Here is a 57,325-nt window from a genome sequence, read left to right as displayed (position 1 = left end):
TATGGTCATGGCGTTGCCGAGGCGACTCCACCGATCAAGCGCATGCTTGAGAAGGGCGTCAACGTTTCGGCCGGCACGGATGCGACGCGTGTCGCTTCCTACAATCCGTGGGTTTCGCTTTTCTGGATGGTGACCGGCAAGACGGTGGGCGGCATGCAGCTTTATCCACGCGCCAATTGCCTCGACCGCGAGACGGCGCTGCGCATGTGGACGGAGAAGGTCACCTGGTTCTCGAACGAGGAAGGCAAAAAGGGCCGTATTGAAAAGGGCCAGTTCGCTGATCTCGTGGTGCCGAACAAGGATTATTTCTCCTGCGCCGAGGATGAAATCTCCTTCCTCACCTCCGAACTCACCATGGTCGGCGGCAAGATCGTCTATGGCGCGGGTGACTTCAAGGCGCTCGATGAGAACGACTTGCCGCCCGCCATGCCCGACTGGTCGCCGGTGCGCAAGTTCGGCGGTTATGCCGCCTGGGGCGAGCCGGAAGGTGCAGGCCGCAACTCCCTGCGCCGCACGGCGATCGCCTCGTGTGGCTGCGCCAGCGATTGTGGTGTCCACGGCCACGATCACGCGGGTGCCTGGACATCCAAGCTGCCGATCGCCGATCTGAAGGGCTTCTTCGGAGCGCTGGGCTGCTCCTGCTGGGCGGTTTAAGCCCGGCAAGGTGAATGTAAAAAACCGTCGAACGGGCAGCGGAGTGCCGCTGCCCGTTTCTTGCGTACAGAAGGACCGGTGAACCGGTCCATATCCAATATTGCGAAAATCACAATTATATCGAAACTATTGATGCAATTGTTGGCGATAATTGTTTCGGTCAATATCGCTCCATCAAATGAACCCAGCGCCGCTCGAACCGACCGGCCAAGATCGCAGGAGCACAAAATGACCGATTCATCTTCAACACTTCGCCTTCGCGGGCTGCTTGCAGACGTCGTCGCCACGCCCGTTACAAAAACCGTGGCACTTCTGGCGCTCTGCTCGGCCTATATTCAGGGGCCGCTCACCAAGATCTTCGATTTTCCTGGCGCAATCGGCGAGATGAACCACTTCGGTCTCCATCCGGCAGCCGCATTTGCCGTCGTTGTCATCGTCTTCGAGCTGACAGCCTCCGCAATGGTGGTGTCCGGCTTCCTGCGCTGGGCGGGCGCTCTGGCACTTGCGGGCTTCACGCTTCTGGCCACCTTCATCGCTCTTCGGTTCTGGGAAATGGCGCCCGGCATGGACCGCATGATGGCCACGAACGCTTTCTTCGAGCATCTCGGCCTGGCTGGCGCCTTTGTCACCGTTGCCGCAATCGATCTCACGAAAGGAAAAGGCAAATGAGTGCCGCAAAATCCTCTGCGAACAGCTTTGCTCCCCTTGCGCAACCGGTCTTTGCCGTCCTCTGGGCAGCCACGGTTCTTGGTAATACCGGCAGTTTCATGCGCGATGTCGCCAGTTCCTGGTTGATGACCGATCTCTCCGCCTCACCGGCAGCGGTTGCCATGGTTCAGGCCGCCGGAACCCTGCCGATCTTCCTGCTGGCCATTCCGGCCGGTGTGCTGACCGATATTCTCGATCGCCGCAAGTTCCTGATCGCCGTGCAGCTGCTGCTGGCTTCGGTCAGTGTCAGCCTCATGATCCTTGCCCATACCGGAATGCTGTCCGTCAGTGCCCTGATCGGCCTGACCTTCCTTGGCGGCATCGGTGCTGCGCTGATGGGGCCGACCTGGCAGGCGATCGTGCCTGAGCTGGTGAAACGCGAGGATGTCAAAAGTGCCGTGGCGCTGAACTCGCTGGGCATCAACATTGCCCGTTCCATCGGCCCGGCCGCCGGCGGCATCCTGCTTGCAGCATTCGGCGCGGCCTTCACCTACGGTGCCGATGTCGCAAGTTACTTCGTCGTCATCGCCGCACTTCTCTGGTGGCCGCGGGCAAAGAACGCCAATGATGCGCTGGCCGAAGGTTTCTTCGGCGCATTCCGGGCGGGCCTTCGTTATACCCGTGCCAGCCGGCCACTGCATGTCGTCCTGTTGCGGGCTGCGATCTTTTTTGCCTTCGCCAGTGCCGTCTGGGCCCTGCTGCCGCTCGTTGCCCGCCAGCTTCTTGGTGGCGATGCAAGCTTCTACGGTATCCTGCTTGGCGCTGTTGGCGCCGGGGCAATCGGTGGCGCGCTGGTTATGCCGAAGCTGCGTGAGCGCTTCAATTCCGACGGGCTGCTGCTCGGCGCGGCCATCATTACCGCAATCGTTATGGCTGTGCTGTCGCTTGCCCCTCCGAAGTGGGCTGCCATCGTTGTTCTGCTCTTCCTCGGCGGTGCGTGGATCACGGCTCTGACGACGCTGAATGGTGCCGCTCAGGCGGTTCTGCCGAACTGGGTGCGCGGCCGTGGCCTTGCCGTCTATCTCACCGTCTTTAATGGCGCGATGACGGCCGGCAGCCTTGGCTGGGGTGCGGTTGGTGAAGCCACCGGCGTGCCGGGCGCGTTGCTGATCGGCGCTGCGGGATTGCTGGTTGCCGGTCTCGTCATGCACCGCCTGAAACTGCCTGCCGGCGATGCGGATATGGTGCCATCCAACCATTGGCCCGAACCGCTCGTTGCGGAGCCGGTGGCCCATGACCGCGGCCCGGTTCTGATCCTCATCGAATACCATGTCGAAAAGCATCACCGCACTGCTTTCCTGCATGCACTCGATGAACTTTCCCAGGAACGCCGGCGTGATGGCGCCTATGGCTGGGGCGTGACCGAGGACTCCCGCCGATCCGCAGAAGATCGTCGAATGGTTCATGGTGGAATCCTGGGCGGAACACCTGCGCCAGCACCACCGGGTCTCCAACGCCGACGCGGATCTGCAAGGCAAGGTGCTCGCTTATCACTCAGGTCTGGAAAAGCCGGTCGTGCGCCACTTCCTCACGATCAATCGGCCCGGCAAAGCCTGAATGCAAATGTAGGACGGGGAGGGGCGCAATGCCCCTCCCCTAATTTCAAAAATAGCAATGTTCGCTCTCGCGGCGGCGTTCAACCTACGGGACTGGGCACATTACTCTTTGAGGGCCGTAAACTCCCCGAACCCGACACCGTCGATGCACGCTGCACTTCCGCAAGATTTATCGGTCGCGCCCATGTATTTTTGTCGAAGTGCAGATGGCACTGCGGAGCAGGGATGCAAGAGATGGCCCAGTCCAGTTACGAAGCGCGGCTCGACCGTGTCACCGACTACATCCACCTCCATATCGAGGAGGATATCCATTTCGAGCAACTGGCGGAAATCGTCTGCCTGTCGCCTTATCACTGGCACCGGATTTATGTCGCGATGCGTGGTGAGACAATCACCGCGACAATCCGGCGCTTGCGGTTGTTGCGCGCGGCTGACCGGCTGGCGAATTCCGACATGTCTCTCGCCGTGATCGCGGCACGCGCCCGCTACGGTTCGGCCGATGCGTTCGGGCGCGCGTTCAAGGATGCTTATGGCATGACGCCAATGGCCTATCGTGAAAACGGTTCTCACGCGGCCTTCAAGACCGCGAACAGGGAGCGGGATGCAAACGGCTTTCCGATCTTCATCGAGACGCTGTCATCAACCCGGTGTGCTGCCATTGCCCATACCGGCCCCTACATCCAGATCGACCGCGCAATGGGCCACCTGTTCACCCAGCTTTCGACGCAGGGCATTACCCCACCGGAGCCGAGAATGGCCGCCGTCTTTTTCGACGATCCCGATCTTGTTCCGGTGGATCGATTGCGGTCGCAGGCCTGCATTCCGGTTGGTGAAGAAATTACGCTTACGCCACCTCTCATGGAAACGGTCCTTCGCGGTGGCCTCTATGCGCGCCTGCGCTACAAAGGTCCATATGCGGATATGAAGGATGCCTATCGCTGGCTCTTCGGCGTTTGGCTCCCCGGCTCGGGTTACGAGGAGGACGACGCGCCGGCCTTCGAAGCCTATCTCAACGACCCGCGCGACACGCCGCCCCATGACCTCCTCACCGATATCCATCTGCCGCTGAAGGTATTGTGATGCGCGACCACTATGCGAAGCCGCCGATGTCAAACGTGGTTTCCGCAGCCTTCGAGGCTTTTTCGGAGCCGACCCGTAGCCAACTCCTCCGTATTCGCTGCCTGATCTTCGAGGTGGCAGAAGAGACCCCCGGTGTCGGTCCTCTGATGGAAGCGCTCAAATGGGGCGAACCCGCCTATTTGACCGCCGCCACTCACAGCGGCAGCACGATCAGGCTCGGCGTCCTGAAATCACAGGCCGACACCGCTGCTATCCTGTTCAACTGCCAAACGTCTTTGGTGGAAACCTTTCGCACTCAATTTCCAGATGCCTTTGCCTATCACGGCAACAGAGCAATCCTGCTGCCGCCATCTGCACCCTTGCCGGAGCCAGCTCTTTCCATCTGTCTGGCGATGGCGCTCACCTACCATCACCGGACACTCCTCACGATCAATCGTCCAGGGAAAGCGTGAACTGGGAAAAGGGGCCGATGGCCCCTCTTCTTATTGCTTCGGACGCCTGTAAGTGGGGATCAGAGTGTCCCGTGCTTTTCCTGCAAAAGTCGGATGGCGAGATGCTGAAGCAGAATGATCGTCTTGGCGTCGCGAATATCGCCACGGCTGATCATCTGCATCGCCTCAGGCAGGGTGATTTCGAGCACGTCGATGTCCTCTCCCTCATCAGCCGAGCCGCCGCCCGCGCCCACTTTGTGTTTCTCGGCATATTCGCCGTAGAAAAAGGCGAGATATTCGGTCACCGATCCGGGGCTCATATAGATATCGAACAGATGTGTGAGTTCGGAAACCTCATAACCGGTTTCCTCCATCAGTTCCGCACGCATTCGTGTTGCCGGTTCGGCGCCTTCCAGCAGCCCAGCCGGTGTCTCAATCAATGATTCCAGCCCGCCATTCAAAAGAACCGGCAACCGGAACTGGCGGGTCAAAAGCACATGGCCGTTTTCCGGGTTGTACAACAGGCATGTTGCGCCGTTGCCGCGATCATAGGCCTCCCGGGTCTGCTTCTGCCAGCTTCCATCCCTTAGCTGGAGTTCATATTCATATTTGGTCAGCCGTCCCCAATCATCCGCCAACACGCGTTCGGAAATTGGGCGGTAAACACTGCTATCCATCAAGTCACCTCGTTTTCATCTGTCTTTCAAAGGCCGTGCAACCGGCCTTCGACATGCGTGCACGTTTCGCCACCGACCCATATCTGGCCGGCATCATCGCGGGTCAGGTAAATGCGGCCGCGACGGCCAAGGCGCGTTCCTTGAGCGGCGACATAGTCTTCAGTGACCACACCCGTGGCAAACAGCCATTGCGCGAGCGAGGCGTTGAGGCTTCCGGTAACGGGGTCTTCGGCAATAGTGCCCAGATGATCGCTGAAGAAGGCGCGAACCTCGAAGGAAACCTCGCTGCCTTCCGCGTGAGGGCCGACCACACCGATATCAATCCGGCCTGGCCAGCTGCGAGCCGGTTCAAGAGCAAGTACCTTTTCGGCCGATGCCAGCCTGATCCCCAGCCAACCGGGACCATTGTCAATCCAGGCGGCATCAACGATATCTTGGGCCTCGATCCCCAACAGCTGCCGCGCCTCTTCCAGTTCGGCCGGTGTCGGCGCACCGGAACGGATAAGCGGCGGCGCTGCAAAAGAAAGCCGCCCATGCGCGCGCCGGATCGTGACCAGTCCCGCGCCGCATTCCTGAACGATGCCCGTTTCGTTCTTGGGTGAGCCGTTGGCGGAGAGCCAGGCATGGCAAGTGCCAAGCGTGGGATGCCCGGCAAAAGGCAACTCCCTGTCGAGCGAGAATATCCTGACCCGGTAGTCAGCCTGCGGATGCGTCGACGGCAGCAGAAAGGTGGTTTCGGACAAATTGAACCACCGCGTCAGCTGCTGCATTTCATCCGTCGTCAGGTTGTCGGCGCCGGTGACGACGGCCAGCGGATTGCCGGAAAGCGGCCCGGAGCCGAATACGTCGATCATCTGGATAGCATAGGTCATGACATCGTCTTTCAGTTTGGATCAATTGGCAGCGCCGATGTTGGGCCATCAGCTTTGCCAGACAAGCAGTTTGAGCCCCGCAACCGCAAACACGGCAGAAAGTACAGATTCGATCCAGCGCCGCAATCTGGTGTAAAGCGCAATCATCGAGGCGGTCGAGAAAAGCAGGGCATAGCTGCCGAATACGATAATGCCGAGAATGGCGCAGCCGCCGATGATTGCCGGCAACATGCCGGCGGGCGCGTCTTCGCGAAACCCCAGCGACATGATCGCTATCCATGACAGGATGGCCTTCGGATTTCCGATATGCATCAAAAGGCCCTGCCGATAAAGCGCCCGATAAGGTGGCGTCGCACGCCTGGTATTCGTCCGTGCAAAGTCGGATGCTGGCTTCAGGGCCGACCTACCGGCGCGAAAAGCGAGATAAAGCAGGTAGACGCCGCCGATAATCTTGATGACGAAAAGTGCCTGAGCATAGGCGGTGAGCACGGCGGATAGGCCGGTCGCCGTGAGGATCGCCCAGAAAAGCGAGCCGGTAATGACACCGGCCGCCAGAGCAAGAGCCGGCAGACGGCCGTCACGCATCGCCGTTGCCATGATGGCCATGTTGCTTGGCCCCGGACTGGCGGTGGCAATGAGATAGGTGCCGTAGACAAGGGCGAGCTGGCTGGCGATCACGAGGGCTTTCTCCGGAAATCAAAACGCTTGTCCGCACTATTGCGGGAGATCGCCGCGGTGAACGATGTGGACCTTGTTCCCGTCGGGATCGCGCAGATAGGCGCCGAAATAACCGTCGCCATAGTTCGGACGCAGACCGGGGGCGCCCTCGTCCGTTCCGCCATGTGCCATCCCGCCGGCATGGGCCTCGTTCACCGCCTCCTTCGAGGGGGCCAGAAAGGCGACCATGCTGCCGTTGCCAACCGTGGCCGCTTCGCCGTTGAAGGGACGATAGACATAAAAGCGCGGCAAGGGAGATCGCGTGGCCACCCAGCAAAGCGCCGCAGGGCCGCCGTCGGGTGTAATTGCCCGGCGTTTCAGGCCGAGTGGGGCAAGCACGGCATCATAGAAATGCCCCGCCCGCTGAAGATCACGCGTTCCGACGGTTACGTGGCTGAACATTCGAACCTCAATGCGCCCGCCAGAATGGCCGTCGCCTGTTGCAAAGTGTGGATTTCATTCAGCACCGTCATAGCTTATGTTACACTTGTTGGTTATTGAAATAGTGTAACGTGACACTTTTAACGAGGTTACGACCGTGCTGCTGCAATCCCCCTGGGTGCCTCGCCTTGCAGATATCGAGGCGAATGCCACTGAACGGCTGGTGCTTGCACTTGCCGACGACATCATCGAGGGACGGTTGACGGGCGGTGCCCGCCTACCAGCCCATCGCGATCTCGCGTGGAAACTGGGCGTGGGCCTCGGTACGGTAACCAAAGCCTATGCCGTTCTTGAACGGCGCGGCCTGACGCGCAGCGTCAAGGGCCGGGGGACATTCGTGGCGTTGCAGGAGGCGCATGGTGACCGGCAGATCGACCTCTCGTCCAACGCGCCGCCGGCCACGCTCAATCCCCGCATTCTGGCAAAGACGCTGACCGGGATCGCCCGCAAGATCGATGCGGATCATTTCAACCTCTATGCTCCTCCCGCCGGGCATGTGGAACATCGCCGTGTTCTGGCCCGCTGGCTCGAAACGCTGGGCTTGTCCGTTGATCCCTCAGATCTGGTGCTGACGAGTGGTGCCCGTCAGGCACTGGCGCTGGCCTTCGATCTTGCCTGTGGCCCGGACGGCCTGCTGCTGACCGAGCGGATCACCTATCCCGGTGCGCTCGCACTTCTTAGGCGCAAAGGATGCCGGATGCAGGGTGTGGAGATCGATACCGAGGGGATGGTGCCGGAGGCGCTGGCGGAAGCACTTGCCGGCATGGAACCACACGGCCGCAGGGCGGTCTATCTAACGCCGACATTGCACAATCCGACAACCGCCACCATGGGTGCGGCACGGCGGCAGGCCATTGCGGATATTTGCCGCCGGGCAGGTGTCTGGATCATCGAGGACGGCGTTTATGCGGCATCCGATCGGGGTGGCTTGCTCCCGTTGGCGTCGCTCGCTCCCGATATCTCGTTTCATGTGAACGGGCTTTCCAAGTCGCTCGGTCCCGGTTTGCAGATCGGTGTGCTGGCATTGCCGGAAGGGCAGAAGGATGCAGCGGCACGCCTTTTGCAGGATGTGCCGATGGCTCCCTCGGCACTCTCCTGCGCGGTGGTCGAGGACTGGCTGACAACCGGCGTCATCTCGTCGATCCAGCGCGATCTGCGCCATGAGGCGCGGCGACGCTCCGGTCTTGCCGTTTCCCTTCTCGGTGCGAGCGAACTTGTCTCGCATCCCGATGCATACAATGTCTGGCTGCCGATGGAACGCGATGCCGCCAATCATTTCTTATCCGTCGCAGCCGCAAGCGGCATTAGGCTGACCGCTCCAGAGTCCATGATGGTGGATAGGCAAGATCAGGCGAGTGGTATTCGGCTTTGCCTCGGCAGTCCGTCCTTCGATGACTTGACCGGGGCGCTGACGCTTCTGGCGGGGCTGCTGAGGCGGCGGCCCAACGAGCTAAATCACCACAACAATAATTAGACAAAAGAGACCCGACAGCCATGAATAAACGCCCTGTTGTACCGGACCAGGATGCCTGGGAACCCTGGAGCCCTGCCGAACTATCCCGACGACTGGGTGGCGTATCGAGGCCCTGGTGCGTCGTTGGCGGCTGGGCTCTCGATCTGTGGCACGGGAAGAAGACGCGCGAGCATGACGATCTTGAATTCACGGTCCTGCGTGAAGATCTGGGCGTCATCAGGCGTGAATTGAACGATATGGAATTCTACACCGTCAATGACGGTGTGCTCGAACTATTGGCCGCAGATCAGGAACCGGCAACGGAGATTTTTCAAATCTGGTGTTTCGATCGCGCCGCCGGCCGCTGGCGGGCCGATATGATGATCGAGCCGGGAACGAATGACTTATGGGTCTACAAGAGGGATCCGCAGATTACACGGCCCCGCACCGAAATGGTGGCGCTGGCCGCTGACGGTATCCCTTACCTCAATCCTTCCGCCGTACTTCTGTTCAAGGCAAAGTACCGCCGTCCCAAGGACGAAGAGGACTTCGCAAATGCCACGCCGAAATTGCCCGCGCCTGAGCATCGGTGGTTACGGGATTGTCTTGATCGCCTTCACCCGGGCCACGACTGGGCAAGGGCGCTGTAGGCGTCGAATTTCGCCTATTGCGTGATCCGCTCCAGCACACGGCTCAAAGCCTGCTTCAATGCGTCCGAACCGCCATTGCTGTCGAAGTCCTGCAGGACCTGCTCGTTCAACCCGCCTTTGGTGGCGAATTCACGGCTGAGATCGGTGAAGTTGGTGTCCTTGCCCGCAAGGAGCGCCACTTCGGAAAGCCCGGCGAAGAGGGGTGCAAGATAGGCGCGGCCTTTTTCTTCCGGTAGGCCGTTTTCGGCGAGCCACTCCGTCGTCTGTTGCAGGATACCGAAATAGGTGGCCATCAGGGCGCTTGCGGCGGCGAGAAGGTCGTATTCCGCCTTGGTCTCGCATTCCACAGCATTGCCGAGCACATTGAAGATTGCGGCGGTCTCCGCATCGGACGGATAAACGGCGGTGACGCCCTTGCGCCGGGCGACAAAGGGCAGGGGGATCGCCTGTGTGAGACGCACATCCGCGCCGATCCAGTCGAGCAGCGCTTGCCGGTCGGTTGCGGCAACGACGCTTATGACCTTCTGGCCATCGCGAAACCGCAGGGGCCGGATGACGTCTTCGGCAACCTGCGGGCGGATCGCCAGAACGACGGTATCGCAGCCGTCGACGATCGCCTGATTGTCACTGGTGACGATCACATGCAGAAAATCGGTGGCGAGCTTCGCAGAAATATCCGCACTGCGCTGGGACACCATGACATGCGGCACGGCGACAGGCTTGCTGAGCAACCCCCGCACCATCGCATCGGTGATCGCGCCGGTTCCGATAAAACCAATTTTCTGGGGAAGGGACATGATGACTCCGTTTGGCGAGGGCCGAAATATATGTCGGTCGCCAAGTTTTCACGCAATGCTAAATTTTCCGACCGGAATTGTCGACAAGGAGATGGCCGATTTCCTGATCGCTGCGTTAGTGACCCGGATGCAATGCGTCATTGAGATACATGCAGGTCAGCATCGTGAACACATATGCCTGAATAGCGGCCATCAGGAACTCCAATGCCGTGATCGCGACCGTCATGAAAAGTGGTGCGATGGCGCCGACCATCCCAAGCGCATTGATGCTCGCCAGCGACACGACAAAACCGGCAAAGACTTTCAGGGTGATGTGACCGGCAAGCATGACGGCAAACAGGCGGACGGAGTGGCTGACCGGGCGCGAAATATAGGAGATGATTTCGATTGGCACGATGATGGGCGCGAGAATAACCGGGATTCCGGCCGGTTTGAACAGGCCGAGAAAGCGGATGCCGTGTTTGAATAGGCCATAGAGCGTGATGGTGCTGAACACCATCATGGCAAGACCGAATGTGACGATGATCTGGCTTGTGACGGTGAAAGCGTAAGGAAACATGCCGATCATGTTTGCAAACAGAATGAACATGAAAAGCGAGAAGACGAAGGGGAAGAACCGCATTCCCGGCTCTCCGGCATTGTCGCGCAGGGTCTTGGCGACGAACAGGTAAAGCATTTCCGCGCTGGATTGCCACCGGCCAGGCACCAGGCGGGCCTTGCTGGTCGCCAGAAACAGGAATGAACTCGCCAGGGTGACGGTGAGGAACATGTATGCCGAGGCATTGGTGAAGCTGAGATCGATATCGCCGATGGTGATTTCAACGAGAGGTTTGACTTCGAATTGTTCGATAGGGCCGGCCATGGAAGGTCCTTCAGTAAATTGCGGCAATGACGGGGATACATTGATGCTCGAGGTCGCGGCTGTGCCGGACGCAGGAAGACTGCGCATTTGGTGGAGCATCAGAAATGGGGAGGGTGGTCGTTACGTCGGTCATCCTGATCCCAAGATTGAGAATCAGGGCCGTCCCCGCAACGCTTCAAGGCGCGGGTCGTCCCGCACGAGCGCTTTCTAGCCAAATCGTCGGCGGGTGGCAATGGCTTTCGGGCAAAGGTATCGGCGCGGAGACCGATAAATTGCTGGAACCTGCAGCAGCTTTCCTGAAAGCACGGCAAAGAAAAACGCGGTCGCCTTCGGGCTGACCGCGTTTTTCGTTGTTGTCGTAACGGGCAATATGACCTTACGTGTCTTTCTGTGGTTGCTTTCCGGAAGCTGGTCGATCAGCGGAATTCGTGATCGAGGCCGCCAGCAGGGCCTGTGTCGGGTCGGCACCCTTGAAACCGGCCTGTGCCAGAATTTCGTCTAGAACCGGCTTCTGCGCGGTAAAGCTGAGAAGCTGGCTTGAAAGATCGCCCAAGCCATTGCCGCTTTGCCCGTTGCCGCTGCCGCCGAGTGCACCGGCCAGATTGCCAGCACTGAAGATACGAATGTCGGAAATCTTCTCGATGGGTTTCATCGCTTCGGCAAGCGCCTCGGGGATGATGGCGATCCTCGCGCGGGCGAGTTCGAATTCGATGATATCGCCGGAAAGTGCGTTGCGCGCATCGTTCTTTGCCCTTTCCGCCTGCGCCTCCGCATCGCCGAGCGCGATGATGCCTTCGGCGCGGATTTTTGCGGCTTGCGCCTCGGCTTCTGCGCCGATCTTGGCGGCGGCGGCCAGGTTTTCCGCAGCCTCCCGCTCGGCTTCCGCTTTCACGGTGATCGCTGTCGCTTCCTGTTCGGCCGCCTTGCGAGCGTCGATCACGGCAATACGTTTGGCACGTTCGGCGATTTCCACTTCGCGTGCAGTCGCAACCTGTTCTTCCGCTGTAATAGCGGCAGCTTTTGCCTCGTCTGCTTTGGCACGGGCGGCATGTTCCTGCTCCACCTTCTGCGCGACGGCGATGGCCGCTTCGATGCGTGCCGTTTCCGTGATCTTGCGTGCCTCCGCCTCTCGTTCGGCAATACCGCGCTCGGCCTCGATGCGGGCGGTTTCCCGTGCCTGACGGGCTTCCGCATCCCGCTCGGCAATGCCACGCTCCGTATCGAGCTTTGCCGTTTCCTCGTTGAGACGGGCCGCCTGTTCGGCTCTTGCCGCTTCCGCGCGGGTTTCCGCAGTCTTGTTTGCGATATCGCGCTCCTGCGTCAACTCAGCGTCGCGCTGTTCGCGTTCGATGGTCAGGCGTCGCAGCACCGCTTCGCGGTCCTTGGTGGCAATTTCGACTTCGTTATCGCGGACGATCTGGTTGCGCTCGCGTTTGCGCTCCTCGGTGATCCTTGTGAGCGCCGTCAAACCCTCGGCATCGAAGGTGTTATTGGGGTTGAAATGCTTGATGTCGGTCTGGTCGAGCCGGGTCAGCGAGACCGATTCCAGTTCCAGGCCGTTGGATTGCAGATCGTGAGCGACGGCTGCTTGGACCGATTTGACGAATTCGGCGCGCTGTTCCTGCAGATCGCGCAGCGACATGGTAGCGGCAACCGAGCGCAAACCATCGACAAACTTCGCTTCGACAAGGGATTTCAGCGCATCGGCGTCGTTTGTCCGATCCCCAAGCGTCTGGGCGGCGAGCGCAATGTTTTCGGCGTCCGGCTTCACGCGCACGTAAAATTCGGCAGTGATGTCGGCGCGCATGCGGTCCTTGGTGATGAGCGATTCATGCTCGGACCTTTTGACCTCCAGCCGCAGCGTGCTGAGCGAGACCCAGGAATAGGAATGGAAGATCGGCAGAATGATCGCGCCGCCGTCGAGAACGACTTTTTTGCCGCCGAGGCCGGTTCTGACATAGGCTTTATCGCGCGTCGACCGCGTATAAAGCGACGTCATGATGATGCCGATGACGACGATCGCTGTGACGATGACCCCGGCAATCAGGCTCAAAGAAAAAGAAATCCATGGTGAGTTAGCCCCTGTTATGCCCGCTATGATAAATTTCGAGATCCGGCGGCGCCGGAATGGCCTGGAAAAGCCCGTCCACGCCGTCGACGATCAATACCTGCGCACCCGTATCGATCGTATGACCGGATGCGGCCTGCGCGCGCAGGAAGTGAATATTGTCATGCCGGTCTTTGACCCGCACGGTGCCGGGCTTGCCCTGATCGAGAGGTCCGATGGTGACCGTGCCCACAAGTCCCAGAAAATCGGCCTGCTCGAGTGCGTTTGTCTCATCGCGTGGAATGATCTTCGCAACGGCCAGGCTGAGTGACCGTGTCGTCGGAATGCTGGCGGCGAGCGCGCCCGTCACGGCCGCATAAAGCGGCAACGGCCCAAGGAACGTTGCTGACGCGATTGCCTGGATGGAAAAACCGGCGACGGAAAAAGCCGAGAGCAGGATAACCGCTAGAACAAGTAGCGGCACACCACCGGCGTTGAGCCAGGACATCCAGCTGCCGAGCAATCCCGCTTCGGTATCGCCTGGCGCGTGATAGCTGAAGCTGTCATCAATAAGCCCTGAAGCCGATATGCCAAGCAGAACCGAGACAAGTTCAACGATGCCTAGTCCGGCGACCGTCAGCAGGGCGATCCAGAAGGGAGCAGTGCCTGGCTGGACAATGCCCTCCATCAGCGTTGTCCCTCGCGGAATGCCTTGAGCCGCGCTTCGATGGCGCTCTGGCGCTGCATGCGGCCGAGTTCATCAACCTCTGCTGCGCCGTTGTTGGGCTTGGCCGGGGTGCCGGTTACTCTTTCGATGGCGTCGAGCGCGTCAGCCAGGCGGCGGTCGTTGCGCTGGGATGGGGTCGTATCGGCCGTGGGCGTGATGCGTTCGGCGCGCTTGGCGTCCTCAAGCCGCTTTTGCGCATCCGCCTTGGCAGAGGCGATGCTGCGCAACGTGGTTTCAGCCTCTGCAATTTCGGCGGCATTCTCGAGGATAGCCTTGTTCAGCGCCTCGCGCTGCGCCTCCAGATCGATCTGCAGCCCGGTAGCCGCCCGTGCCAGATCCTCGCGGCCGTTTTCGAGCCCGATCCTGATCTTGTCGTCGAGATCGCGGATTTCCTCGTCGAGATCGGCTGCCTTGGCTTTGAGGCGATGACCAGCGGCAACTGCCACGCCGAGGGCGGATCGTGCCTCATCGGCGATCTTTGCTATTTCCCGCACCGCCTGCTGCGCGACAGCGACCGGATTGGATGCCTCAGCTGCGTCGACGGCGGTGTTCACGACACCGGCGATGACACGGCCGAGTCGGCCAAGAATACCTTCATTGTTCATCGAAGCCTCCCTGTTTGGTTGGAAACCGGCTTTTATGCCGGCATGGATGCTGATGGTTTCGCCCTCAAAAACGAGGCGTGCTTCTGAAAAGTCATTCCAGCCGTCCTGATAGCCCCGCACGATATAGGGCACCACGACGCGGCCCGAGAGGGTGGCGATGCTGAGAGTATCCGGCCCCTTGACCGAAAACAGCTTGCTGTCGAGCGGGATGTCCCGCACCGGCTCCCGCGGATCACGATGGCTATGGTCGCGTAAAGCCAGCGTCACCATTCGGGAAGGAAGGCCGGTCTTGGCCCTGATTTCTTCGTAAGCTGCTGCATGCAGCGCAACGAGATTGGCGCCTTCGGTCTGGTCGAGGATCGCCATTGCAAGCCGATATGCAAAGAGTGTTTCTTCGAGAGAAGACCGGTCCTCCTCCGACAGATTGAGTGCCAAAACGACGTTGGACAACAGTTTCGTGTTCATACGAAATATATAAAGCACTTCATTGGTGCTTTCAAGGAGGTGCTGCGAAATATCGGCGAATTTTTCAACCCTGCATAAGCGGATTGCCCGCTTCAGATGTACTTTAAGCCGTGCCGAACCATCGGACTGCTGCCTTTGCTATCTCATCCTCGTCGGGAATAGCTTCCGAGGCCCATGCGACAATGCCGTCGGGGCGCACCAGCACGGTGCTTAACCCCAGCTGGTCCATGGCTTCGCCTGCGACATATGATATCCGACCGGCCCAACGACCAGCCAGCGCTTCAAGCGATGCATCCGCGCAGAAGTTCAAAAGCAGACCTTTACCTTCTCCTCAGAAGTTCGCCGATCTTCCTCCCGTCAGCCAGTTCGAAGTCCGGAACGCTGCGGCCAACCAGCGGATGGTTGCCGCCAAGGTCATAATGGAGGGAAATACCCCATACACGCTCGGCGAAATATGTCGCGCCATCGCGGGTCTCGATGAGATCGCGGATGATGGCCTCCAGCGCCCGCGTGCCTCGGCTTGGGCGCATGAGCGCGACCTGGGCGCGTGACCAGTCGAGGACCTGCGCGCCCACCGGGTGCCGCTCGCTCGTATAGCTGTCCAGCAATCCATCCGGCGCATCGCCATGGATCGTTGCTGCAAGCTTCCAGCCAAGATTGATCGCATCGCCCAGTCCGAGATTAAGCCCCTGGCCGCCGAGCGGCGAGTGGATATGCGCGGCATCTCCCGCCAGCAATACCCGGCCGTTGCGGTATGTCGTTGCCTGATAAGCGCGATCCGTCCAGGTGGTTGCGAGTTCAACGCTCGTCACCGTGACATCGGTGCCGGAAACATGCCGTAATACTGCCTGCACATGTTCCCGTGTGATCGGTTGGGTTCGATGAAACCGGCCACCGTCGAAATCGACCATCGCGATGATTCCGGGTTCTTGATAGGTGTACATGCCCGTCGGCGTGTAGTGGCGGCCCGGAACGAGTTTTTCCGGATCCGCCATCTCGACCATCACGGAATAGCCCGTGAATTCGGGATCGGTGCCGATAAAATCGAAACCGCCTTTTTTGCGCACGGTGCTGCGGCCGCCATCGCAGCCAATGAGCCAGCGCCCGCAAAATGCCTGACCGTCGGCATGAACGGTCACGACCTCGTCCGATTGCTCGAAGCCATCAACACCGGTGCCACGCCTGATTTCAGCACCCATTGCGGTTGCGCGTTTCTCTAGAACAGATTCGATCTCTGCCATGCTGGAGGCCATGGTGACAGGCATCGAACCGGGCAGGCGATAGGGCCATTTCGATGTATCGACATTGTCGTGGAAGAACTGAATGCCGGCGAAGTGGCCGCCCGGTCGGCGTTTCTGGTGCATCCAGTGAGCGGCCAACGCGTTGCTGCCGTTCGATTGTTCTTTCGCCTGCTGTTCGGCAATATCATCCAGCAAACCACGACGATGGAAGCTTTCGATGGTGGGTGCGGAAAGGCCGCGCATGCCGAAGGGGAGTTTCTTTAGCGGGGAATAAGGGTCCGGCGCTTGTTCCAGCACCAGTACGGAGAGGTTTGCGAGACGCAGCTCGCAGGCGAGAAACAGACCGACCGGGCCGGCGCCGGCGATTACGACATCATAAATCTCTGCGGTATTTGGCATGAGCGGCTCCTTTGGGTCGTTCGACCGGAGCGGCTCGTCGTTTTTGACAACCACACGGACGAACAAATTGACGCCTGAACAGCGCCGTTGTTCGTCGTGGGACTCATGCACAGGGCATGGACAGATCTTTCGTTTCCGAAAGGACTTGGGCTAGACCACACCAAGTCGTGCCTTTTTTCGACGTGTGTTCTATAGCGCCGGAACAATCGGCTGGCAAGAGTTGCCATCCCTCACAGTCACGCCCGATGTTCCCGGAAAGCGGCGGCGAGTGCGCGCAGCGCCTCGCGGGATCTGCTGTCGGTAAGGGTGGAGAACATGATGATCTCCGTGGGTGGAAGCGGCGGCAGGCCGAAACGCTGGCTTACCTCGATAGTGCCGGGCGGCGCCAGCCGGCAAGAGAAGGCTGAAATGGCGAGTCCCGCCGAGACGGCTGCGCTCACCATCGATGATGTGCCGCCCAGAAAGACTTCCGTCCACGCAATGCAGGCGGAATCGAGCGCGCGGGCGGCGATGTTGCGCACGCCGCAGGTTGGCGAAAGCGCTGCCAGCCGCAAGGGTTCGCCCTGACGATGTTCGAATTGCGGGGCTGCGAACCAGCCGAAATGCTCCTGCCCAAGCACCTCGCCGTCGCGCCTGTCGTCTTCGCGCCGGATGATTGCGGCGTCTATTTCACCCCGGTCGAAAGCGTCCAGCAAGTTGCGGGAATGGTCCATCCGCACTTCAATCGTCAGTCCCGGATCATGTGCGTTGAGCCGCGCCAGCAGGGTCGGCACTTCCGGCCCCGCAACGTGCGCGGCAATGCCAAGGCCGAAACGTCGGCGCGAGGCGAAAAGACCGACGATGGCGCGATCATGCGCCGCAAGGAATTCGCGGGCGGGCGCGAGAAATACGGCACCCTGCGCCGATAGTCGCACCGAGCGTGGCGTCCGTTCAATCAGCCGCTGACCGAGTCGGTCTTCCAGCCGCTTCAGCTTGACGCTGATGGCGCCCTGTGTAGTTCCGAGCGCTTCGGCGGCGCGGGTGAAGCTCTGATGATCGGCGATCGTCACGAAGGCCTGGACGGCATCCACATCCAGCGTGGTCATATCGATAATCCTATTTTGTTGTCTCTGAAATATCCAATCATCCAATTCAGTTATGGTCAAGCTTTGGTTAGTTTGCCCCCGGCTCTGCAACTCACGGACTGGAGCGAGTGCGGCTTTCCGCCACGACAGGATTTCGCCGCGACGGTCCGAACCATAAAAGGCTGAAGAATGACCCTTGCCGTTACCGCCCCAACCGGCAGCAAAAGCGCCTTCGCGCTCGCTGCCGTCTGTCTCTCCGCCCTGATGTTCGGACTGGAAATCTCCAGTGTGCCGGCGATCCTGCCAACGCTCGAACAGGTGCTGCATGCGGATTTCCGGCAGCTTCAGTGGATCATGAATGCCTATACGATCGGTGTGACGATGGTGCTGATGGCAACCGGCGCGCTGGCCGACCGTTTTGGTCGCAAGCGCGTCTTCATCGCAAGCATCGTCGCTTTCGCCCTTTCCTCCCTCGCCTGCGGCATGACGGAAAGCGTGGCGGTGTTGATCGGCACGCGTTTCCTTCAGGGCCTGAGCGGCGGGGCAATGCTGGTGTGCCAGATCGCCATCCTGTCGCAACAGTTTCGCACGGCGCGCGAGCGCGGCATGGCGTTCGGCTGGTGGGGTATCATTTCCGGTGTGGGGCTCGGTTTCGGCCCGATCATCGGTGGCGCCATCGTTGCGCTTTGGAGCTGGGAATGGGTGTTCCTCGTTCATGTGGCGCTCAGCGTCGTGACATTGCTGCTTGCCGTGGGTGGCGTCAAGGAATCACGCGATCCAGAGGCAACGCGTCTCGATCTTGCCGGCATCACCACGCTTTCGATTGCCGTATTCTGCCTTGCCTTTTTTATCACGCAGGGGCCGGAACTCGGCTTTGCCAGTCCAAAGGCGCTTTTGATCCTTGGCGTGTCGGTCGCAAGTTTCATTTCCTTCGTCATCGTGGAAAAGCTTACTCCGAGACCGATGTTCGACTTCTCCGTGTTCCAGATCCGGCCTTTTTCCGGTGCTATCATCGGTTCGGCGGCAATGAACATCAGCTTCTGGCCGTTCATGATCTATCTGCCGATCTGGTTTCAGGCAGGCCTTGGTTATGACAGCGTCACCGCCGGTCTCGGTCTGCTCGCCTATACGCTGCCCGCGCTGGTCGTGCCGCCATTGGCCGAGCGTCTGTCGTTGCGCTATCAACCCCGCCTTGTCATCCCGGCCGGGTTGTTCACCATCGGTCTCGGCTTCATGCTGATGAAGCTCGGTAGCGGTGCCGCAAATGCGAGCTGGCTGACCATGCTGCCCGGCTGCATCCTGTCCGGTGTCGGGCTTGGCCTCACCAACACGCCGGTCACCAACACGACCACGGGTGCGGTTCCCGCCGCCCGTTCCGGCATGGCGTCGGGCATCGACATGAGCGCGCGAATGATCTCGCTCGCCATCAACATCCCGATCATGGGCTTCATTCTGGTTCAGGGCGTCTGGTCTTCGCTTCGGGCGAACCTGCCCTCCGGTGCTGACGTGTCTGACCTGCGTTCGCTTGCAGAGAAGATCGCCGCAGGAACCGCGGGGTCGTCGGCAGAGCGTGTTTCGGCCGCGCTCGTCCATCAGGCACTCGCGGACGGTTTCGGCATGGTCATGCTCTATGCCGGCGTCAGTGTCTGGTTGCTCGCCGCTCTCAGTTTTATAGTCTTCGGGCCGGCGCGAAAGCTTGCCCATGGTTAGGGGCGGTTTTTGCGCAGCAGGGTGATTCAGGCAGTTTTCAGGATTTGCAGCCCCACCGAAGGTTGGGCAGCGGCGGTCTCTTCGCGGCTCCAGCGGCCAAAGGCAGCGCGGCCTAAAATGGAAATCGACGTATCTTCCTGCGGTGCATGGACGAGGACGGTCTGGATGTCGCGGAAATGCCGCTCCAGCCCCAGATCGGCACCGAGACCAGGGTTGCCGATGCCACGCACCGCAATCTGCACGGCATCGCGCAGCTGCCGGCCGGCAAGCAGCCTTGCCCTGATAAAACCTTCCGCCTCGCCATTGTTGTTTTCGAGCGTGCCGAAAATGATCTGGCGGGCGCCGGAAACAAGCAGGTCGATTTCGCCAGAAAGCGTGACGAAACGCTCTGTGCGGGCGATGGGATGGCCGAGATTGGCCGGTACACGCTCATGCGCGAAGCGGATGAAGGTGGCCTGAGCGGCCTCGGCCACGCCGAGATAAAGCGCGGTCAAAGCCAGCGTGAGCGCCGCATGCGCCCGGTTGTCCTGCTGGGCGACCGACGGGTCGACGAGGTCGATGACGTTTTCCGCCGGGATTTCGACATTGGTATATTCCACGTCGTGCGATCCCGTGGCGCGCATGCCAAGGCTCTGCCAGTTCTCGATGACCTTGATGCCCGGCAATCCGTTCGGCACCACGAATGTTCCGACACGCGCCGGTGTTTCATCGGTCTGCGCCCAGACAAGAAAATGCGTCAGGCCATATGCACCCGTCACGAAGCGTTTGCGGCCGGTGATCGACCAGCCGTTTTTTGTCCGGCGGGCAAGCGTTGCGGGCAGGCCACCGCGCGCGGGCGACCCCAGTTCCGGCTCGACACGCGCGGCATTGAGCAGCAGCGGCCGTTGTTTTGCGTCCACCAAAAGCCGTCGGTAGAGATCTTCGGGCCAGTGGCTTTTTGCTGTCTGGGCGAGATGGGTGAAGATCGTCATGGCGCTGATCAGGGCCACGGAAGGATCACCCCGGCCGAGTGCCGCCAGAATATGGGCGGTATCGGCAAGCGTGGCACCTTGGCCGCCGTAACGCGTCGCAACCGTGCTTTCGAGAAGACCGCTTTCGTGAACGGCACGAATACCCGTCCAGGGAAACTGGCCGGTCTGGTCCGCATCCGGTGCGGCCTGCGCGAGGATGCGCACGGTTGCGTCGAGGACGGCTGTATCATGGGACATGTGGGTCGAGGCTCTCTGGCTGTGGTGGAACGCCATCTCCCGGGAAGGGGTGGCCGGCTCCTTCTGCACTTCAAAAAAGTGCCCGGTCAGGCGACTGGGCCGGATCGCGGCATCAGGCAGCGGTCTTTTTCTTCGCATTTTCCCGTTCACGAATGCCCTCACGGACAAGCGGCAGGATATACCGGCCATAATCGACCGCATCGTTGTAATTGTCATAACCGCGGATCGAGATCAGATCGGCGCCAAGATCGATATAGTCGAGGATGGAATCCGCAATCGTGCGCGGGGAACCGACCAGTGCGGTGGTGGCTCCACTGGCATTGGTGGCGGTGACTGTCGGATACCAGAGGGCACGGTCATGCACGTCGCCGCGTGCGGCAATCTCCAGAAGCCGTTGCGAACCGACATTGGCCGGACGCGGCGCATTGAGCGGTGCGCGGGTTACACCTTTCTGGCGGCTCTCGTTCAACCGATCCAGAGTTCTGTGGGCCTTTTCCCAGGCAAGCTCATCCGTCTCGGCGACGATCGGCCGGAATGTGACCCAGATGCGGGGGCGATCGGTCCGGCCGGCCTTTGCGGCTTCCGCGTAAACCCGCTCGATCTGCTGTTTGGTTTCAGCAAGCGGTTCTCCCCAGAGTCCGAAAATATCGCAGAGTGCACCACCGATACGATAGGCGGCATCCGAGGAGCCGCCGAGCGAAATCGGAATAAGCCCGTTGGTGGGCCGCACGGCGCTGCGGAACTGTTTGAACTGGTAATATTTTCCGTCGAAGTCGAAGGGCTCTGTGGAGGTCCACGCCAGACGCAGGATGCGGATATATTCCTCCTGCCGCTCGTAACGCTCTTCCTTGTTGAGGAAATCGCCTTCGCGCGCCTGTTCTTCGTCGCTGCCGCCGGCAATGAAATGCACCACGACACGCCCGCCGCTCAACTGATCGAGCGTTGCGAGCGACTTGGCGGCAACGGTCGGGTAAACCGTATTCGGGCGCAGGGCGACGATGATCTTGATGTTTTTCGTGTGTGCCAACACCGTGGCGCCCAGCGTGAAAGGATCGAAAGAAGAGGAGGAATAGGGGATCAGCGTATAGTTGAAACCGTAATCATCAAGGGCGCGGGCATAGCGCTCCAGAAAAACAGGATCCACAGGCGCATCGGGAACAGGGTTCAAGTCGTTCGATGCATTGGGAAAGCTTACGCTGATAAATTCCGCGGACATGGGCGCTCCTTCAGGTTCAATGCATGCATGTTAGGGCGCGGTGCAGGAACGAGGAAGACAGGTCTTTCTTTTTCTATGGAATATGTAGAAAATATTCCCTGCGACTGCCTCTGATATAGGACCAGCAACCGCTGCCGCGTTTCCGTCTTCGAGTCTATGCCGCCGCGTCGTTAAGAGGCGGGTGACCAGCCGAGACTCGGTGCTACGGTTTCCGCAAGATCGGTCAGCAGCCGGATGTTTTCGGCAAGACCGAAAGCAGGGGGCAAAAACAGCACGACCTCATCGGCGGCTGCGAGGCCCGGATCGTTGAACACCGCTTCCAGTACCTGATCGGGTGTGCCCTGAAAGACAGGCGAAATCTGATAGCCTGCCGGTTGGACTGCCTGTTCAAGAGCGCCTTTGGGGCGAGATGCGGCAATACCCTTGGTGCGCCGCTCCAGATCATAGGCGGTGTATTTTTCCCGCAGTTCGGCGGTGGGGCCAACGAGAATGGAGGCGGCGACGGCAACCGGCGGCGGTTCCGTTGCCCATGTCTTGCGCCATGTGGAGCGGAAAGCCTTGATGATGCGCGCCTGATAATGCCCGAAACTCTCGCCCTCGGCCTGATCGTGCTGGACGGTTCCCGAGATAAGGCCGATGCCGAGTTCCGCTGCCTGTATCGCCGAACCGACGCTGGCCGCACCCTGCCGAATACGCGAGCGCAGGGTCGGGCTGTGCGGTGTTACGCGCAGTGCCGTGCCCTCCGGGTTGGCCTGACCTCCTTCGACATGGTGCAGGACATCGCTCGCGATTGCCGAGAGGAAACGCGCCTGACGGCGTCTCGCTTCCGTGCGCGCGTCGGTGTCGACCGTGCCGAACACGGCATCGAAGGTGGCGTTTGCGCCTGTCGAAATGGCGAGTTCCAGCCGCCCGTCGATCAGCAGGTCGGTCGTGCCGGCCGCCTCGGCGAGCAGGATCGGATCCTGATAACGCATGGGAATGACCGCAGAACCCAGCGTGATATGCCGGGTATGCTGGCCGGCGGCGGCAAAGAACGGCAGCGGCGAGGACAGATAATGATCGAAATGCCGCTGATAGGCCCAACCGGACTGGTAACCCAGTTTTTCGGCGGCTTTGAACAGCTCGATACCTTCGCGTAAGCCCTGTGCCGGGCCGGCATCGTCGTTGAAGGAAACGCGGGTGTTGAAGCCGAGCCGCTGTTTGGGGCGGAAGGGCGTGGACGCAGTATCGATGGGTGCGGCGATGGTCATGCGATCTTTTCCTTGTCGAGAACCCGCCGGGGCACGGCCTGTGGCACACGGGCGATGGTGGCTGCACCTGACGGGATCGAATCCAGCAGCGACGCGGTATAGGGGTGCTGCGGATTGTCGAAGATATCGCCGACGGTTCCATGTTCGACGATACGCCCGCGCTGCATCACCGAGACGGTGTGGGCGAGTTGGCGCACCAGCGCGAGATCATGCGAGACGAACACATAGGTCAGGCCAAGCTTCGCCTGCAGCGAAAGCAGCACTTCGACAATGTCGGCTTGCACACTGACGTCGAGCGCGGAGGTCGGCTCGTCGAGCACGATCACATCAGGTCTGAGAACCAGCGCCCTTGCAATGGCCACGCGCTGGCGCTGGCCGCCCGAAAGGGCCGTCGGTTTGCGGGTGAGCAGATGTTCGCTCAAGCCCACATTGGCCAGAGCCTCGCGCACATTTTCCAGCCGTTCCGCGCGGGTTCCGATCTTGAAACGGTCAAGCGGCTCACGCACCAGCTGTTCGACACTCCAGGTGGGATCGAGCGAGGTGAACGGGTTCTGGTAAACGAACTGGAGATGACGCCAGGTTGCGCGCAGCGATGCCTGGGAACGTCCGGCCAACTCTTCGCCGGCTACCGATATCGAGCCGGTGTCGGGTTCTTCGAGGCCGAGTAGCAGCCGGATGGTTGTCGTCTTGCCCGAGCCGGACTCGCCGACCAGCGCATGGGTGGTGCCGGCAGGCACGTTGAAGGATACGTTGTTGACTGCCGTCAACACCCGGTCGCCAACCCTGAAATTCTTGGTGACGGCTTTAACCGCGATCTTCGGCGCCTTGGTGGCGTCGGCCTTCAGGAAGCGGAAACCCGGGTCGCGCAGCCGGGCGTAACGGTCCGGATTGAGGGCCGGGACGTCAGCATGCAGTTTTCTTGCATAGGTGGAGGCCGGTGCGGAAAACACCGATGCGGTGCTTCCGGCTTCCTGAACGGTGCCGCCCTTCAGGACCACCAGCGAATCCGCCCGCTCTGCGGCAATTGCCAGATCGTGGGTGATGAGGAGCAGGCTGATATCCAGCTCGTGCTGCAACCGTGACAGCAGATCGAGAATCCGCTTCTGGATCGTCACATCGAGCGCCGAGGTAGGCTCGTCCGCGACCAGCAGCGACGGACGCGGCAGAACCGCAAGACCGATGAGTACGCGTTGCAACATGCCGCCGGACAATTGATGCGGATAGGAATCGTAGACGACGCTCGGATTGTCCAACCCCACCTGCGCGAAGGTCTCGAGAATGAGGGCCTTGCGGATAGCCTTGTTGGGCTCATCGAGCAGTGCCGCCGCTTCCATCGCCTGTACGCCGATTGTTCGTACCGGATTAAGCGAATTGCCGGGGTCCTGTGGGACGAAACCGATGGCGCGTCCGCGCAGCGGTCGGAAATTGCGCTCCGGCAATGCCAATATCTCCTGACCGCCGAAGGTGACGCGGCCGGTGGCATGTCCACCGCTCGGCAAAAGCCGGAGTACCGTGCGGGCGATCGTTGATTTGCCTGAACCGGACTCGCCGATGAGAGCAAGGCTCTTGCCGCGGCCGAGTTCGAAACTGACATTGCTGACGACCTCTTGCCGCCCATAGGCAACCGAAAGGTCGTCGACCCGAAGAAGCGGGACGGGAGCCTGCTGCGCTCTGGGTGCAAAGGCGACAGGGTGGGCAATAGTGGTGGTCAGTCTGTCTTGCGTAGCCATCGGCTGATCCTGTTTACAGAGAGGACGGTCGCGATTGTGACGAAGGCGGGGGCGTATACCAGCCACGGCCATTTGAGGTAATCCTTGCCGATCGAGATCAGCAGACCCCAGTCGGAGGAGGGCGGCGGGTCGCCGTATCCGAGAAAGGCAAGGCTTGCGATCACAAGGATCGACTCGCCGAATTGCAACACGGCAAGCGGCAGCACCGAGCGTGAGGCGTTGGGCAGAACGTGGCGCAGAAGAATGAACCAGCGCGAGCCGCCGAGCAGGAACGAGGCCTCCACGAATGTCGCCTGTCTGGTCTTGATGACCTCCGCACGCGTGACGCGGGCAAAGACCGCCACCGCCGAGACGCCGGTGGCGATGGCGGCATTTATGGTCTCGAAGCCGATGGCGGTGACGACAATCACCGCCAGCAGAAATTTTGGAATTGCCAGGAGTACGTCGACCAGCCGGGCAAGGACAATATCGACCCAACCGCCGAGAAAACCCGCCATAAGTCCGATGAGACCACCGGCGAAGACGCCGATGACGACCGCGACCAATGCGCTAGAGACGGAAGAGGACGTGCCGTAGACGACGCGTGCGTAGACGTCGCGGCCGAGGTGGTCGGTGCCGAACCAGTGCGCGAGACTTGGGCCGAGCAATTTGTCCGCCGGCACCCCGATGACCGGGCTGTGGTTGGTAAACAGGCCGGGCGCTAGCGACCAGGCGATTACCAGCGCGATAATGGCGAAGGACAAAGCGACGGTCAGTGGTATTCGCAGTGCTGCCAGCCGGTTTGCAGGGTTGGCGCCCGGCAGGGAGGCGTTTGAGGCGAAAGTCATGGTGTCACCGCCTTGGTGGTGGAGGGTTCCTCGGCGATGGTCGAGCGAGGCTTTTGCGCGCCGAGAATTTGCACGCGTGGATCGAGCAAGGGATAGAGAAGATCGGCGATCAGGTTGACGAGTACGAAGACCACGGCTCCGAGAGAAACGATCGCTTGCAGGACAGGCAGGTCCTGCGTGCTCACGGAGCGCTGCACCAGACTGCCGAGACCGGTACGCCCGAAGACCGACTCGGTAATCAGTGAATTGCCAAGCAGTTCACCGACGGTAATGGCGATGACGGTGACGACAGGCAACGAGGCCGGCTTGAGCAGATGCTTTGCAAACAGTTGCGCCTGTCCGATGCCACGGCTACGGGCGACCGCCGCGTATTCCTGTTCCGCCTCCTTGTCGAGGTTTGCGATAAGCACCTCGGCGATTTGTGCGGAAAACGGAATTCCGATTGTGATTGCTGCAAACAGTGTTGCCCAGAAGCTATCGGGCTCGATGACGCGGAAAAGACGCAGCTGAAAGCCGAAGAGATGGATGAGTATCAGGCCAATCACGAAATTCGGCGTCGATAGAAACAGTGACGGGAAACCACGTAACAGACCCTGGCCGTAGCGTTTTGGTACGACCTGGGTTCCGTAGGCAACCGCCATCGCCAGAAACAGGGCGACAGCCAGTCCCGTGGATGCAAGGATCAGCGTCGAGGGCAGCACCTCGGCAATCAGGGTCGCCACGGGCCGGTTGGAGCGCATAGACATGCCCAGATCACCGGTCAGAAAACCTGATAGAGACGACCAGAGCTGCACGATAATCGGTTTGTCCAGACCCTGCGCTGCAATGATTTCCGTGATCTCCTGCTCCGTGAACCCGTTTTGCGGGTTGCGCAGCACGCTGGTGATCGGGTCGCCAGGCAGAATGCTGACGACCACGAAGGTGAAGACATAGGCCAGCAGTATGACGACGACCGCCTGGCCAAGCCGCTTTGCGGCGTAGGTTAGGTAGGCATTGCTCATGCCGGTGACCTCCTTCACGTTGCTCGATTGTGCGCGTTAGTCGCTGATGGAGGCGGTGTAGTAGCTGGCATAAGCCACGCCGTTATACACTTCGCCCTTCAGCTTCGGGGACTGCACGTAGATCCGCTGCACGATCTGCGTTCTCGGAATGAAATAGCCCTGCTCGAGCACGTATTTCTGCAGCTCATCGAGAAGCGGGCTGCGTTCGTCGACCGAGCCGGCGCCGGCGATTTTGTCGCGCAGTCCGTTGAGCGTTGTGTCGCGATCATCAAGGGCGAACCAGTTCTCGCCGTTGTTGGCGTTGGTGAGAATGCTGGCGACGGTGCCTGCATCGATGAAGCTGCGCGTCACCTCATAGGTTGGCACGGCCGCGCCACCGAACTTCACCTTTTCGCCAAAGGTCACGACGTCGTAGGCGCGGATGGCGACTTTCCAACCGAGCTTGCCGAGCTGCTGGGCGATGAGTTCATCGACCGACTTCGATGTCGCGAGATAGGGATTGGAGTGGATTGTCAGCGTCAGCGGTTTGCCGTCTTTGGTCCGGATGCCATCGGCGCCCTTCACCCAGCCAGCCTCATCGAGCAGCTTTTCAGCCTTTGCGGGATCATAGGCGAGGAGACTGCTATGGTCGGTCGCGCCCGGCACGTTGCTCTGGATGAAGGACGTGGCGAGCTTCCAGTCCGGTGTGTAGACAGTGTCGATGATTTCCTGACGGTTTATGCCGGTCTGAAGTGCCTGACGAACCTTCACGTCATCATAGGGGGGAAGCTTGGTGTTGACGGCCCAGCCATTGACGAAGCCGAGATAGCGCGGCGTCGCGACGGTAAAGCCCTCCTCGTGCAGCGACTTCAACTCTTGGGGCGAAGCATTGTAGGCGACATCGGCCTGACCGGACTGGACTGAGGCGACACGCAGGGACGGTTCCGACACCAGCTTGTAGGTGATGGTGTCGAGGAAGGCCGGGCCGGTATGGCCAACGGCTGCCGGACCCCAGTTATAATCCTTGCGCTTGACCAGCTTGACGTAATCGCCCTCCTTCCAGGATCCGACCACATAGGGACCGCTGCCGGAAGTCTTGCTGAGGTCCGCCTGCTGGGTTGCCGGCTGGGCGATGGTCTTCGGGGAAATCAGGATCGAGCCGTGGTAGCCAAGCGTGGGAATAAAGCCGAGCGTCGGTTTCTTGAAGAAGACCTTTACCGTGGTCGCATCAACCGCTTCTGCATGGTCGTAGGTCTTGGGGAAGAGACCGATCGGGTTGATGCCTTCGGCCTTGCGTCCGGCATACCAGATGTCGAGATTGGCAACGACCGCCGCCGCATCCAGCGGCGTGCCATCGGAGAAGGTCACGCCGCTTTTGAGGTGAAGCGTGAACTCAGTGGCCTTGTCGTTCTGTTCCCAGCGCTCGGCAAGCCAGGGGCTGACCTTACCGTCGGCATCGACATAAAGCAGCTTGTCGGTCACATGGCCCCAGATATGGCCCTGAAAGCTGGAGATGGCGCTGTTGTTCGGGATCCAGGTATCACCGAGTGAATCGATGAGGAAGGTGATGTCACCACCGTTGCGCGGGCTGTCGGCCGCCTGAACCGGTGCAGGCCCCACCGCCGTCAGAAGCGCGAATGCACCTGCGAGAGTGGTTGTCAGCAGACCCCGTCGGGAGAAAGAAAAGAATGAAGACCTTATAGTCATTAAAAAAATCCTGATTGGTCGAGTTGTGTCTTGTCTTTGTGATTTCAGGGACCACCGTCGCTCCACGCCTGTCGATTGCGGACACGGGAAGGCGTTCACACGGTAGCCTGCCGGTGGTTCAAATGTTCTGAAATCGGGATAGATGTGCCTGCATTGCCTCTTGGAGGCTCAGGCCGGCGTTACGGCGTCGCCGTTACTGCTCAGCCTTTGCCGGCTCATTCGATCGCAGGCCGTGCTTGCTGATACATCGTGCGGTCATGACGCGGTCCCTTTGTTTTTGATATTCGGATCGTGGCACCTAACGTAGCAGGGTGGTCGAAAGGAGAAAGACCAGTTGTTCTTTTTCTATCGAATTAATGGATTATTTTGTCACGGTTTCCGAAGGTGGTAGGATCAGCTTTTCCGGGGCTCGTTATGCCCGCCGGTGGGCATTTTCGGTCAGTGCCGGAACACCGCGGCCGTGGGTAGAGCAGGCGGAGACAATCACCGCCCCGTTACCGCTTTTGCAAACGTCATCTTTTCGAAAATCCGCACCGGCGGTGCTTCTCCGACAAAACGCTCGACTTCCACTCTGGTGATCTGCCCGGTTGAACCCTGCGCCAGTTTCGAGGTGCCGATGTCGCGCGTCAGGATGTTCGGATTGCCGTGAATGCACATGGTATGCTCTGCCTGCGGGTCATGCGGTTCGAACCACGCGCCTGTTGCCAGCTGCATCACGCCGTGGCGCACATCCGTGCTCAGAACAGCTGCGGCAAGGCAACTGCCGCGGCTGTTGAACAGCCGGACGATGTCGCCATCGGCAATGCCACGGCGGGCGGCATCTTCGGGGTTGATGCGCACTGGCTCCCGGCCCTTGATCTTGGTGGAGCGGCTGAAAGCGCCATAGTCGAGCTGGCTGTGCAGACGCTGATGCGGCTGGTTGCAGACCAGATGCAACGGATAGAGCGCTTCGTCTTCCGATTTCGTCCTGCCGGGATACCATTGTGGATGGCCGCCGCAATCATCATAGCCGAAACCTTCGATCGTCTCGGAGAAGATTTCGATTTTGCCGGACGGCGTCTTTAGCGGAAAGGCGGAAGGATCGTTCCGGAACGCCCGCGCCGGCCCGCCATCATCCGGCTTCAGCGGCAGACTTATCTCTCCACGCTGCCAGAATGTCTCGAAATCGGGAGCCTCGTGCCCACCTGCGGCAAGCGCTTCGCGTGTCGTTTCGTAGAGGAAGGCAAGCCATTCCCGGCTGCTGCGGTTTTCGGTGAAGGTTTCAAATTTGCCGAGGCGGCGTGCGATCTCGGAGAAGATTTCATAGTCGTCGCGCGCCTCGCCAACCGGCTCGATCAGCTTTTTCATCGCGATCATCAGGGGATCGCGGTCGGCGGCGCCAATATCGTCGCGTTCCAGCGTCGTTGTCGCCGGCAGCACGATATCGGCGTGCCGCGCCGACGATGTCCATGCGGTCTCGTGGACGATGATAGTCTCCGGCCGTCTGAAAGCTGCCCGCAGCCGGTTGATATCCTGATGGTGGTGGAATGGGTTGCCACCCGCCCAGTAAACCAAGCGGATATCGGGATAGTGCATCCTTTGGCCGTTGTAGTGATATTCCTCGCCCGAATTGAGTAGCATATCAGCGATGCGTGCGACCGGAATGAAATCTGCCACCGGGTTTTTGAACTGGTTAAGTGTCGGCAGGGGAACGGCAAGCAGGTTTTTGCCGACATTGCCCAAAGCGCCGAGGGAATAGGAATATCCGCCGCCGTCGAGGCCGATCTGCCCGAGCATGGCGGCCAGCACGATACCCAGCCATACGGGTTGTTCGCCATAATCGGCGCGCTGAAGTGAATGGCTGACGGTGATCAATGTCCTTGCGCCCGCCATGGCGCGGGAGAGTCTTCTGATCGCGTCGGTGTCGATGCCGCAAATGCCGGATGCCCATTCGGGGCTTTTTGCGACGCCGTCGGTCCGGCCCAGCAGATAGTCCTCGAAACGTTGATAACCGACGGTATAGCGGTCAAGAAATGCGCGATCATGCAGGCGCTCGGTGACGAGAACATGCGCAAGGCCGAGCATCAGCGCAACATCGGTGCCGGGTGTGATCGGCAGCCATTCCGCGTTCAGCTCCTTCGGGAAATCGTCCTTCAGCGGGCTGATGAGCACGAAGCGCGCGCCGCGTGCGCGTGCGCTATGCAGCTTCTGCGGTACGACATGCACGCTGTTGCCGCCGCCATGCACATCCGTGTTCTTGATCGCCATGCCACCGAAGGCGACGATCAATTCGCTGCTGCGCTCGATTGCATCCCAGGTAACGCTCTTGCGGTCGAAATGATCGTAAGGTCCGAGCACATGCGGAATGATGACCATTGCCGCGCCGGAGGAGTAGGTGTTGACGGAGCGCACATATCCGCCAAGCACATTCAAAAAGCGATGAACCTGGCTTTGCGCGTGATGGAAACGCCCGGCGCTCGACCAGCCATAAGACCCGCCGAACACGGCTCGCGGGCCGTATTCGGCGTAAACGCGCTGAAGCTCTTTTGCGACGAGGTCTGTCGCCTGCGGCCAGCTGACTTCCACATAGTCGTCCACCCCACGCATTTGCGCGTTGCCGGGTTTTCCCTCAAGCCAGCCACGCCGGATTGCCGGGCGCCGGATACGGGCGGAACTATCGGCGACCGCCGGTAGATTGCCAAGCAAGGGCGAAGGGTGCGGATCGCCGGGATGTGGACGGATATCCAACTTGCCGTCACTGTAGCGGCCGGAAAACGCACCCCAGTGAGAGCTGTGGGTCTTGTAAGTGTCCATCTGCGAAATCCAGTGCGATCAATGTGTTTCTTGGCGGCTGCGCGAGTCTGGGCTCGGCAGAATTTTACCCGGATTCATGATGCCGGCCGGATCGATGGCGTTTTTGATGACGGCCATGAGGTCCAACGCATCGCCGTGTTCCTGTCGCAGATAAGCGATCTTGCCGGTGCCGACCCCGTGCTCGCCGGTGCAGGTGCCGCCGACCGAGATGGCGTGTTGCACCATCTTCTTGTTGATCGCAGCCACCTCATCGAGTTCGGTCTGGTTTGCGGGGTCGACAGCGAAGACCACATGATAATTGCCATCACCCACGTGGCCGAGAATTGCGGCGGGCACACTGCAGTCTCGCAGCAATTCACGGGTCCTGACGATGCAACCGCTCAGTTCAGAGACGGGCACGCAGACATCGGAGGACCAGCCCTTGGCATTCGGGCGCTGTGAAACCACGGCGTAAAATGCATTGTGACGCGCCTTCCACAGGCGATTGCGGTCTTCCGGCGCATTCGCCCATTCGAAATCCCTGCCGCCATTATCGTCCACGATAGCGGCGACCATTTCGACCTGTTCCTTCACGCCGGCCGGCGAGCCGTGGAACTCGAAGGCGAGTGTGTCTTCGATCTTGAGGGAAAGATTGGAATAGGCGTTGACGGCTGCAATCAGGCCACGGTCCATCAATTCCATTCTGGCGACGGGAATGCCGAGCTGCACCACCGCGATGGCTGCGGCAACTGCCTGTTCGACACTTTCGAATGAGCAGAGCGCTGCCGAGATGGTTTCGGGAATTCCATAAAGTCGCAACGTCACTTCCGTGATGATGCCAAGCGTCCCCTCCGAGCCGACGAAGAGCCGCGTCAAATCATAGCCCGCCGAGGATTTACGCGCCCGCCCGCCGGTGCGGATCACCTGTCCATTGGGCAAAACGACCGTCAGCGACAGCACGTTTTCACGCATGGTGCCATAACGCACGGCATTGGTGCCGGAGGCGCGTGTTGCGGCCATGCCGCCGATGGAGGCGTTGGCGCCCGGATCGATCGGAAAGAACAGGCCAATGTCGCGTAGATGCGTGTTCAATTGTTCGCGCGTGACGCCGGCCTCCACCGTGCAGTCGAGGTCCTCGGCGCTAATGCGGACGATCGTCGACATGCGTGACAAATCGACCGAAACGCCACCGCGCACGGCCGTCAGATGGCCTTCGAGCGAGGTGCCGGTGCCGAAGGCGATGACGGGAACACCTTCGGCTGCACAAAGCCGAACGGTTTCCGCCACATCATCCGTGCTTTCGGCAAAAACGACGGCATCGGGGACAGCAGGCGTATGATGGGATTCGCCACGGCCGTGCTGTTCCCGCAATGCCTGCGCTGTGGAAAAACGTTCGCCGAAACGATTACGCAAAGCTTCTGAAAGAGCGGAAGATAACGCGCTCATCGCAGGGCTCCACGTGGTGCCGGCGGGAAAAGAAACATGGGAAACTCCACAAGAACAGTCCGGAGAGAGCCGCAAACCGGGCGCAGGCATGAGGCAACGAGCGCACGGTTTTCGGTAAGGATCAGGCGACCAGTTTTTCGCCCTTGAGATGGCGTTCGAGGAAGGGCAGGCTGTCCTGCCCCCAATAAAGCTCGTCCTCGTAACGGAATGTCGGAAGCCCGAACACGCCGGCCGTTTTGGCGGCCTCGTAATTGGCGGAGCGGATGGCCGCGACAGTGTCGCTTCCGCCGCGTTCGTCCAATGCCGCGCCGTCGAAACCGGCTTTGTCCGCGATTGCACGGCGGACGCCAGCGTTGCCGATGTCTTCGCCACGTTCCCAGAAGGCTTCCTGAAGCGCCTTAGTCAGCTTCAGCCAGTCTTCGCCGGCCTCGATGGCAGCAATGACCATGGAGCCCGCAGGCGTGGGATCGGAAAGGGCAGCGCGGTTATCGAAGTTCAGCGACTTGCCACGTAGTGCTGCCCACCGTTTCAAATCCTTGGTCCAGTAAGCACGGCGCGCCTCCGGCCGATTGCGCGAATAGATCGCGCCATTATCCTCGATCAGCGGTATGACATAGGGGCGGATCGTGGCGTTCTGCTCACCGGCAAGCGCGGCGAAAGGTTCCAGGCCGAGGAAGGCCCAGGGGGAGCCGATGCCGAAGAAATAGTCGATGGTCTTTGTCATGCCTTGTCTCCTGCGGATGTCTGGCCGGTTGCGAGATCGAATACCGAGAGCGCACAGTCCCGGGCGATGAGAACGGCATGCGGATCGCGCCCAACCGCGACCGTGGCAAGTGCGCCCTCGTAAAGAAGCGAAAGATGAGATGCCGCCTGATCCGGCCGCACGCCGGCCTTCGACATGACGGCTTCGAAAATGTCCCGCACCATCCTCTTATGGGTTCGGGCCACGGTGACGACCCGTTCGGAATCGCCGTGTTCGGCGACCGCGAGAGCAAAGGCGCAACCTCTGAATTCGGGGCTGTCCGCCTTCTCGTAAAGCCGCTCGAAAATCACCCGGAGCTGATCCCTCGGATCCGTCGTCGCGGTCAGAACATCCTGCAGCGAGCGAATGACGCGGTCGTGGCGGTCCTGAAGATAGGCGGCGACGAGGTGATCTTTGGACGGAAAATGGCGATAGAGAGTGGCTTTTGCGACCTTCGCTTCTTCAATGATGCGATCGATCCCGACTGCCCGGATACCCTCGTTGTAAAATAGCGCACCGGCGGCGGTGAGGATCTGGTCTGGTATGGCTTCTCTCATCTTATCGCTTCAGTCTGGTGGTTTTCATGGGAAGAATAGCCCGCACGCATCATTGCGCGGCGGCAAGACCGGTTGTGTCGCGATCACGGAGCTGGCCGACAAGAGACCGGATCGCGTCAAGCGGCAGCGCCTTCGAGAAGCCGCCCTGATGCGCCAGCCTGCCGGCAAGAGCTTGGACGGCCTCGTTGTAAGGCGTCGCGATGCTGTGCAGACGGCCGAGCAGCACGATTTCACCGTTGAGAAAATCGACCTCGCTGGAGGCGCCCCGGGCAAAGCTCTGCCAGGTCGATTGCTGGCCGGGCTCGATGCCGCTGTTTTGAGCGATGCTCCAGCCTGAAATATCGACGGTCCGTTCAGAATGAGAGGCGAGATTATAGCCGGCTACCTCAAGTGTCTGACGAGCTTCACTGACCAGCGCTTCGGCGATCGAAGTCCGCAGATCGTCCTCCCCTTCGAACAGATCCAGCACATTGCGAACATTGTGAAGCAGTTTTGCCGATTTCCAGCGGCGGATATCGTTGCTGGTTTCCGCAAGATAATTGGCGCGGGTGAGGTCTGCGGCAATCTCCTTTGCCGTTTTATCGGAACCGGCTGGGAAACGCCCGATGGTGACCACGCCGACCTGCGGATCGCCGGCCGCGGCAACCGCGCCCGTTTGCGTAAACCGGGCGGGGGTCAGAATGCTGGCGCCATAGACATTGGCGAAGGTTCTAAGCGCCAGCGCTTCAGTCGCCAGACCGTTCTGAAAGGTAACCACCGGCAATTGAGCGGCCGTTACACCATCTGTGCCCGATACCTCACGCCACGACCAGTCCGCCAGCGTGGCTGCCGCATCCTGGGTTTTGACGGTCAATAGCAGGATATCGTCGAGCGTCAGTTTGGGCGGTTCTGACACATCGAAGGCATTCAGCCTTATCTGTCGCGTGCCCGAGGGGCGCTGGTAGCTCAGACCCTGTTTGATGATGGAAACGATTTGTGTGCCACGCCCAACCAGAGCATATTTGATGCCGGTAAGCTCGAACTGTGCGGCAAGGCTTGCGCCGACCGCGCCTGCGCCGATGATAACGTATCGTGTCACCTTTTCCTCCAATTCAGTCGAGCCGATGTTGCCTAACGGCGGTCAATGATGACAGCTAAACTAGGCATGAGGAGCGCTTCAAGAAAGACAGGTCGTTCTTTTTCTATCTATTTTATAGAAAATAATTTGGCGTAGGGAAGTTTTGCGATCACCTCATTCCCGACAGTAGTCATGGCGCGGGGAAAACCCGATGGGCTTCCAACAGCGCGCACTGTCAGCGGGCGGGCAGCGGGTGCAAACCCGCCGGGATTTTTCAGGTGGCAGCCTTGAAGAGAACCGTCACGACGGCTCCGCCATCCTGGCGTGGGCCTATCTGCAAATCGCTGTCATGCGCCCGGGCGATGGCGCGGGCAATCGACAGGCCGAGGCCCGTGCCACCGGTCTTGCGGGCGCGTGACGGCTCTGTCCGCCAGAAGAGTTCGATGCCGTGCGCCTCGATGCCCGGGGGGAAGCCCGGACCTTTGTCTTCGATTGTTATGAAGGGGCGTCCCTCCCGGATACCGGTTGAGCAGAAGAGGCTCTTTCCGCTCGCCGCATAGCGGCGGACATTGTCCATCAGGATGAGCAGCAGCTGTTGAAGGCGTTGAGGGTCGCCGCTAATGGGAGCCGTCTGCAGCGACATATCGAGACGAATTCCTGCCTCTTCGAGAAGAGGTCGCGCCGCCTCCGCCACGGCCGCGCATTCGGTAGCGAGATCAAGTGGCCGCATCTCCGTAACGAGGCTGTTGGTTTCCGCCAGCGAAAGCGTCCGCAGATCATCGACAAGACGCGCAAGCCCCTCCACATGGCCGATGAGGTGGCGAATGGCCTGCTTGTCGAGCGGAAAGACGTCATCGGCAATGCCGTGCAAACGGCCTTGCAGGATGGTCAGCGGGGTGCGCAGCTCGTGGGCCACCGCCATGGTGTTGAACTTCAACCGGCGCTCCATCATCTGAAGCTCCTGCGTCAAAGTCTCGAAACTGTCGACCAGAAATGCGACTTCGGCGATGCGGCTCGCCTTGATCTTTGCGCCTCCGCTGAAGTCGCCGGTCGCCATGCGTCGCGCGGCATCTGCAAGCTCGCCGAGAGGTGCTGCAATGCGCCGGGAGATGAAATAACCAAGCAAGCTGCACAGGAAGACACCGAGCAATCCGAAGAGGAACACCGATTTGAGAAGTTCGCTATCTGCCTGGTCCTCAAGGCCCGGTAAAACCTCGATAAGGGCCTGAAGCTGGCGCTGATCCGGCATCACGCCCCGGTCAATATCCGAGAAAGCCTTGGCGGCATCAGGCGACAGTTCGGCAAGGACGCGCTCCTCAATGGTGTCCGAATACCAGGAAACGCCGAAATAGACCAACGCAACCGCAAAGATGAGCATTGTGGTGATTGTGATCGCCGTCATCGTGCGCAGGCGGAGCCGCCGGAACCTCATGATGTCTGCTCCCTGGCAAGTCGGTAGCCGATGCTGCGCACCGACACCAGATAACCGCCAGCACCGTGATCCGTCAGTTTTTTACGCAGATTGGCGATGTGCGTATCGACCGTGCGTGCCAGCGCATCGCTTTCCGGCAGGCAGGCATCCAGAAGATCGGCCCGCTGAAAGGCATAGGTGGGGCGACGCGTCATATGGGCAAGAATTCTGAATTCGCTGAGCGTCAACGGCAGAACGGTTCGTCCCGTATCGTTGCACACAGCCGCGATGTAAGCTTCGGTATCTATTTCGATGGCGCCGAAACGCAGGATCCCGCTGCCAGTCGGCTGACGCGAGCGTTTTAGAACGGCATTCACCCGGGCGACCATTTCCTGCGGGTTGAAAGGCTTGACGATGTAATCGTCGGCACCCAGGCGCAGACCGGTCAGCTTGTCCATATCCTCGGCAAGGGCGGTGACCATGATGATCGGCGTATCACGCTCCCGCCGGATGCGCGTCAGCACATCGATGCCATCGAGCTTCGGTAGCCCGATGTCGAGAAGAATGAGATCCGGTCTCAACATGGAGAAATGCGTTACCGCCGTTTCCCCATCCCCGGCTCTTACGGTTCTGTATCCATCGCGAATGAGATAGGCGTCCAGAATCTGCATGATATCAGGATCGTCTTCAACGATGAGAATGAGCCCTTTGTCCATGCTAACCCTGCGAATTCACTAATGTTACCCGTTTTATTGCCGGGACGCTAAGCCGACACAAAGCGCCGGGCAAGAGTCGTCGCCCGAGATAGATGCTGCAGGCACGCTTTTCCTCCTCAGTCTTGGGGGGACCTCCGCAGAACCTTGACATTTCTGCGGAAGAAAGCTGGCCATGCACCAGTATCTCTCCCACAAAACCGAACAGAAATGGCCAAGCCGGCCCGAAAAGCCAAAGTTCCGCTTTGCCGTCATCGACACGGCGCGCCAGACTTTCGCATGGGTTTCCGGCAGCCCGTCCCTGCTCGCGCTTTCGTCCACGCTGGCAATGATGGTCTTCTTCACCGTCAGGCCGGATATCGATCTCGACGCCAGTCGCTGGTTCTGGACAGACGGTTTTCGTCTTGGCGAGGATCAATTCCTGGTTTCAGTCCGCGATCTGAACCGCGCGCTTCCCGCTATTTTATTGTCCGGGCTTGTCTGCCTGCTCCTTGTCATACCGTTTGTCTCTGGCTTGCGGCGGGCAGTCCGTCCTCACAAATTGCTGCTTATTCTCACCTTTTATGCGCTGGGGCCGGGTGCTACCGTTCACGTCCTGAAGAACCTGTTCGGTCGGGCCAGACCGCGACATATCAGTGAATTCGGAGCGGATTTGTTTTTTACACCCGTTCTTTCCCTTGATGGCAGCTGCACGCGCAATTGCTCTTTTCCATCCGGCGAAAGCGCTTCCGCAATCGCCCTGCTGGCTTTCATCATCCTGCTGCCGGAAAAATTCCGCCTGAGTGTGACAGCGATCTTGATGCCGTTCATCGTGCTTTGCTCATTGAACAGGGTGGCCATGGGCGCCCACTTCCTCTCCGATGTGCTGATTGCATGGCCACTGATGCTCGCCGTGTTCCTTTCACTGCATCGGCTGTTCACGAAGCATGGGGACGCGATCGACGCTGCGTTTCTGCGCAAATTCATGGGAACACGGCATGGCGCCGAACAAAGGTCATGCCCCGAGCAATGAATTTGTGTTCGGGGATCGGCCGCCGCCTGCTCAAATCGCACATGCCCGTGCCTGTTGGTCTGGCACGGGCATGCTCAGGCTGAGATTGCCTTACTTCACCTGGGCGACGACCAGCTTGCCGTCCGCACGTTCGGCGACGAACTCAATGTTCGCGCCTTCCTTGAGCTTGGCGAGCAGGGCGTCGTCCTTGACGCGGAACACCATCGTCATGGCCGGCATGTCGAGGTTCTTCAGTTCCTCATGGATGATGGTGACTTTCTTGGCCGCAGCATCCACCTTCTTCACCGTGCCTTTGGTGAATTCCTCTGCGAATGCGCCGAAGGGAGCGGCAAGCAACAGTGCGGCTGCTACGGTGATTTTAACGATCGTCTTCATGGTCAGGTTCCTTTTGTCGATGGGTTACTTTGCCGAAACTTTGAGATCGCCGCGCATGCCGGCCTCGTAATGTCCGGGTTTCAGGCAGGCGAATTCGAACATGCCGTCATTGGTGAATTTCCAGATGATTTCGCCGCTTTCGCCCGGCGCAAGGCTGATCGCATTCGGATTGTCGTGTTCCATTTCCGGGGCCTTCGCCATCGCGGCCTTGTGCTCCAGATTGGCGCTCTGTTCGTCGAGAATGAATTCATGGTCCAGCTCGCCGACATTCTTCACGGCAAAACGCACGGTCTTGCCCTTCTTGAATTCGAACTTGGCGGGGGTGAACAGCATCTTGCCGTCAGGTGTTTCTTTCATCGTCACCTGGATGGTCTGGGTTACCTTGGATTTTTCACCGGGTTCGCCGATCGCCATCGCTTCATGGCCGCCGCCGTGGGTGCCGGAGGCGAAGGCGGGCGTGGCAAGAGCGGTGAGAAGCAGTGCAAGTTTCAGTCTGGTCATTGCGTTTTTCCTTGGTTCTGTGGGGGTTGTGGTGTGCACGATCAGCCGTGTTTCATCGGTTTCGGCGTGATCTGTGTTTTTGGATCATTGGTCTTTTGGGTATCCGGCACGTCGCCGGTCCATTCCCAGGCCTGAGTTCCGGGCGGGTTTTGGTACCAGCCGGGGTCCGAGTAATCGCCCGCGGAAATGCCTTCGCGAACCTTCACCACGGAGAACATGCCGCCCATTTCAATCGGGCCGTGGGGCCCCCAGCCGGTCATCATGGGAACGGTATTTTCGGGGATTTCCATTTCCATCGCGCCCATATCGGCCATGCCGGCGGTGCCCATCGGCATATATTCCGGCCGGACCTTGCGGATCTTTTCGGTGACGGTTTTCTTGTCGACGCCGATGAAGGTCGGGACGTCATGCCCCATTGCGTTCATCGTATGGTGTGACTTGTGGCAATGGATTGCCCAGTCACCGACATATTTGGCGTCGAATTCATAGGCCCGCATCGCGCCGACGGGGATGTCGATGCTGACCTCTGGCCACCGCGCCTCGGGCCGCACCCAGCCGCCATCGGTGCAGGTCACCTCGAAATCGTAACCGTGCATATGGATCGGATGATTGGTCATCGTCAGGTTGCCGACCCGTACACGCACCCGGTCGTCCTTGGAAACCACCAGCGGATCGATGCCCGGAAACACCCGGCTGTTCCATGACCACAGATTGAAATCCGTCATCGTCATGATTTTCGGCACATAGGAACCGGGGTTGATGTCGAAGGCGTTGATCAGGAACACGAAGTCGCGATCAACAGGCATGAATGCCGGGTCCTTCGGATGGATGACGAAGAAGCCCATCATGCCCATCGCCATCTGCACCATCTCGTCCGAATGCGGGTGGTACATGAAGGTGCCCGACTTCACGAGATCGAACTCGTAAACGAAGGTCTTACCGACGGGGATGTGTGGTTGCGACAGGCCGCCGACGCCGTCCATGCCTGACGGCAGGATCATGCCGTGCCAGTGGATCGTCGTATGTTCCGGCAGCTTATTGGTGACGAAAATGCGCACCCGGTCGCCTTCCACGGCCTCGATGGTCGGGCCGGGAGACTGGCCGTTATAGCCCCAGAGGCGGGCGATCATGCCCTCCGCCATTTCGCGCTCCACCGGCTCGGCGACAAGGTGGAATTCCTTGACGCCATTGTTCATCCGGAAGGGCAGGGTCCAGCCGTTGAGGGTGACGACCGGGTTGTAATCAGGGCCGGTGGTGGGCTTGACCGGCGCCTGGGTCGCGGCCGTTTCCATCACGGCTGCTTCCGGCAGGCTGCTATTCGATGTTTTTGCCCAGGCGGCCGTGGAGACCATCGCGGCGCCGACGCCCAAAAAGTTTCTTCTATTGAACATGGTCGTTTCCTTTCTCAATGTCCGCCACCGCCGCCACCAGCGGCGGCAACTTCGGTCTCTCCGCCAGCCGTACCCGCGCCGCCGCCATAAATGGCGGGAGCAAGGCCAGCTTCCGCGAGCCAGAAGTCACGTTTGGCATTGATGGCGAGCAGGTTCGAATTGACCTTTTCGCGGCTGTCGGCGAGCAGTTCGAAGGTGTTGGTGAGCATGCCGTTATAGGTCAGCAGCGACTCCTCCTCGATCTTGGTTCGCAGCGGCACCACGCTGTTGCGATAGTGCCGGGCGATATCGTAGTTCGAGCGATAGGCCTGATAGGCCGAGCGGGCTTCGGAGCGGATATTGACCGCTTTTTCCGCCAGCAGGTTTGCCGCGCGCATATAGGAGAGTTCGGATTCCCGCATTCTTGCCCGACCGGAATCGAAGATCGGAATGACGAATTCCAGCTCTGCGCGGCCCGTCGTCTGCTTGTTTATGGCGTCTTCATCGCGCTCGCGTTCGGTCTCGAAACCGGAACGAAGCTCGAGATCGGTGACATATCGGGTGGCTTCGGTGAGCTTGAACGACCGGGCGGTCGATTCCAGATCGAGCTTCGCCATCTGCAGATCAACGCGGCGTTGCAGCGCCTCCGCCTCGATCATGTCGCGTTTGGCGAGATCTTTTGGAAGCTGCGGCAGACGGTTGGGGATGGCGTATTCGATATCTCCTCCCCAAAGGCCCATCAGCCTTGTCAGTTCTTCCTTCGCAAGGCGGGCCTCAAGCCGCGCCTTGGCGATCTGGCCAGTCAGTTCGGCGTAGAAGACCTGCTCACGAGCCTGACCTTCCTTGTTCAGCGAGCCTGCCTCGCCAAGCTTTTTGGCAAGTTCCGAGGCGGCATCCGCCGCAGTCTGCGCCTGAGCCAGCTGGCCGACATTTTCCCATGCCGCAACCGCCGTGATCCAGGCACGACGGGTGTCCGCTGCCAGCTGCAACGTCTTAAACGCGGCTGCGAGCTGCGCCTTGCGGAAGCCGGTGTCGGCAATCTCGACGTTCTGTTTGAGGGTGGCCAGCGCCAGAATATTCGTGACGATCACGCCCTCGATCGCCTTGTAGGCCCGGAGCCCCGGCGTGCCGATGCCCGTCAGCCCGATGCCGACTCTCGGATTGACCAGCATGGTCGATTGCCAGGCGGTTGCGGCAGATTCGCCGAGATCCGTATAGGCCGCCTGAAGGCCCTTGTTGTTGAGCAATGCAACCTGAACCGCCGTCTCGACATCGATGGTTTTCGTTGCCATCAGCGACTTGACGCGGGTCTGGGTTGCCTGCGCCTCGGCCCGGTTCTGTATCCAGACCGTCTGCTTCCCGGTCGCTTCGGATGTCTTGGCCGAGACGGTGGTGAAGCCGGCGTTCTTCGAGGTGTAGTCGGCGGCGGTGACGCAGCCGCCAAGAACGAGCGGAACGGAAAGGACGGCCGCGAGTTTGAGCGCGCGTATCGTCATGATGCGTCTCCTTTCGGAGCCTGCGCATCGTTCTGGTTACGCCAGGGTTTGGGGTCCACCGGGGCGCGGTGCGTATAACCGGTGACCGGTGTCTGGTAGCGCAGAGGTGCGACGCCGAGCGACGGGTTCGCCGCGTCTTGATACGAAGCGGCCTCGTTCATCGAGGATGTGGCTGTGCAGCCGCCCAGCAAAAGGGGCGCCGCAACCACGATGTAGATAGGATTCATGGTAATGTCCGAACAGGAGATGCAACGGCGTGAGGGCGCTAAAGCCGCTCACGCACGATCATTGCCCGAGAGGCGGGCTTTGCCTGTTCAGATATTCGGTGGACGGTGAAGCAGCGGGATCTGGCCCACGGTCTTGCTGTCGTCGAGGAAGGAACGGATGGAAGTGACGACGGGGCCGCCAAGGGTGTCATGCGCAATCAGCACAGCCATGCCGAGACAGAAATCGTTGCAGCATTGCTGCTTGACGGGCTTTTTAACGCCGCTGTCGTGGTCTGCCGCATCCATATTATGGTGATTGTCGGACATCATGGCCGAACCGCCATGGTCCATCATCGCGCCGTGATCCATCATCATGGCGGATTGGGTATGCTGCATTTCCGCAGCATCTGGAGCATGCATTGCGGCATTGACGGTGGAAACGCTGTAGCCTGCCAGTGACAATATCATCACCAGTCTAAACAACAGGGCCATCAATTTCGATGTTCGCAACATCCCACGCATGCGTTCTAGAAGAGCCGCAGTCCCGGAGTTTGTCAATGGATATCATTTATAACCATCGATAAATATCACGTCAGCCGGTTGCCGAACCTCATGCGATATCCATGAAGGCATCATCGAGAATGAGGAGCTTGCGCGCCTGCGTGCGGGAATATTCCTCATAAAAACCATGCGAGATCCAGAGTGCGGAACGGCCCTTGCGTGCACTCCAGCCGATGCCGCCGATCAGTTCGGCCGCTGCAAGCTTGCGGGCGACATGGTTTCGGGAAAGGGCCAGTGGCTCTGCCAATTGTGACACCGTTCTCACATCGGTCAGGTGTCTGCCCTGCTCGGGTGGGTTTTCCCAGTCGATGCCGGCGATCAGGCGGTCCATCAGCAGCCCGCCCGCATCGAACCAGTTGAAGATGATCGAAAGCGGGCCGGGGCAGCGCACCTCCGGATTGGAGAGAAGCGCCTGTGTCACGCGGGGATGGATATGTGCGAGCATGGTGTCCGACCGCTCGATGAACCTTGAGGCCCTGAACCCCTCGTCGATGAGATCAAGCGCCTGAAAATGCACGTCGTACCATTGGGCGAGCATCGCCAGGGTCGGCGGCGAAGGCACTACTTCGTCGGTCTGCCCTTCGCCCGATTGGTTCACCGGCCTTGTCAGCCCGCGTTTCAAAGCCTCTTCGAAGAAGGCATAAGCGACATCGTGGCTGGCGAGGCCATGCCGGAGCGCGAGATGGCCGAAATCTTCCCGCGTCAGGGTCGGTTCGCCCATTGCGGTCTCACACATGTCACGTTTTTGAAAATAGAGCGCTAACAGTGCATGGCAAAGAAGCCGGCTCTGGCGCGTGGCAAAAAGCACGGTCATGTCCGGCGAGCCTTCGTAAAGGGTGATGAAACTTCCCGCCAGCAGGCGCAGCGCCGTCCTGAAAGACTCCGTTCGAAGCAGCCTGTCGATTTCGCTGGGTGGTAAGCTGCGGCGCAATGCGGTTACATCCGGTAACCCTGAAATTGCGAAATCGAAAAAATTGGTCATGGCAGCGCCCCTCGAATTGCCCCATCACCCTTCTTGCGGGGTGTTGTGGAATTGTATGATCCATCGGCCTTACAGGGACCGGGATGAGGCGTCTTCTCATTGCGCGCAGAGGTGAAATTTATGTCTTCGGCAGGCTGATAGTGCGGGCTTCGCCTGGTGTCATGCCATAGGTATTGCTGAACACCCGGTAGAAGGTTGGAAGACTGTCGAAGCCGCAGCCATAGGCGATCTGGGTGATCGGCAAAGTGGGAAACTCCAGCAGAGACCGCCGCGCTTCCTCGATACGCATGGAGGCGAGGGTGCGCGAAAACGACAGTTCCGCGCCTTCGAAAACGACGTGCAACTGCCTAAGCGAAATGCCCAGTTCCTTTGCCACCGTGGCAGGTGTGAGGGTCTGCCGGGATTTTTTCCGCATCATGATGTCCTGGGCCGCATAACAAAGCCCGGTGCGGAGTGCGGCGCGCACCTCCGGCATGGCGGTCGAAAGCCGCCCGCGCGCCGTCATGGCAAGACGGGCGATATGCACCACATCGCGTGCGGGATCGATGAGCCTGCCGTTGTCGGCGTTCAGCGCATCAAAGAGCGCTCTGAAGGGTCGGGAGAAGGCGGTATTGTCGGAATAACGCGTCGCAAACAGGTCATCGGCCGCCTGACCGAGCATCACTTCGTAGTCGACGGGGATCTTCAGCATCTTGTAGTGAAAATCCGCCTCGTCGCCCGGTATCGCGTCATAGGGCAAGTCCGAATAATTGATCGTGATGTCGCCACCGCTAACGGCGTGCACCCGGTCTCTGCCGGCATGCAGCAACCCCGAACCCTTCACCTGCAAGCCGATGCAGAGGCTGTCACCGGCAATGCGGGCAATATCGGCTTGCGTACGGTTGACCCGGTAAGAGGACGCGCGCATTTCGCTCACGACAGCACCGGCAATGGCGCGTGCCTGAAACGAACCCTTGAAGGCGTGGCGACGGTCCTGCGCCAGTTCGATCGTCACGCCGAACAGGCTTTTGCCGCGCACCTCGCGCCATTGGTCGAAACGGTGCTCGGGCTGAAAATCCTCGGTTGCGAAACGGATAATGGTGTTCGTGACTTGGTCCTCCCCGATGATCCCGCACCCGGCGGCTTATTTTTCCGTTGCGCGAAATTGAAGATGAACGAGCGGATAGGGTCGCCCCTGTCCGTCGAGGTCGGAGCGCCCCGTCGGCTCGAAACCCAGCCGACGATAGAAGCCCATGGCTTGCGCGTTCTGTTCGTTGACATCGGTGGTCAGCGCAGGGTGTGCGGCGAGCGCTGCCTGGACGAGCGCCTTGCCGGTTCCCTTGCCGTGATGGTCAGGGTCGATGAAAAGCGCCTCCATGTGCCCTTCATGCAGAAACATGAAGCCAAGGGGCTGATCCGATGCATCCACCGCGAGCGTTAAAGGGACCTCAGGCAGAAAAGCCGTCACTTCTTCCTCGATCGCGATGCGATCTGCCGGGTGCAGGAAATCATGGGTGGCGTCGACGGCCTTGCGCCATATTTCAAGGATGCGGGTCGTGTCGCGGATGTCGGAGGAGCGAAGTGTAATCATGCTTCATCCTTAGCAATTACCGGCTTTTCACGCCATGGGGCCATTCCGCTCTTGTCCACAAAGCGTGTTCGCATTGGCTGAATTTCCGTGTCGAAACCCGGGGATTTGATCCCGCATATTCTCTTCCATCTGCAGCGCCGGAAATTTTTCTCGAAAAAAGCCCTTGCAAAAAGCGTGATAAAAAAAATAGATAAAAAGAAGTTCTATCTATTTATTTTGAAGAGAAGGCTGCTGAATGGATCAGATTGTCGCGCAAATTGAGCAAAATCCGGTGCGAACGCCCGTTGTGGAAACGGATTTGTCGCTCGCAGAGGCGAAAATTATCTATAATTTACCGTTTAATGATCTCTTGTTCCAAGCGCAGCAGGTGCATCGTCGCCATTTCGATGCCAACGCCATCCAGATGAGCCGCCTATTATCCATCAAGACCGGCGGCTGCCCTGAAGATTGCAGCTATTGCAGCCAGTCCGCCCGTAACCCGACCGGTCAGAAGGCTTCCAAACTCATGGAGGTGGAGCGGGTGCTGGCAGAGGCGCGCAAGGCCAAGGAAGGCGGGGCGACGCGTTATTGCATGGGGGCGGCCTGGCGCAACCCGAAGGAACGCGACATGGAGGCGGTGGTGGCCATGGTCGAAGGCGTCAAGGCGCTCGGCATGGAAACCTGCATGACGCTCGGCATGCTGACGCCGGAGCAATCCGAACGGCTCGCCCATGCCGGGCTCGATTATTACAATCACAACGTCGACACGTCCGAGCGCTTTTATTCGGAGATCATCACCACCCGCACCTTCGAGGACCGGCTGGAAACGCTCGCCAATGTTCGTGATGCCGGCATGAAAGTCTGCGCCGGCGGCATTCTCGGTATGGGGGAGACGGTCGATGACCGAATTTCGATGCTGGTGACGCTTGCCAATCTGCCGGTGCCGCCGGAAAGCGTGCCGATCAACATGCTGATCCCGATCCCCGGCTCGAAGCTTGCCAATGCCGATCCCGTCGATCCGATCGATTTCGTCCGCACCATCGCACTTGCACGTATCCTGATGCCAAGCTCGCATGTGCGGCTTTCCGCTGGACGCACGGAAATGAGCGATGAGACGCAGGCGCTCTGTTTTCTGGCCGGGGCGAATTCCATCTTCGTCGGCGAGACGCTGCTGACGGCGGATAATCCCGGCGAAGATCACGATACGGCGCTGTTCCGGCGGCTGGGCCTGAAGCCGATGGAGTTGCAAACGGCGGAAGCGGGAGAGGCCCGGTGAACTCGTCGGCGCTGTCCCCCTATGAGGTGAAGCTTGCCGGCCTGCACCGCAAGTCGCGACTGCGCGCGCTCACCCCTCAGGCGGGGGTCGACTTCACTTCCAACGATTATCTCGGGCTTGCCGATGCGCCCCGGCTGAAGGCGGCGATTAACGCCGCAATCGAAAGGGGTGTGCCTGTCGGTGCCGGCGGTTCGCGGCTCTTGCGCGGCAACCACCCGGAACATGAAGCGCTTGAAGCGGAGGCGGCGGCATTTTTTGGCGCGGAAAAGACGATCTATTTCGGCAGCGGATTTGCCGCCAATGTCGCGCTTTTTTCCACGTTGCCGCTGCGGGACGACCTCGTTCTCCACGATGAACTAATCCATGCCAGCGTGCATGACGGTATTGCGGCTGGCAAGGCAAAGGCCGTTGCCGTACCGCATAATCAGGTCGAGGCATTCGAACGGGAAATAAACCACTGGCGGCAGGCGGGCGGCAAGGGCCGGCCGTGGATCGCAGTCGAGAGCCTCTATTCCATGGATGGGGATTACGCGCCGCTTGCTGCCCTTTCCGATCTTGCCGAGAAGCATGGAGGCTTCCTGGTCGTCGACGAGGCGCATGCAACCGGCGTATTCGGACCCGGCGGGCGTGGTCTCGCCGCCGAACTGGAAGGCCGAGGCAATGTGGTGGCGCTACACACCTGCGGCAAGGCGCTTGGTCTCTCCGGCGCGCTACTCAGCCTGCCTGCGGTTCTGGCCAATTACCTCATCAACCGCGCTCGCGGTTTCATCTATTCGACCGCGCCTTCGCCGTTGATGGCGGCGGCGGTGCGGGAAGCCCTGCGGATCGTCGCTGACGAACCCTGGCGTCGCACGCGACTGGAGGAGTTGATAAACTTTGCCGGCGAACAATTGCGCTCCCGGCTGGGCGTGACGCCCAGCGGTTCGCAGATTGTGCCTGTCATGATCGGTGACAATGCCCGTGCGCTGAAGATCGCCGCAAGTATGCGCGATGGCGGTTTCGATGTGCGGGCTATTCGCCCGCCGACGGTACCGGAAGGTACGGCGCGTCTGCGCATATCCATCACGCTCAATGTGGATGAAAGCCAGATCGCCGCCATGATCGGGCTGCTCGCCCTCGCTATGGAGGAAGAGCGATGAACCCTCGTTTCATCATTTCCGGCACCGACACGGGCATCGGCAAGACGGTTTTTTCCGCTGGACTCACCCATGCCCTGCAAGCCCATTACTGGAAGCCGGTGCAATCCGGTCTCGATGAAGAGACCGATAGCGAGGTGGTGGCGCGGCTGGGCGGCGTGCCCCGCGCGCGCATCCTGCCGGAGGCCTATCGCCTGAAAATGCCTGCGTCACCGCACCTTTCGGCCCGCCTTGAAAACGTGACAATCGAGCCCGAGCTTCTGCTTCCGCCGGATATAGATGGGCCGCTGGTGATCGAAGGCGCGGGTGGTCTGCTGGTGCCGCTCACCGACAAATTGCTGTTTGCCGATATCTTCGCCCGCTGGCGAATTCCACTGATCCTGTGTGCCAGAACTTCGCTCGGCACCATCAACCACACGCTGCTGTCGCTCGAGGCGCTGCGGCACCGAGCCATTCTGGTGCATGGCGTGGTTTTCGTCGGGGATGAGAACCGGGAAAACCAGCGCATCATCGCCGATATTGGCGGGGTTCGTTCGCTCGGCCGCTTGCCTCATCTGCCGGAGATGAACGCCGAGGCGCTCCATCAGGCATTCGCCCAACAATTCGATCTCGCTGATTTTCTGGAGGTGCCGGCATGAGCCGTTCCCCTGTCTGGCATCCTTTCACCCAGCACGGCCTGGAACCGCCGATGAAACGCATCGTCTCGGCGGAAGGCGCCTATCTGGTTGACGAGGATGGCAAGCGGCTGTTCGATGCCATTTCATCCTGGTGGGTCATTACCCACGGCCATCGGCATCCGGCGATCATGGCAGCCATCCGCGCCGCGACCGAGGCTTTCGACCAGATCATCTTTGCCGAATTTTCCCACGAGCCGGCTGAAACGCTGGCCAAAGGGCTGCTCGAACTCGCGCCTGCCGGGTTGGAACATGTGTTTTATTCCGATAGCGGTTCGACCTCGGTGGAAGTGGCGTTGAAAATGGCGCTCGGTTATTTTCACAATCGCGGTGAAAAGCGTGACCGCATCGTGGTTATGGAGCACGGCTACCATGGCGATACGATCGGCACCATGTCGACGGGTGAACGTGGTGTATTCAATGCCGCTTACGAACCGCTGCTTTTCGGCGTCGACCGACTGGCTTTTCCCCAAGTGGGTCGCGAGCAGGAGACGCTCGATATGTTCGAGAGCTTCTGCCGTTCGAGCCGCGTCGCCGCCTTGCTGATCGAACCGCTGGTGCTCGGTGCCGGTGGCATGAAGATTTACGGCGCGGATGTTCTGGCCGGGCTGAAACAGATCGCCGAACGTCACGGCTGCCTTGTCATCGCCGATGAGGTGATGACGGGTTGGGGCAGAACGGGAACCATGTTCGCTTGCGAACAGGCGGGGATTTCGCCGGATATTCTGTGCACCTCCAAGGGGCTTACCGGTGGTTCGTTGCCGCTTGCGGCAACGCTTTGCAGCGGCGATATCTTCGATGCGCATTTTTCAACCGATCGCCGCAAGACCTTTTTCCATTCCAGTTCCTACACCGCCAATCCGATTGCCTGCGCTGCCGCCGTCGCCAATCTGCAGGTCTGGCGGGATGAGCCGGTGGCGCAGCGCATCGGGCAGTTGCAAGAAGCCCTGCACGCCAATCTCGGGCGATTTGCAGGTGACGGGCGTTTCGCCAACATTCGCCAGCTGGGGACGATAGCGGCGCTCGACCTCGTGGTGCCCTCCGGCGGATATCTCGCCGAAGCCGGCCCCCGCATGCGGCAACTGTTTCGCGAGCGCGGGCTCATCATCCGCCCGCTCGGCAACGTGATCTATCTGATGCCGCCCTATTGCGCGACGGCGCAGGACCTGACCCACGCCTTCGACGCCATCGATGAAGTAGCCTCGATCGTGACCGAAACCGCTCCGGTAAAATCGCGCGCGGCGGGGATCCAGAACCGTCTCCGAAAGGCCTGACAATGCAGATACGTTCTTCCCGCATGGTCGGTTTCGGCCATGCAGTTCCGACGCGATGTGTCGGCAATGCCGAGATAGAGACGCGTCTGGGGCTGGAGGCTGGTTGGATCGAGCGGCGGACGGGCATCCGTACACGTTATTGGGCCGAAGAGGGCGAGACGTTGAGCGGCCTTGCCGAAAAGGCCGGCCGCATGGCGCTGGAAAACGCGAAAATCGGCTGCGACGATATCGCGTTGACACTTCTGGCGACCTCGACGCCAGATCATCTATTGCCGCCTTCCGCACCGCTGCTCGCGCACCGGCTGGGCCTGACGCACTCAGGCGCGATAGATCTTGCCGGGGCCTGCTCCGGTTTTCTTTATGCACTCACTCTTGCGGACGGTTTTGTCCGCACTCACGGTCGTGCGGTGCTCGTCGTTGCCGCCAATATTCTGAGCCGCCGTATCAATCCGGCGGAAAGGGCGAGCGCGGTCCTCTTCGCCGACGCTGCCGGTGCCGTTGTGCTTGCCCCATGCCGGGATGCGCAGCGGGGCTTGCTGTCGGCTGATCTCGTTTCCGATGGCAGCGGTTACGATCTAATCCAGATAGCGGCCGGCGGCAGCAGCCAGCCTTTTTCCGCTGACACGCAGATTGAAGATACTTTGATGACGATGCGAGACGGACGCGAGGTCTTCTCCCGCGCCGTGGCCATGATGACGCAGACTTCGGAACGGGCGCTGCAACAGGCCGGAATGACCGCGGCCGATGTCGACCGCTTCGTACCCCATCAGGCCAATGCCCGCATGTTCGACGCCGTCTGCGGCAATCTCGGCATCGACCGGCAGAAGACGATCCGCACGGTGGAAACCTTCGGCAACTCCTCTGCCGCAACCATTCCGCTATCGCTTTCCGTCGCCAATGCCGAACGGCCCTTTGCTGAGGGCGAAACGCTGCTATTGACCGCCGCGGGGGCGGGCATGACCGGGGGCGCGGTGGTTTATCGGGATTAGGTCAACCGGATGCGAGAGTGTGCGGAAACGCCTGAGCGGGGTCGGGCCGTGCGTATAATTGCGGTTGATAGCCACAACGCACGGCGGTGCAGCTTGCGTACTCGAAACAGTTTGATTTTGTTTGGAGAAATTTGGCTGGGGAACCTGGACTCGAACCAAGATTAACGGAGTCAGAGTCCGTCGTTCTACCATTGAACTATTCCCCAAAAGCCTGAAGCGCGTTGTCGCGTTCGCTTTGGTGGGTCGTCATATAGATGATTTCTTGCGGGGCGCAAGTCGAAAAAATCGAAAAATGCGTTTTCGCTGTTCTTTTGCGTTTCGTCTGTTGATTAGAGCCGCGCACGGGTGGAGCGTGGGGTGGAGAGCAGAAGGCTGGTCTCGCTGCCGGTGATGCCGGGCACAAGGCGGATGCGGCGCAGAACGGCGTCGAAATCGCTGAGCGTGGCGGCGTTAAGCTCCACGATCAGGTCCCAGCGCCCATTGGTGGTGTGGATTTCGGAAATTTCCGGAAAACCGCCGAGCGTGCGGATGACCCGGTCCGTCACATGGCCTTCAATCTCGATCATCATGATGCCGCGGATCGCCGCCTCCACGGCGTCGGCGCGCAGGATGACGGTGTAGCCGATGATGGTTCCGTCGTTTTCCATTTTTTCGACGCGCGAGCGCACAGTCGCGCGAGAGGTTTCCGTCTCGATCGCCAGATCAGAAATGCTGCGTCGGCCGTTATGCCGTAAAAGGGTTACGAGTCGTTCGTCGAGGATGTCCATCACTAACCATTCTGATCAATAAATTTTACCAGATCGATAGCCTATTTCGATAATATTGCCAATATTTTATGTTCATTCCGCCATGTCTCTGTGAGAGACTGGGATTGTCGATTGGGAAAAACGAGGACTCAAATGGATATCAGGCTGATCGGTGCGCCGTTGCAAATCGGTGCCGGGCAATTGGGGTGTGAGATGGGGCCGAGTGCGTATCGCATTGCCGGTCTTACGCGCGCGCTGGAGGATCTGGGCCATCATGTGGTCGATACCGGCAACGTGACACCGGCGCCGCTCAGGGAATTTTGCCATCCCAATCCGGCGGTGCATCACCTCTCCGAAACGGTGGCCTGGACCGAGGCGCTGACGGAGGCGGCCTATCGTGAAAGTGCCGACGCCGTGCCGATCTTTCTCGGCGGCGACCATGCGATTTCGGCCGGAACCGTGGCCGGCATGGCGCGTCGGGTGGCCGAAAGTGGCCGGCCGTTTTTCGTGCTCTGGCTTGATGCCCACACCGATTACCACACGCTGGAAACGACGCGCAGCGGTAACCTGCATGGCACGCCGGTCGCTTATTTCAGCGGTGGTGACGGATTTGCGGGTTACTTCCCGCCGCTCTCCCATACGGTTCCAGAAGAAAATATCGGCATGATCGGCATCCGCAGCGTCGATCCGGCAGAGAGAGCCGCACTGGAAGACAGCGGCATCACCGTTCACGACATGCGCTCGATAGACGAACATGGCGTTGCGGTTCTGCTGCGGGCATTCCTGGCGCGGGTTCAGGCGGCAAACGGCCTGTTGCATGTCAGCCTCGATGTCGATTTCCTCGAACCGTCCATCGCGCCTGCGGTCGGTACCACGGTTCCGGGCGGGGCGACGTTCCGCGAGGCGCATCTGGTGATGGAAATGCTGCATGATAGCGGGCTGGTATGCAGTCTCGATCTGGTGGAACTTAACCCGTTTCTCGATGAGCGCGGCAGGACGGCGACCTTGATGGTCGATCTGGCCGCCAGCCTGATGGGCAAGCGGGTCATGGACCGTCCGACGCGGGCCGGCTGAAGGGGATGATGCGATGACGGTAATACCGAACCTCAATATCGTGCCTTTCGTCAGCGTCGATCACATGATGAAACTCGTGCTGCGCGTCGGGATCGATACGTTCCTGCGCGAGCTTGCCGATGTGGTGGAGGAGGATTTCCGCCGCTGGGAGAGCTTCAACAAGACGCCGCGTATCGCCTCGCATTCGAAGGAGGGCGTCATCGAACTGATGCCAACCAGCGATGGTACGCTTTACGGCTTCAAATATGTGAACGGCCATCCGAAGAACATGAAGGAAGGCCGCCAGACGGTGACGGCTTTCGGTGTACTTTCCGATGTCGGCAACGGTTATCCACTGCTTCTGACCGAGATGACGATCCTGACGGCGCTGCGCACCGCCGCCACTTCAGCCGTCGCTGCAAAACATCTCGCCCGTAAAAATTCCCGCTCGATGGCCATCATCGGCAATGGCGCGCAGAGCGAATTCCAGGCGCGCGCTTTCAAGGCCATTCTCGGCGTCGACACGGTACGGCTCTTCGATATTGACCGGTCCGCCAGTGAAAAATGCGCCCGCAATCTTGCCGGGCAGGGTTTTACCATCGAGATTTGCGATAGCGCGCAGAGCGCAGTGGAAGGTGCAGATATCATCACCACCGTCACGGCTGACAAGCAATATGCGACGATCCTGACCGACAACATGGTGGGCCCCGGCATTCACATCAACGCTGTCGGTGGCGATTGCCCCGGCAAGACGGAGTTGCACCGGGACATTCTGCTCCGATCCGATATTTTCGTGGAATACCCGCCGCAGACGCGCATCGAAGGTGAAATCCAGCAATTGCCGGCGGACTACCCCGTCACCGAACTATGGCAGGTCATATCAGGTCAAAAGCAGGGACGGGTAACCGACAGGCAGATCACGCTGTTCGACAGCGTCGGTTTCGCGACCGAGGATTTTTCGGCGCTGCGTTATGTGCGCTCGAAACTGGCTGCCACCGGGCTTTACACGGAGCTGGATTTGCTGGCCGATCCGGATGAGCCGCGCGACCTGTTTGGAATGCTGCTGCGTTGCGAGGCGGCTCTCGCCTGAGAGGGTGCTAACGGGCGTGAAGTTAGTCCGCCTGTCGGCGTTGCTTCCGGGCAACCGCATGTTCGCGCCAGATGGTGAAGAGGCCGGCGGCAATCACGATCGCTGCGCCCAGAACCATATTGGATGTTAGAACCTCGCCATAGACGGTGACGCCGATGATGGAGACGAGCACCAGCTGGTAATAGGAAAACGGCTGCACGGAAGCCGCGTCCGCCAGTTCGAATGCCTTGATCAGGCAATAATGGCCGCTCATGCCGGTAATGCACAGCGCCAGCATCCAGCCCCAATCCTGAGGTGCGAGGCTAACCCAATAAAACGGGCCGACCAGTGTCAGCGCCGCCGCACCGGCCACGCCGGTATAAAAGAAGCTCGTCATCGCCGAATCGCTCTTGCTGCCGAGGCGGGTCAGGACGCTGTAAAGCGCAAGCATGAAGGCGGCGATGAAGGTGATCAGCAGGCGGTTGTCGAAACCTTCGCCATCGGGTTTCAGAATGACGAGGACGCCGATGAAGCCGACGAAAATGGCGCACCAGCGCCGCCAACCCACATGTTCTCCCAGCAGTGGCACGGAAAGTGCGGCAACGATCAGCGGTGCTGAAGCGAGGATGGAATGGCTGTGCGCAAGCCCGACAACGGCAAAGGAGAAGATGGAAAAAACGATCTGGACGGCAAGAAGGACACCGCGGCCGACCTGAAGCCACGGACGGTTGGCCATGACGGCGCCCCGGATGCCGCCCGAGGACTTTGCGGCCATCAGCAAAACGAAGATGGCGAAGGCCCAGTATCGAAGCATGGCAACGAAGACGGGCGGGTAAGAGCTACCCAGGTGTTTCGATATGCCATCCTGCGCTGCAAAGATCGTGAAGGCGATGAGCGCATAAAGATAACCGGTCTTGGGTGATGGCATAAATAAACCGCTGTCCGGCTGTTGCCGGCAAAAGAGGATTCGGCGTTAATAAGGTGAATAGCAACCATATGGTCTGGCTGCGTGTTGTCAGACAACCTTATTTTCCGAATAGCTGGTATGCAAGTGCGGAGGCTGCCTTTTCAATAGGCAGGTTGCTGGCCGGGGATGTGGGGGCGGTGTCGCTCGAACTCGTGAGGATGCAGCAGCCTTGGCTGTGCCCCCCGATATGGGGCTTTACCGCCACAACCTCTCCTCGGTCATCCGCGGTTCAAGCCCGAGGGTGACTCGGAATTTGGTGAGAGGTTTTCGCTCTCCCATTCGAGGCCTTTGTAAAACGGGCTGTCCGCCGTCAGCAATTGCGCGGCGGACAGGTATTCAGCAATACGCTATTGCGTATGTATGGCGATCAGCCGATCGTCACGGCCGCTTTCGAGGCCACGGATTTCAGCGCCGCGTCGGCCAGTTTCAGTGCGATCAGCCCGTCCTTGATAGAAGGCGACGGAGCTACATTGTTTTCGATGCAGTCGATGAAAGCGGTGATTTCCGCAGCATAGGCCGCCGTGTAACGCGTCATGAAGAAATCATGCAGCGGCGGGCGGGTATAGCCTTCAGCATTGGCGATCTCGATGGAGACCGGTCGCTGGTTTTCAGCCGCCGCCGAACCCAGCGAACCGTGCACTTCGATGCGCTGGTCGTAACCGTAGGTCGCGCGTCGCGAATTCGAAATGCTTGCTTGTCTGCCGCTTTTCGTCGTCAGAATGATGCTGGCGCTGTCGAAATCGCCAAGTGTGCCGATCTCCGGATTGACGAGAACGGAACCGGTGGCGAACACGCTTTCCACTTCCTCCCCGAGCAGGAACCGCGCCATGTCGAAATCATGGATGGTCATGTCGCGGAAAATGCCGCCGGAAACCTTGATATATTCGGCCGGCGGCGGGCCGGGATCGCGGCTGGTAATGGTCACCATTTCCACCTTGCCGATGCGGCCGTCCTCGATTGCCTTGTGCACGGCCTGGAAATGCGGATCGAAACGCCGGTTGAAACCGAGCATCACTTTCGCACCGGTTTCCTCAACCACCTTGGCGCAGGCTTCCGCGCGGGCAACATCGAGATCGACGGGCTTTTCGCAGAAGATGGCCTTGCCGGCGCGGGCGAAACGCTCGATCAGGTCGGCATGGGTGTTGGTCGGCGTGCAGATGATGACGGCGTCGATCGTTTTGTCGGCCAGAACCTCATCGATTGTGCTGACCTTGCACTGCGCTTCACGGGCGATTGCTTCCGCAGCACCGGCCACGGCGTCCACAACGGCTACCAGCTTTGCGCGGCTGTCGGTGGTGATCGCCTTGGCGTGGACCTTGCCGATCCGTCCAGCGCCGAGCAGTGCCAATTTCGTAACCATCTTTCCTCCGGTTCCTCACACCCGTCTTCCACTCCCGGAAAGACAGAATATGAATGCAAGCAATGTTTCGATATGGAATATATGTTCTATTTTGCTAGATCGACATCGGAGGCGTGTCAAGCGTTTTGACGATGGTCGGGGCGGCTGAAATCATTCCTCTGGAGGCGCGCGCGACACCAGCGAAAGTTTGCGTAGACGCTCAGTCGACGGAGGGTGTGGGGACCGTATGCTGGGGGAGCGCATAGACCTCGACCGGGGTTTCTAGGCCGCGCAGCAGCCATGGCCCCAGGTTTTCCAGTCTATCCTCATGGCCGGCCATGCGGACGAATTCTTCGGAAAAAAGCACGTTGCGGCCGGTTTCCTTGGTCAACGTTTCAAGCCGCGACGCGATGTTTACGGCAGGGCCGATGACGGTAAAATCAAGGCGGGTTTTCGAGCCGATATTGCCGTACATGACATCGCCGACATGCACGCCGATGCCGTAACCCAGCGGGTCGTGGCCTTTCTCGCAATTGATGTCATTGAGGGCAACGAGACTTTTCTGGGCGCTGGCAATGGCTTTCATGAGGTTTTCACAGGCCTGCGGATCGCTGAGCGGGAAAATCGCCAGCAGCCCGTCGCCCATGAATTTCAGGATTTCACCACCGAATTCCTCGATCGGATCGCACATGGCGTCGAAATAACCGTTCAGCAGCTCGATCACGTCATCGCGCGGCCAGAGATCGGAAATATGGGTGAAGTTGCGCAGGTCGCAGATCAGGATCGCGGCGCCCACTGTTATGCCGCTGCCACGCGTCGTTGCGCCATTGAGGATTTTTTCGCCCGCATGGGGGCCAACATAGGTCTCCAGCAGGGTGCGGGTCATGCGGTTTTTCAGGCGTATTTCGCTGACCAGCGCGAGCGCCGGCAGCAGGTTTTTCAAGGCGAGGACTTCCTCTTCCGAAAAGCCGCCCGGCCGGTCGCTGGAAAACGTGGCGACATGACGTTTGCCGAATGTATGTTCGATCGGCCACGCGAAATAATCCGTCAGCCCGTCGGCGCGCAGTTCCTCATAGATCGTATAACCAGGCAGGTCGGTGTCGTCACCGCTCAACCGAAGGCGGATCTCGGTCGCGCCCTGATGGATGTCGTTGATGGGGCTGTTCAGATATTCGGGCGTATTCTCCGCCCCATAGCCATAGGTGGTGATCTCGGCGGCTGATATGCCAGCCTTCCACAGGATCCGCGCGCCAAGCCATTGCGGATGACGAATGCGGAAGGCAAGCGCGCCCCGCGCGACGGAAATTCCGCTCTCCCGCAACCTGTTGCAAAGCTCGAAGAATATCTCATCGATAAAACGCTGGTCCTTCGTACCGGTGACGAGCCAGTCGAGAATTTCCGTTTTCTCCGCTGGCCACAATTCATCCAATGCTGAAGAAACCCGTTCTTCGGTGTCGAGATTAAGTGTCATCGCAGGATTCCGGAGGTTGTTGCTGCTCTCGTGCGGGCGGGCCAGATGCCGAACGTGGTCCGTGGTGCGGACATCATGTGGTGCCGGGTAACGGAAATGTTAAGAGAGCGGAGCGGAAAATGTTCCGGAGGAACCGGCGGCGTTCAGCCGGTTACGCGCGCCGCCTGGATGTTGCCGTGAACATCGTCCCGGCGGCGCTGAGATTTGGTTCGGATCGTTGTGAACGATCAGATAACGGTTTCGACAGGAATATGCAGGGCGGCGGCAACGCGCCTGATGCGCGACGGATCGCTATCCGTACCCTCTTCGAGAGCGCGAATTTCGCTGGTCGTCAGGCCACAGGTAATGGCGAGCTGTTCGATGGTATATCCGGCGAGATTGCGCGCCGTCAGAACCTTTCGGGCGAAAGGAGCATCTGTTTCGTGATCGGAATTGGGCTGTGAGACTGAAATTGTCATTTTTTTGCATCTCCCTCATGGTGGACACTTTAATGCGGGTGGCAAAAAA

Annotated in this window: 53 protein-coding genes, 1 tRNA gene and 2 pseudogenes (1 of these 56 cut by a window edge); 16 read left to right on the top strand and 40 right to left on the bottom strand. The window is 59.9% G+C overall.

Annotated elements, in window-relative coordinates:
• The 5 genes and pseudogenes from RBH10_RS03805 to RBH10_RS03785 form a co-directional block, all read left to right on the top strand.
• Nucleotides 1-654, top strand: the 3' end of a protein-coding gene (locus tag RBH10_RS03805) for an amidohydrolase (protein ID WP_281038957.1). The gene continues 1,329 nt to the left of window position 1, outside the view; only the last 654 of its 1,983 coding nucleotides appear in the window; its start codon lies beyond the left edge, outside the window; its stop codon occupies nt 652-654.
• Nucleotides 655-882: 228 nt separating this feature from the next.
• A complete protein-coding gene (locus RBH10_RS03800) occupies nt 883-1,323 on the top strand; it encodes a DoxX family protein (RefSeq protein WP_281038958.1) in 441 nt (146 codons plus the stop codon).
• Nucleotides 1,320-2,919, top strand: a pseudogene (locus RBH10_RS03795) (MFS transporter). The gene RBH10_RS03800 and the pseudogene RBH10_RS03795 overlap by 4 nt, the downstream one beginning before the upstream one ends.
• Before the next feature lie 224 nt (nt 2,920-3,143).
• Nucleotides 3,144-3,998 carry a GyrI-like domain-containing protein gene (locus tag RBH10_RS03790; protein ID WP_306180423.1) on the top strand — a complete coding sequence of 285 codons (855 nt, stop codon included), beginning with the start codon at nt 3,144-3,146 and terminating at the stop codon, nt 3,996-3,998.
• Nucleotides 3,998-4,450, top strand: coding sequence for a DUF1801 domain-containing protein (locus RBH10_RS03785; RefSeq protein ID WP_281038960.1), 453 nt, complete (start codon nt 3,998-4,000; stop codon nt 4,448-4,450). The genes RBH10_RS03790 and RBH10_RS03785 overlap by 1 nt, the downstream gene beginning before the upstream one ends.
• 59 nt (nt 4,451-4,509) lie before the next feature.
• On the opposite strand, the gene RBH10_RS03780 is transcribed toward RBH10_RS03785, so the two are convergent.
• Genes RBH10_RS03780 through RBH10_RS03765 form a run of 4 tightly spaced genes read right to left on the bottom strand, consistent with a single transcriptional unit; the run spans nt 4,510 to nt 7,097 of the window.
• Entirely contained in the window at nt 4,510-5,106 is a 597-nt protein-coding gene (locus RBH10_RS03780) for an NUDIX domain-containing protein (RefSeq protein ID WP_281038961.1), read from the bottom strand.
• 26 nt (nt 5,107-5,132) lie between these two features.
• Nucleotides 5,133-5,978 carry a PhzF family phenazine biosynthesis protein gene (locus RBH10_RS03775; RefSeq protein ID WP_281038962.1) on the bottom strand — a complete coding sequence of 282 codons (846 nt, stop codon included), beginning with the start codon at nt 5,976-5,978 and terminating at the stop codon, nt 5,133-5,135.
• A gap of 48 nt (nt 5,979-6,026) precedes the next feature.
• Entirely contained in the window at nt 6,027-6,656 is a 630-nt protein-coding gene (locus RBH10_RS03770; RefSeq protein WP_281038963.1) for a LysE family translocator, read from the bottom strand.
• Nucleotides 6,657-6,692: 36 nt separating this feature from the next.
• Nucleotides 6,693-7,097, bottom strand: coding sequence for a VOC family protein (locus tag RBH10_RS03765; RefSeq protein WP_045015598.1), 405 nt, complete (start codon nt 7,095-7,097; stop codon nt 6,693-6,695).
• Nucleotides 7,098-7,233: 136 nt separating this feature from the next.
• Between RBH10_RS03765 and RBH10_RS03760 the strand changes: the two genes are divergently transcribed.
• Both RBH10_RS03760 and RBH10_RS03755 read left to right on the top strand, forming a co-directional pair.
• Complete coding sequence (locus RBH10_RS03760) at nt 7,234-8,610, top strand: PLP-dependent aminotransferase family protein (RefSeq protein ID WP_281038964.1); 1,377 nt, start codon at nt 7,234-7,236, stop codon at nt 8,608-8,610.
• Between the two features lie 20 nt (nt 8,611-8,630).
• A complete protein-coding gene (locus RBH10_RS03755) occupies nt 8,631-9,239 on the top strand; it encodes a nucleotidyltransferase domain-containing protein (RefSeq protein ID WP_281038965.1) in 609 nt (202 codons plus the stop codon).
• Between the two features lie 14 nt (nt 9,240-9,253).
• On the opposite strand, the gene RBH10_RS03750 is transcribed toward RBH10_RS03755, so the two are convergent.
• The 7 genes and pseudogenes from RBH10_RS03750 to RBH10_RS03720 all read right to left on the bottom strand — a co-directional run bounded on the left by RBH10_RS03750 (nt 9,254) and on the right by RBH10_RS03720 (nt 17,467).
• Nucleotides 9,254-10,036: a pyrroline-5-carboxylate reductase gene (locus RBH10_RS03750; RefSeq protein WP_281038966.1), complete on the bottom strand. Its 783-nt coding sequence runs from the start codon at nt 10,034-10,036 to the stop codon at nt 9,254-9,256.
• 115 nt (nt 10,037-10,151) lie between these two features.
• Nucleotides 10,152-10,898 (bottom strand): F0F1 ATP synthase subunit A, encoded by a 747-nt coding sequence (locus tag RBH10_RS03745; RefSeq protein ID WP_281038967.1) that lies wholly within the window; start codon nt 10,896-10,898, stop codon nt 10,152-10,154.
• A gap of 376 nt (nt 10,899-11,274) precedes the next feature.
• Nucleotides 11,275-12,963 carry a flotillin family protein gene (locus RBH10_RS03740; RefSeq protein ID WP_306180569.1) on the bottom strand — a complete coding sequence of 563 codons (1,689 nt, stop codon included), beginning with the start codon at nt 12,961-12,963 and terminating at the stop codon, nt 11,275-11,277.
• Nucleotides 12,964-12,973: 10 nt separating this feature from the next.
• The gene (locus tag RBH10_RS03735; protein ID WP_281038969.1) at nt 12,974-13,633 is read right to left on the bottom strand and encodes an OB-fold-containig protein; all 660 of its coding nucleotides are present in this window, start codon (nt 13,631-13,633) and stop codon (nt 12,974-12,976) included.
• The gene (locus RBH10_RS03730; protein ID WP_281038970.1) at nt 13,633-14,727 is read right to left on the bottom strand and encodes a PspA/IM30 family protein; all 1,095 of its coding nucleotides are present in this window, start codon (nt 14,725-14,727) and stop codon (nt 13,633-13,635) included. Before RBH10_RS03730 ends, RBH10_RS03735 begins: the two co-directional genes overlap by 1 nt.
• 118 nt (nt 14,728-14,845) lie before the next feature.
• Nucleotides 14,846-16,382 (bottom strand): annotated as a pseudogene (locus RBH10_RS03725) (FAD-dependent monooxygenase).
• Between the two features lie 236 nt (nt 16,383-16,618).
• Nucleotides 16,619-17,467, bottom strand: a complete 849-nt coding sequence (locus RBH10_RS03720) for a LysR family transcriptional regulator (RefSeq protein ID WP_281038972.1) — start codon at nt 17,465-17,467, stop codon at nt 16,619-16,621.
• Between the two features lie 168 nt (nt 17,468-17,635).
• Between RBH10_RS03720 and RBH10_RS03715 the strand changes: the two genes are divergently transcribed.
• A complete protein-coding gene (locus RBH10_RS03715) occupies nt 17,636-19,156 on the top strand; it encodes an MFS transporter (protein WP_281038973.1) in 1,521 nt (506 codons plus the stop codon).
• Nucleotides 19,157-19,182: 26 nt separating this feature from the next.
• Here the strand turns inward: RBH10_RS03715 and RBH10_RS03710 are convergent, their stop codons facing one another.
• The 14 genes from RBH10_RS03710 to RBH10_RS03645 form a co-directional block, all read right to left on the bottom strand.
• Complete coding sequence (locus RBH10_RS03710) at nt 19,183-20,364, bottom strand: acyl-CoA dehydrogenase family protein (protein ID WP_281038974.1); 1,182 nt, start codon at nt 20,362-20,364, stop codon at nt 19,183-19,185.
• 112 nt (nt 20,365-20,476) lie between these two features.
• A complete protein-coding gene (locus tag RBH10_RS03705) occupies nt 20,477-21,580 on the bottom strand; it encodes an LLM class flavin-dependent oxidoreductase (RefSeq protein WP_281038975.1) in 1,104 nt (367 codons plus the stop codon).
• A gap of 170 nt (nt 21,581-21,750) precedes the next feature.
• Nucleotides 21,751-22,830 (bottom strand): LLM class flavin-dependent oxidoreductase, encoded by a 1,080-nt coding sequence (locus tag RBH10_RS03700; RefSeq protein WP_281038976.1) that lies wholly within the window; start codon nt 22,828-22,830, stop codon nt 21,751-21,753.
• Complete coding sequence (locus RBH10_RS03695) at nt 22,827-24,560, bottom strand: ABC transporter ATP-binding protein (RefSeq protein WP_281038977.1); 1,734 nt, start codon at nt 24,558-24,560, stop codon at nt 22,827-22,829. Before RBH10_RS03695 ends, RBH10_RS03700 begins: the two co-directional genes overlap by 4 nt.
• Nucleotides 24,539-25,387 (bottom strand): ABC transporter permease, encoded by an 849-nt coding sequence (locus RBH10_RS03690; RefSeq protein WP_281038978.1) that lies wholly within the window; start codon nt 25,385-25,387, stop codon nt 24,539-24,541. Before RBH10_RS03690 ends, RBH10_RS03695 begins: the two co-directional genes overlap by 22 nt.
• Nucleotides 25,384-26,388 carry an ABC transporter permease gene (locus RBH10_RS03685; RefSeq protein WP_281038979.1) on the bottom strand — a complete coding sequence of 335 codons (1,005 nt, stop codon included), beginning with the start codon at nt 26,386-26,388 and terminating at the stop codon, nt 25,384-25,386. Before RBH10_RS03685 ends, RBH10_RS03690 begins: the two co-directional genes overlap by 4 nt.
• A 36-nt stretch (nt 26,389-26,424) precedes the next feature.
• Complete coding sequence (locus RBH10_RS03680; RefSeq protein WP_306180421.1) at nt 26,425-28,074, bottom strand: ABC transporter substrate-binding protein; 1,650 nt, start codon at nt 28,072-28,074, stop codon at nt 26,425-26,427.
• 483 nt (nt 28,075-28,557) lie between these two features.
• Entirely contained in the window at nt 28,558-30,867 is a 2,310-nt protein-coding gene (locus RBH10_RS03675) for a molybdopterin guanine dinucleotide-containing S/N-oxide reductase (RefSeq protein ID WP_281038981.1), read from the bottom strand.
• An 18-nt stretch (nt 30,868-30,885) separates the two neighbouring features.
• Nucleotides 30,886-32,292, bottom strand: coding sequence for an FAD-binding oxidoreductase (locus RBH10_RS03670; RefSeq protein WP_281038982.1), 1,407 nt, complete (start codon nt 32,290-32,292; stop codon nt 30,886-30,888).
• Nucleotides 32,293-32,413: 121 nt separating this feature from the next.
• Nucleotides 32,414-33,016 (bottom strand): 2-hydroxychromene-2-carboxylate isomerase, encoded by a 603-nt coding sequence (locus tag RBH10_RS03665; RefSeq protein WP_281038983.1) that lies wholly within the window; start codon nt 33,014-33,016, stop codon nt 32,414-32,416.
• Nucleotides 33,013-33,591 (bottom strand): TetR/AcrR family transcriptional regulator, encoded by a 579-nt coding sequence (locus RBH10_RS03660; protein ID WP_281038984.1) that lies wholly within the window; start codon nt 33,589-33,591, stop codon nt 33,013-33,015. The genes RBH10_RS03665 and RBH10_RS03660 overlap by 4 nt, the downstream gene beginning before the upstream one ends.
• A gap of 49 nt (nt 33,592-33,640) precedes the next feature.
• Nucleotides 33,641-34,669, bottom strand: a complete 1,029-nt coding sequence (locus RBH10_RS03655) for a ketopantoate reductase family protein (RefSeq protein ID WP_281038985.1) — start codon at nt 34,667-34,669, stop codon at nt 33,641-33,643.
• Nucleotides 34,670-34,922: 253 nt separating this feature from the next.
• On the bottom strand, nt 34,923-36,080 hold the full coding sequence (locus RBH10_RS03650) for an ATP-binding protein (protein WP_281038986.1): 1,158 nt from the start codon (nt 36,078-36,080) through the stop codon (nt 34,923-34,925).
• A complete protein-coding gene (locus tag RBH10_RS03645; protein ID WP_281038987.1) occupies nt 36,077-36,775 on the bottom strand; it encodes a response regulator in 699 nt (232 codons plus the stop codon). The genes RBH10_RS03650 and RBH10_RS03645 overlap by 4 nt, the downstream gene beginning before the upstream one ends.
• Before the next feature lie 172 nt (nt 36,776-36,947).
• Here RBH10_RS03645 and RBH10_RS03640 point away from each other — a divergent pair, with 172 nt between their 5' ends.
• Entirely contained in the window at nt 36,948-37,784 is an 837-nt protein-coding gene (locus RBH10_RS03640; RefSeq protein WP_306180420.1) for a phosphatase PAP2 family protein, read from the top strand.
• Nucleotides 37,785-37,874: 90 nt separating this feature from the next.
• Here RBH10_RS03640 and RBH10_RS03635 read toward each other — a convergent pair whose 3' ends face one another.
• The 9 genes from RBH10_RS03635 to RBH10_RS03595 form a co-directional block, all read right to left on the bottom strand.
• Entirely contained in the window at nt 37,875-38,159 is a 285-nt protein-coding gene (locus tag RBH10_RS03635; RefSeq protein ID WP_281038989.1) for a copper-binding protein, read from the bottom strand.
• A 24-nt stretch (nt 38,160-38,183) separates the two neighbouring features.
• Entirely contained in the window at nt 38,184-38,660 is a 477-nt protein-coding gene (locus tag RBH10_RS03630; protein WP_045015621.1) for a plastocyanin/azurin family copper-binding protein, read from the bottom strand.
• Nucleotides 38,661-38,701: 41 nt separating this feature from the next.
• Nucleotides 38,702-40,051: a multicopper oxidase family protein gene (locus RBH10_RS03625; RefSeq protein WP_281038990.1), complete on the bottom strand. Its 1,350-nt coding sequence runs from the start codon at nt 40,049-40,051 to the stop codon at nt 38,702-38,704.
• A 14-nt stretch (nt 40,052-40,065) separates the two neighbouring features.
• The gene (locus tag RBH10_RS03620; RefSeq protein WP_281038991.1) at nt 40,066-41,526 is read right to left on the bottom strand and encodes a TolC family protein; all 1,461 of its coding nucleotides are present in this window, start codon (nt 41,524-41,526) and stop codon (nt 40,066-40,068) included.
• The gene (locus RBH10_RS03615) at nt 41,523-41,753 is read right to left on the bottom strand and encodes a hypothetical protein (protein ID WP_281038992.1); all 231 of its coding nucleotides are present in this window, start codon (nt 41,751-41,753) and stop codon (nt 41,523-41,525) included. Before RBH10_RS03615 ends, RBH10_RS03620 begins: the two co-directional genes overlap by 4 nt.
• Before the next feature lie 87 nt (nt 41,754-41,840).
• A complete protein-coding gene (locus tag RBH10_RS03610) occupies nt 41,841-42,254 on the bottom strand; it encodes a hypothetical protein (protein WP_281038993.1) in 414 nt (137 codons plus the stop codon).
• Nucleotides 42,255-42,342: 88 nt separating this feature from the next.
• Entirely contained in the window at nt 42,343-43,275 is a 933-nt protein-coding gene (locus tag RBH10_RS03605) for a hypothetical protein (protein WP_281038994.1), read from the bottom strand.
• A 118-nt stretch (nt 43,276-43,393) separates the two neighbouring features.
• Nucleotides 43,394-44,293: an AraC family transcriptional regulator gene (locus RBH10_RS03600; RefSeq protein WP_281038995.1), complete on the bottom strand. Its 900-nt coding sequence runs from the start codon at nt 44,291-44,293 to the stop codon at nt 43,394-43,396.
• A gap of 105 nt (nt 44,294-44,398) precedes the next feature.
• Complete coding sequence (locus RBH10_RS03595) at nt 44,399-44,845, bottom strand: acetyltransferase (protein WP_281038996.1); 447 nt, start codon at nt 44,843-44,845, stop codon at nt 44,399-44,401.
• 235 nt (nt 44,846-45,080) lie between these two features.
• Between RBH10_RS03595 and bioB the strand changes: the two genes are divergently transcribed.
• The 5 genes from bioB to RBH10_RS03570 are packed head-to-tail and all read left to right on the top strand — an operon-like array spanning nt 45,081 to nt 50,173.
• Entirely contained in the window at nt 45,081-46,100 is a 1,020-nt protein-coding gene (gene bioB, locus RBH10_RS03590; protein WP_281038997.1) for a biotin synthase BioB, read from the top strand.
• Nucleotides 46,097-47,239, top strand: coding sequence for an 8-amino-7-oxononanoate synthase (locus RBH10_RS03585; RefSeq protein ID WP_281038998.1), 1,143 nt, complete (start codon nt 46,097-46,099; stop codon nt 47,237-47,239). Before bioB ends, RBH10_RS03585 begins: the two co-directional genes overlap by 4 nt.
• Nucleotides 47,236-47,874, top strand: coding sequence for a dethiobiotin synthase (gene bioD, locus RBH10_RS03580; protein ID WP_281038999.1), 639 nt, complete (start codon nt 47,236-47,238; stop codon nt 47,872-47,874). The genes RBH10_RS03585 and bioD overlap by 4 nt, the downstream gene beginning before the upstream one ends.
• Nucleotides 47,871-49,184: an adenosylmethionine--8-amino-7-oxononanoate transaminase gene (locus RBH10_RS03575; protein ID WP_281039000.1), complete on the top strand. Its 1,314-nt coding sequence runs from the start codon at nt 47,871-47,873 to the stop codon at nt 49,182-49,184. Before bioD ends, RBH10_RS03575 begins: the two co-directional genes overlap by 4 nt.
• 2 nt (nt 49,185-49,186) lie before the next feature.
• Nucleotides 49,187-50,173, top strand: a complete 987-nt coding sequence (locus tag RBH10_RS03570) for a beta-ketoacyl-ACP synthase III (protein WP_281039001.1) — start codon at nt 49,187-49,189, stop codon at nt 50,171-50,173.
• Between the two features lie 132 nt (nt 50,174-50,305).
• On the opposite strand, the gene RBH10_RS03565 is transcribed toward RBH10_RS03570, so the two are convergent.
• Nucleotides 50,306-50,379, bottom strand: a tRNA-Gln gene (locus tag RBH10_RS03565).
• A gap of 123 nt (nt 50,380-50,502) precedes the next feature.
• Nucleotides 50,503-50,940: an Lrp/AsnC family transcriptional regulator gene (locus RBH10_RS03560; protein WP_045015633.1), complete on the bottom strand. Its 438-nt coding sequence runs from the start codon at nt 50,938-50,940 to the stop codon at nt 50,503-50,505.
• A 132-nt stretch (nt 50,941-51,072) separates the two neighbouring features.
• On the opposite strand from RBH10_RS03560, the gene rocF reads away from it, so the two are divergent.
• Together rocF and RBH10_RS03550 are read left to right on the top strand one after the other, a co-directional pair.
• Nucleotides 51,073-51,993, top strand: coding sequence for an arginase (gene rocF / locus RBH10_RS03555; protein WP_281039002.1), 921 nt, complete (start codon nt 51,073-51,075; stop codon nt 51,991-51,993).
• A 13-nt stretch (nt 51,994-52,006) separates the two neighbouring features.
• Nucleotides 52,007-53,062: an ornithine cyclodeaminase gene (locus tag RBH10_RS03550; protein ID WP_281039004.1), complete on the top strand. Its 1,056-nt coding sequence runs from the start codon at nt 52,007-52,009 to the stop codon at nt 53,060-53,062.
• A gap of 22 nt (nt 53,063-53,084) precedes the next feature.
• Here RBH10_RS03550 and RBH10_RS03545 read toward each other — a convergent pair whose 3' ends face one another.
• The 4 genes from RBH10_RS03545 to RBH10_RS03530 form a co-directional block, all read right to left on the bottom strand.
• Nucleotides 53,085-53,969 carry a DMT family transporter gene (locus RBH10_RS03545; protein WP_281039005.1) on the bottom strand — a complete coding sequence of 295 codons (885 nt, stop codon included), beginning with the start codon at nt 53,967-53,969 and terminating at the stop codon, nt 53,085-53,087.
• 406 nt (nt 53,970-54,375) lie between these two features.
• Nucleotides 54,376-55,368, bottom strand: a complete 993-nt coding sequence (gene iolG, locus RBH10_RS03540; protein ID WP_281039006.1) for an inositol 2-dehydrogenase — start codon at nt 55,366-55,368, stop codon at nt 54,376-54,378.
• A gap of 199 nt (nt 55,369-55,567) precedes the next feature.
• Nucleotides 55,568-56,818, bottom strand: coding sequence for an adenylate/guanylate cyclase domain-containing protein (locus RBH10_RS03535; RefSeq protein WP_281039007.1), 1,251 nt, complete (start codon nt 56,816-56,818; stop codon nt 55,568-55,570).
• A gap of 227 nt (nt 56,819-57,045) precedes the next feature.
• Nucleotides 57,046-57,276: a helix-turn-helix domain-containing protein gene (locus RBH10_RS03530; RefSeq protein ID WP_045015639.1), complete on the bottom strand. Its 231-nt coding sequence runs from the start codon at nt 57,274-57,276 to the stop codon at nt 57,046-57,048.
• Between the last annotated feature and the right edge of the window lie 49 nt (nt 57,277-57,325).

This window comes from Rhizobium sp. AN73, assembly GCF_030757975.1.
Taxonomy (GTDB): Bacteria; Pseudomonadota; Alphaproteobacteria; order Rhizobiales; family Rhizobiaceae; genus Agrobacterium; species Agrobacterium arsenijevicii.
This window is presented reverse-complemented; position numbering and strand designations above follow the sequence as displayed.

Coding starts and splice junctions, on each gene's coding strand:
- RBH10_RS03535 (WP_281039007.1), bottom strand. CDS start 56,818: ATGACACTTAATCTCGACACCGAAGAACGGGTTTCTTCAGCATTGGAT.
- RBH10_RS03545 (WP_281039005.1), bottom strand. CDS start 53,969: ATGCCATCACCCAAGACCGGTTATCTTTATGCGCTCATCGCCTTCACG.
- RBH10_RS03615 (WP_281038992.1), bottom strand. CDS start 41,753: ATGAATCCTATCTACATCGTGGTTGCGGCGCCCCTTTTGCTGGGCGGC.
- RBH10_RS03670 (WP_281038982.1), bottom strand. CDS start 32,292: ATGAGCGCGTTATCTTCCGCTCTTTCAGAAGCTTTGCGTAATCGTTTC.
- RBH10_RS03745 (WP_281038967.1), bottom strand. CDS start 10,898: ATGGCCGGCCCTATCGAACAATTCGAAGTCAAACCTCTCGTTGAAATC.
- iolG (WP_281039006.1), bottom strand. CDS start 55,368: ATGGTTACGAAATTGGCACTGCTCGGCGCTGGACGGATCGGCAAGGTC.
- RBH10_RS03785 (WP_281038960.1), top strand. CDS start 3,998: ATGCGCGACCACTATGCGAAGCCGCCGATGTCAAACGTGGTTTCCGCA.
- RBH10_RS03715 (WP_281038973.1), top strand. CDS start 17,636: ATGACCCTTGCCGTTACCGCCCCAACCGGCAGCAAAAGCGCCTTCGCG.
- RBH10_RS03575 (WP_281039000.1), top strand. CDS start 47,871: ATGAGCCGTTCCCCTGTCTGGCATCCTTTCACCCAGCACGGCCTGGAA.
- RBH10_RS03550 (WP_281039004.1), top strand. CDS start 52,007: ATGACGGTAATACCGAACCTCAATATCGTGCCTTTCGTCAGCGTCGAT.
- bioD (WP_281038999.1), top strand. CDS start 47,236: ATGAACCCTCGTTTCATCATTTCCGGCACCGACACGGGCATCGGCAAG.
- RBH10_RS03640 (WP_306180420.1), top strand. CDS start 36,948: ATGCACCAGTATCTCTCCCACAAAACCGAACAGAAATGGCCAAGCCGG.
- RBH10_RS03695 (WP_281038977.1), bottom strand. CDS start 24,560: ATGGCTACGCAAGACAGACTGACCACCACTATTGCCCACCCTGTCGCC.
- RBH10_RS03605 (WP_281038994.1), bottom strand. CDS start 43,275: ATGACCAATTTTTTCGATTTCGCAATTTCAGGGTTACCGGATGTAACC.
- bioB (WP_281038997.1), top strand. CDS start 45,081: ATGGATCAGATTGTCGCGCAAATTGAGCAAAATCCGGTGCGAACGCCC.
- RBH10_RS03710 (WP_281038974.1), bottom strand. CDS start 20,364: ATGTCCCATGATACAGCCGTCCTCGACGCAACCGTGCGCATCCTCGCG.
- RBH10_RS03650 (WP_281038986.1), bottom strand. CDS start 36,080: ATGAGGTTCCGGCGGCTCCGCCTGCGCACGATGACGGCGATCACAATC.
- RBH10_RS03530 (WP_045015639.1), bottom strand. CDS start 57,276: ATGACAATTTCAGTCTCACAGCCCAATTCCGATCACGAAACAGATGCT.
- RBH10_RS03625 (WP_281038990.1), bottom strand. CDS start 40,051: ATGTTCAATAGAAGAAACTTTTTGGGCGTCGGCGCCGCGATGGTCTCC.
- RBH10_RS03775 (WP_281038962.1), bottom strand. CDS start 5,978: ATGACCTATGCTATCCAGATGATCGACGTATTCGGCTCCGGGCCGCTT.
- RBH10_RS03635 (WP_281038989.1), bottom strand. CDS start 38,159: ATGAAGACGATCGTTAAAATCACCGTAGCAGCCGCACTGTTGCTTGCC.
- RBH10_RS03790 (WP_306180423.1), top strand. CDS start 3,144: ATGCAAGAGATGGCCCAGTCCAGTTACGAAGCGCGGCTCGACCGTGTC.
- RBH10_RS03690 (WP_281038978.1), bottom strand. CDS start 25,387: ATGACTTTCGCCTCAAACGCCTCCCTGCCGGGCGCCAACCCTGCAAAC.
- RBH10_RS03685 (WP_281038979.1), bottom strand. CDS start 26,388: ATGAGCAATGCCTACCTAACCTACGCCGCAAAGCGGCTTGGCCAGGCG.
- RBH10_RS03700 (WP_281038976.1), bottom strand. CDS start 22,830: ATGACCATCGCCGCACCCATCGATACTGCGTCCACGCCCTTCCGCCCC.
- RBH10_RS03570 (WP_281039001.1), top strand. CDS start 49,187: ATGCAGATACGTTCTTCCCGCATGGTCGGTTTCGGCCATGCAGTTCCG.
- RBH10_RS03750 (WP_281038966.1), bottom strand. CDS start 10,036: ATGTCCCTTCCCCAGAAAATTGGTTTTATCGGAACCGGCGCGATCACC.
- RBH10_RS03630 (WP_045015621.1), bottom strand. CDS start 38,660: ATGACCAGACTGAAACTTGCACTGCTTCTCACCGCTCTTGCCACGCCC.
- RBH10_RS03645 (WP_281038987.1), bottom strand. CDS start 36,775: ATGGACAAAGGGCTCATTCTCATCGTTGAAGACGATCCTGATATCATG.
- RBH10_RS03660 (WP_281038984.1), bottom strand. CDS start 33,591: ATGAGAGAAGCCATACCAGACCAGATCCTCACCGCCGCCGGTGCGCTA.
- RBH10_RS03620 (WP_281038991.1), bottom strand. CDS start 41,526: ATGACGATACGCGCGCTCAAACTCGCGGCCGTCCTTTCCGTTCCGCTC.
- RBH10_RS03735 (WP_281038969.1), bottom strand. CDS start 13,633: ATGGAGGGCATTGTCCAGCCAGGCACTGCTCCCTTCTGGATCGCCCTG.
- RBH10_RS03755 (WP_281038965.1), top strand. CDS start 8,631: ATGAATAAACGCCCTGTTGTACCGGACCAGGATGCCTGGGAACCCTGG.
- RBH10_RS03675 (WP_281038981.1), bottom strand. CDS start 30,867: ATGGACACTTACAAGACCCACAGCTCTCACTGGGGTGCGTTTTCCGGC.
- RBH10_RS03610 (WP_281038993.1), bottom strand. CDS start 42,254: ATGCGTGGGATGTTGCGAACATCGAAATTGATGGCCCTGTTGTTTAGA.
- RBH10_RS03560 (WP_045015633.1), bottom strand. CDS start 50,940: ATGGACATCCTCGACGAACGACTCGTAACCCTTTTACGGCATAACGGC.
- RBH10_RS03680 (WP_306180421.1), bottom strand. CDS start 28,074: ATGACTATAAGGTCTTCATTCTTTTCTTTCTCCCGACGGGGTCTGCTG.
- RBH10_RS03595 (WP_281038996.1), bottom strand. CDS start 44,845: ATGATTACACTTCGCTCCTCCGACATCCGCGACACGACCCGCATCCTT.
- RBH10_RS03705 (WP_281038975.1), bottom strand. CDS start 21,580: ATGTCCGCGGAATTTATCAGCGTAAGCTTTCCCAATGCATCGAACGAC.
- RBH10_RS03765 (WP_045015598.1), bottom strand. CDS start 7,097: ATGTTCAGCCACGTAACCGTCGGAACGCGTGATCTTCAGCGGGCGGGG.
- RBH10_RS03800 (WP_281038958.1), top strand. CDS start 883: ATGACCGATTCATCTTCAACACTTCGCCTTCGCGGGCTGCTTGCAGAC.
- RBH10_RS03720 (WP_281038972.1), bottom strand. CDS start 17,467: ATGACCACGCTGGATGTGGATGCCGTCCAGGCCTTCGTGACGATCGCC.
- rocF (WP_281039002.1), top strand. CDS start 51,073: ATGGATATCAGGCTGATCGGTGCGCCGTTGCAAATCGGTGCCGGGCAA.
- RBH10_RS03780 (WP_281038961.1), bottom strand. CDS start 5,106: ATGGATAGCAGTGTTTACCGCCCAATTTCCGAACGCGTGTTGGCGGAT.
- RBH10_RS03665 (WP_281038983.1), bottom strand. CDS start 33,016: ATGACAAAGACCATCGACTATTTCTTCGGCATCGGCTCCCCCTGGGCC.